54 protein-coding genes, 2 rRNA genes and 2 pseudogenes (1 of these 58 running past the window's edge) are annotated in these 55,962 nt (G+C 70.2%); 28 read left to right on the top strand and 30 right to left on the bottom strand.

What is annotated here, in order from left to right:
- Positions 1–48: 48 nt before the first annotated feature.
- The 4 genes from MUY22_RS24025 to MUY22_RS24010 form a co-directional block, all read right to left on the bottom strand.
- Positions 49–1,206 (bottom strand): glycosyltransferase family 4 protein, encoded by a 1,158-nt coding sequence (locus tag MUY22_RS24025; RefSeq protein WP_247062744.1) that lies wholly within the window; start codon positions 1,204–1,206, stop codon positions 49–51.
- 84 nt (positions 1,207–1,290) lie between these two features.
- Positions 1,291–2,343, bottom strand: coding sequence for a C40 family peptidase (locus MUY22_RS24020; protein ID WP_247062742.1), 1,053 nt, complete (start codon positions 2,341–2,343; stop codon positions 1,291–1,293).
- 419 nt (positions 2,344–2,762) lie between these two features.
- Positions 2,763–3,020, bottom strand: a complete 258-nt coding sequence (locus tag MUY22_RS24015; RefSeq protein WP_247062739.1) for a hypothetical protein — start codon at positions 3,018–3,020, stop codon at positions 2,763–2,765.
- A 245-nt stretch (positions 3,021–3,265) separates the two neighbouring features.
- Complete coding sequence (locus MUY22_RS24010) at positions 3,266–4,654, bottom strand: NYN domain-containing protein (protein ID WP_247062738.1); 1,389 nt, start codon at positions 4,652–4,654, stop codon at positions 3,266–3,268.
- Positions 4,655–4,762: 108 nt separating this feature from the next.
- On the opposite strand from MUY22_RS24010, the gene MUY22_RS24005 reads away from it, so the two are divergent.
- From MUY22_RS24005 to MUY22_RS23995, 3 genes are all read left to right on the top strand, one after another.
- Positions 4,763–6,466, top strand: coding sequence for a DEDD exonuclease domain-containing protein (locus MUY22_RS24005; protein WP_247062731.1), 1,704 nt, complete (start codon positions 4,763–4,765; stop codon positions 6,464–6,466).
- 543 nt (positions 6,467–7,009) lie between these two features.
- Positions 7,010–7,291, top strand: a complete 282-nt coding sequence (locus MUY22_RS24000; protein ID WP_247062729.1) for an Lrp/AsnC family transcriptional regulator — start codon at positions 7,010–7,012, stop codon at positions 7,289–7,291.
- Positions 7,288–7,470, top strand: coding sequence for a YdeI/OmpD-associated family protein (locus tag MUY22_RS23995; protein WP_247062727.1), 183 nt, complete (start codon positions 7,288–7,290; stop codon positions 7,468–7,470). The genes MUY22_RS24000 and MUY22_RS23995 overlap by 4 nt, the downstream gene beginning before the upstream one ends.
- A 45-nt stretch (positions 7,471–7,515) precedes the next feature.
- Here the strand turns inward: MUY22_RS23995 and MUY22_RS23990 are convergent, their stop codons facing one another.
- The 4 genes from MUY22_RS23990 to MUY22_RS23975 all read right to left on the bottom strand — a co-directional run bounded on the left by MUY22_RS23990 (position 7,516) and on the right by MUY22_RS23975 (position 11,875).
- A complete protein-coding gene (locus MUY22_RS23990) occupies positions 7,516–9,219 on the bottom strand; it encodes a ubiquinol-cytochrome c reductase cytochrome b subunit (RefSeq protein ID WP_247062725.1) in 1,704 nt (567 codons plus the stop codon).
- Positions 9,216–10,370, bottom strand: coding sequence for a ubiquinol-cytochrome c reductase iron-sulfur subunit (locus MUY22_RS23985; RefSeq protein ID WP_247062723.1), 1,155 nt, complete (start codon positions 10,368–10,370; stop codon positions 9,216–9,218). The genes MUY22_RS23990 and MUY22_RS23985 overlap by 4 nt, the downstream gene beginning before the upstream one ends.
- Complete coding sequence (locus tag MUY22_RS23980) at positions 10,367–11,185, bottom strand: c-type cytochrome (protein WP_247062721.1); 819 nt, start codon at positions 11,183–11,185, stop codon at positions 10,367–10,369. Before MUY22_RS23980 ends, MUY22_RS23985 begins: the two co-directional genes overlap by 4 nt.
- A 66-nt stretch (positions 11,186–11,251) precedes the next feature.
- Positions 11,252–11,875 carry a heme-copper oxidase subunit III gene (locus MUY22_RS23975; protein ID WP_247062718.1) on the bottom strand — a complete coding sequence of 208 codons (624 nt, stop codon included), beginning with the start codon at positions 11,873–11,875 and terminating at the stop codon, positions 11,252–11,254.
- A 95-nt stretch (positions 11,876–11,970) separates the two neighbouring features.
- Between MUY22_RS23975 and MUY22_RS23970 the strand changes: the two genes are divergently transcribed.
- The 3 genes from MUY22_RS23970 to trpD all read left to right on the top strand — a co-directional run bounded on the left by MUY22_RS23970 (position 11,971) and on the right by trpD (position 13,896).
- Positions 11,971–12,384, top strand: coding sequence for a ribonuclease E inhibitor RraB (locus MUY22_RS23970; protein ID WP_247062716.1), 414 nt, complete (start codon positions 11,971–11,973; stop codon positions 12,382–12,384).
- 61 nt (positions 12,385–12,445) lie between these two features.
- Positions 12,446–12,856: a hypothetical protein gene (locus MUY22_RS23965; protein WP_247062714.1), complete on the top strand. Its 411-nt coding sequence runs from the start codon at positions 12,446–12,448 to the stop codon at positions 12,854–12,856.
- Between the two features lie 5 nt (positions 12,857–12,861).
- Positions 12,862–13,896, top strand: a complete 1,035-nt coding sequence (trpD, locus tag MUY22_RS23960) for an anthranilate phosphoribosyltransferase (protein WP_247062712.1) — start codon at positions 12,862–12,864, stop codon at positions 13,894–13,896.
- 482 nt (positions 13,897–14,378) lie between these two features.
- Here the strand turns inward: trpD and MUY22_RS23955 are convergent, their stop codons facing one another.
- A complete protein-coding gene (locus MUY22_RS23955; RefSeq protein ID WP_247062710.1) occupies positions 14,379–15,332 on the bottom strand; it encodes a GlxA family transcriptional regulator in 954 nt (317 codons plus the stop codon).
- A gap of 82 nt (positions 15,333–15,414) precedes the next feature.
- On the opposite strand from MUY22_RS23955, the gene MUY22_RS23950 reads away from it, so the two are divergent.
- On the top strand, positions 15,415–16,377 hold the full coding sequence (locus MUY22_RS23950) for a DMT family transporter (protein ID WP_247062708.1): 963 nt from the start codon (positions 15,415–15,417) through the stop codon (positions 16,375–16,377).
- On the opposite strand, the gene MUY22_RS23945 is transcribed toward MUY22_RS23950, so the two are convergent.
- Both MUY22_RS23945 and MUY22_RS23940 read right to left on the bottom strand, forming a co-directional pair.
- Positions 16,325–16,744 (bottom strand): cytochrome c oxidase subunit 4, encoded by a 420-nt coding sequence (locus tag MUY22_RS23945; RefSeq protein WP_247062705.1) that lies wholly within the window; start codon positions 16,742–16,744, stop codon positions 16,325–16,327. The two genes, MUY22_RS23950 and MUY22_RS23945, sit on opposite strands and share 53 nt — an antisense overlap.
- Positions 16,745–16,775: 31 nt before the next feature.
- Complete coding sequence (locus MUY22_RS23940; RefSeq protein WP_247062704.1) at positions 16,776–17,720, bottom strand: cytochrome c oxidase subunit II; 945 nt, start codon at positions 17,718–17,720, stop codon at positions 16,776–16,778.
- Between the two features lie 184 nt (positions 17,721–17,904).
- Between MUY22_RS23940 and asnB the strand changes: the two genes are divergently transcribed.
- On the top strand, positions 17,905–19,839 hold the full coding sequence (gene asnB, locus MUY22_RS23935; protein ID WP_247062702.1) for an asparagine synthase (glutamine-hydrolyzing): 1,935 nt from the start codon (positions 17,905–17,907) through the stop codon (positions 19,837–19,839).
- A gap of 84 nt (positions 19,840–19,923) precedes the next feature.
- Here asnB and MUY22_RS23930 read toward each other — a convergent pair whose 3' ends face one another.
- Together MUY22_RS23930 and MUY22_RS23925 are read right to left on the bottom strand one after the other, a co-directional pair.
- Positions 19,924–20,196 carry an RICIN domain-containing protein gene (locus MUY22_RS23930; protein WP_247062701.1) on the bottom strand — a complete coding sequence of 91 codons (273 nt, stop codon included), beginning with the start codon at positions 20,194–20,196 and terminating at the stop codon, positions 19,924–19,926.
- A gap of 273 nt (positions 20,197–20,469) precedes the next feature.
- Positions 20,470–21,459: a carbohydrate kinase family protein gene (locus tag MUY22_RS23925; protein WP_247062700.1), complete on the bottom strand. Its 990-nt coding sequence runs from the start codon at positions 21,457–21,459 to the stop codon at positions 20,470–20,472.
- 147 nt (positions 21,460–21,606) lie between these two features.
- Between MUY22_RS23925 and MUY22_RS23920 the strand changes: the two genes are divergently transcribed.
- Complete coding sequence (locus MUY22_RS23920) at positions 21,607–21,777, top strand: hypothetical protein (protein ID WP_247062699.1); 171 nt, start codon at positions 21,607–21,609, stop codon at positions 21,775–21,777.
- 89 nt (positions 21,778–21,866) lie between these two features.
- Here the strand turns inward: MUY22_RS23920 and MUY22_RS23915 are convergent, their stop codons facing one another.
- Entirely contained in the window at positions 21,867–22,244 is a 378-nt protein-coding gene (locus tag MUY22_RS23915) for an iron-sulfur cluster assembly accessory protein (RefSeq protein WP_247062697.1), read from the bottom strand.
- 146 nt (positions 22,245–22,390) lie between these two features.
- Here MUY22_RS23915 and MUY22_RS23910 point away from each other — a divergent pair, with 146 nt between their 5' ends.
- Positions 22,391–23,044: a DUF3043 domain-containing protein gene (locus tag MUY22_RS23910; RefSeq protein WP_247062695.1), complete on the top strand. Its 654-nt coding sequence runs from the start codon at positions 22,391–22,393 to the stop codon at positions 23,042–23,044.
- Between the two features lie 177 nt (positions 23,045–23,221).
- Positions 23,222–24,213: pseudogene (locus MUY22_RS23905) on the top strand (aldo/keto reductase family protein).
- Between the two features lie 63 nt (positions 24,214–24,276).
- Here MUY22_RS23905 and MUY22_RS23900 read toward each other — a convergent pair.
- From MUY22_RS23900 to MUY22_RS23890, 3 genes are read right to left on the bottom strand one after another with little or no spacing between them, the layout of a single operon-like run.
- On the bottom strand, positions 24,277–24,504 hold the full coding sequence (locus tag MUY22_RS23900) for a hypothetical protein (protein ID WP_247062693.1): 228 nt from the start codon (positions 24,502–24,504) through the stop codon (positions 24,277–24,279).
- Positions 24,497–25,336 (bottom strand): phosphoribosylaminoimidazolesuccinocarboxamide synthase, encoded by an 840-nt coding sequence (locus MUY22_RS23895; protein ID WP_247062691.1) that lies wholly within the window; start codon positions 25,334–25,336, stop codon positions 24,497–24,499. Before MUY22_RS23895 ends, MUY22_RS23900 begins: the two co-directional genes overlap by 8 nt.
- Positions 25,333–26,082 carry a GntR family transcriptional regulator gene (locus tag MUY22_RS23890; protein ID WP_247062689.1) on the bottom strand — a complete coding sequence of 250 codons (750 nt, stop codon included), beginning with the start codon at positions 26,080–26,082 and terminating at the stop codon, positions 25,333–25,335. The genes MUY22_RS23895 and MUY22_RS23890 overlap by 4 nt, the downstream gene beginning before the upstream one ends.
- 136 nt (positions 26,083–26,218) lie before the next feature.
- On the opposite strand from MUY22_RS23890, the gene MUY22_RS23885 reads away from it, so the two are divergent.
- Entirely contained in the window at positions 26,219–26,674 is a 456-nt protein-coding gene (locus tag MUY22_RS23885) for a hypothetical protein (RefSeq protein WP_247062688.1), read from the top strand.
- Here MUY22_RS23885 and MUY22_RS23880 read toward each other — a convergent pair.
- Both MUY22_RS23880 and MUY22_RS23875 read right to left on the bottom strand, forming a co-directional pair.
- Positions 26,671–27,357 carry a 2-C-methyl-D-erythritol 4-phosphate cytidylyltransferase gene (locus MUY22_RS23880; protein WP_247064082.1) on the bottom strand — a complete coding sequence of 229 codons (687 nt, stop codon included), beginning with the start codon at positions 27,355–27,357 and terminating at the stop codon, positions 26,671–26,673. The genes MUY22_RS23885 and MUY22_RS23880 overlap by 4 nt on opposite strands.
- Positions 27,358–27,377: 20 nt before the next feature.
- Positions 27,378–27,926, bottom strand: coding sequence for a dihydrofolate reductase family protein (locus MUY22_RS23875; RefSeq protein WP_247062687.1), 549 nt, complete (start codon positions 27,924–27,926; stop codon positions 27,378–27,380).
- A 156-nt stretch (positions 27,927–28,082) separates the two neighbouring features.
- On the opposite strand from MUY22_RS23875, the gene cobT reads away from it, so the two are divergent.
- The gene (cobT, locus tag MUY22_RS23870) at positions 28,083–29,159 is read left to right on the top strand and encodes a nicotinate-nucleotide--dimethylbenzimidazole phosphoribosyltransferase (RefSeq protein ID WP_247062686.1); all 1,077 of its coding nucleotides are present in this window, start codon (positions 28,083–28,085) and stop codon (positions 29,157–29,159) included.
- A gap of 73 nt (positions 29,160–29,232) precedes the next feature.
- Here the strand turns inward: cobT and MUY22_RS23865 are convergent, their stop codons facing one another.
- The gene (locus MUY22_RS23865) at positions 29,233–30,336 is read right to left on the bottom strand and encodes a branched-chain amino acid aminotransferase (RefSeq protein WP_247062685.1); all 1,104 of its coding nucleotides are present in this window, start codon (positions 30,334–30,336) and stop codon (positions 29,233–29,235) included.
- Positions 30,337–30,454: 118 nt separating this feature from the next.
- Between MUY22_RS23865 and MUY22_RS23860 the strand changes: the two genes are divergently transcribed.
- The gene (locus MUY22_RS23860; protein WP_247062683.1) at positions 30,455–30,760 is read left to right on the top strand and encodes a hypothetical protein; all 306 of its coding nucleotides are present in this window, start codon (positions 30,455–30,457) and stop codon (positions 30,758–30,760) included.
- Here the strand turns inward: MUY22_RS23860 and MUY22_RS23855 are convergent.
- Both MUY22_RS23855 and MUY22_RS23850 read right to left on the bottom strand, forming a co-directional pair.
- Positions 30,717–31,391: a DUF402 domain-containing protein gene (locus MUY22_RS23855; protein WP_247062681.1), complete on the bottom strand. Its 675-nt coding sequence runs from the start codon at positions 31,389–31,391 to the stop codon at positions 30,717–30,719. The two genes, MUY22_RS23860 and MUY22_RS23855, sit on opposite strands and share 44 nt — an antisense overlap.
- The gene (locus MUY22_RS23850) at positions 31,384–32,232 is read right to left on the bottom strand and encodes a hypothetical protein (protein ID WP_247062679.1); all 849 of its coding nucleotides are present in this window, start codon (positions 32,230–32,232) and stop codon (positions 31,384–31,386) included. The genes MUY22_RS23855 and MUY22_RS23850 overlap by 8 nt, the downstream gene beginning before the upstream one ends.
- A 109-nt stretch (positions 32,233–32,341) precedes the next feature.
- Here MUY22_RS23850 and MUY22_RS23845 point away from each other — a divergent pair, with 109 nt between their 5' ends.
- From MUY22_RS23845 to MUY22_RS23835, 3 genes are read left to right on the top strand one after another with little or no spacing between them, the layout of a single operon-like run.
- Positions 32,342–33,841, top strand: coding sequence for a leucyl aminopeptidase (locus tag MUY22_RS23845; protein WP_247062677.1), 1,500 nt, complete (start codon positions 32,342–32,344; stop codon positions 33,839–33,841).
- Positions 33,842–34,807, top strand: coding sequence for an SMI1/KNR4 family protein (locus MUY22_RS23840; protein WP_247062675.1), 966 nt, complete (start codon positions 33,842–33,844; stop codon positions 34,805–34,807). It abuts the gene before it with no gap.
- The gene (locus tag MUY22_RS23835) at positions 34,804–35,256 is read left to right on the top strand and encodes a GNAT family N-acetyltransferase (RefSeq protein WP_247062674.1); all 453 of its coding nucleotides are present in this window, start codon (positions 34,804–34,806) and stop codon (positions 35,254–35,256) included. Before MUY22_RS23840 ends, MUY22_RS23835 begins: the two co-directional genes overlap by 4 nt.
- Before the next feature lie 18 nt (positions 35,257–35,274).
- Here the strand turns inward: MUY22_RS23835 and MUY22_RS23830 are convergent.
- A pseudogene (locus MUY22_RS23830) lies at positions 35,275–35,620 on the bottom strand (oxidoreductase).
- 181 nt (positions 35,621–35,801) lie between these two features.
- On the opposite strand from MUY22_RS23830, the gene lpdA reads away from it, so the two are divergent.
- The 5 genes from lpdA to lipB all read left to right on the top strand — a co-directional run bounded on the left by lpdA (position 35,802) and on the right by lipB (position 41,448).
- Positions 35,802–37,175, top strand: a complete 1,374-nt coding sequence (gene lpdA, locus MUY22_RS23825) for a dihydrolipoyl dehydrogenase (protein WP_247062673.1) — start codon at positions 35,802–35,804, stop codon at positions 37,173–37,175.
- Between the two features lie 56 nt (positions 37,176–37,231).
- On the top strand, positions 37,232–39,001 hold the full coding sequence (gene sucB, locus MUY22_RS23820) for a 2-oxoglutarate dehydrogenase, E2 component, dihydrolipoamide succinyltransferase (RefSeq protein ID WP_247062672.1): 1,770 nt from the start codon (positions 37,232–37,234) through the stop codon (positions 38,999–39,001).
- Positions 39,002–39,212: 211 nt separating this feature from the next.
- The gene (locus MUY22_RS23815) at positions 39,213–40,088 is read left to right on the top strand and encodes a TIGR01777 family oxidoreductase (protein WP_247062671.1); all 876 of its coding nucleotides are present in this window, start codon (positions 39,213–39,215) and stop codon (positions 40,086–40,088) included.
- Positions 40,085–40,708, top strand: coding sequence for a phosphatase PAP2 family protein (locus MUY22_RS23810; RefSeq protein WP_247062670.1), 624 nt, complete (start codon positions 40,085–40,087; stop codon positions 40,706–40,708). Before MUY22_RS23815 ends, MUY22_RS23810 begins: the two co-directional genes overlap by 4 nt.
- Positions 40,705–41,448 (top strand): lipoyl(octanoyl) transferase LipB, encoded by a 744-nt coding sequence (gene lipB / locus MUY22_RS23805; RefSeq protein ID WP_247062669.1) that lies wholly within the window; start codon positions 40,705–40,707, stop codon positions 41,446–41,448. The genes MUY22_RS23810 and lipB overlap by 4 nt, the downstream gene beginning before the upstream one ends.
- 66 nt (positions 41,449–41,514) lie before the next feature.
- Here lipB and MUY22_RS23800 read toward each other — a convergent pair whose 3' ends face one another.
- Together MUY22_RS23800 and MUY22_RS23795 are read right to left on the bottom strand one after the other, a co-directional pair.
- Entirely contained in the window at positions 41,515–42,450 is a 936-nt protein-coding gene (locus MUY22_RS23800) for an LLM class F420-dependent oxidoreductase (RefSeq protein ID WP_247062668.1), read from the bottom strand.
- Between the two features lie 4 nt (positions 42,451–42,454).
- Entirely contained in the window at positions 42,455–43,075 is a 621-nt protein-coding gene (locus tag MUY22_RS23795; protein ID WP_247062666.1) for a TetR/AcrR family transcriptional regulator, read from the bottom strand.
- 131 nt (positions 43,076–43,206) lie between these two features.
- Between MUY22_RS23795 and MUY22_RS23790 the strand changes: the two genes are divergently transcribed.
- From MUY22_RS23790 to MUY22_RS23775, 4 genes are read left to right on the top strand one after another with little or no spacing between them, the layout of a single operon-like run.
- Positions 43,207–43,725 (top strand): hypothetical protein, encoded by a 519-nt coding sequence (locus MUY22_RS23790; RefSeq protein WP_247062664.1) that lies wholly within the window; start codon positions 43,207–43,209, stop codon positions 43,723–43,725.
- An 18-nt stretch (positions 43,726–43,743) separates the two neighbouring features.
- Positions 43,744–44,694, top strand: coding sequence for an oxidoreductase (locus tag MUY22_RS23785; RefSeq protein ID WP_247062662.1), 951 nt, complete (start codon positions 43,744–43,746; stop codon positions 44,692–44,694).
- A 37-nt stretch (positions 44,695–44,731) separates the two neighbouring features.
- Positions 44,732–45,733 carry a lipoyl synthase gene (gene lipA / locus MUY22_RS23780; protein WP_247062660.1) on the top strand — a complete coding sequence of 334 codons (1,002 nt, stop codon included), beginning with the start codon at positions 44,732–44,734 and terminating at the stop codon, positions 45,731–45,733.
- A 45-nt stretch (positions 45,734–45,778) separates the two neighbouring features.
- Entirely contained in the window at positions 45,779–46,426 is a 648-nt protein-coding gene (locus MUY22_RS23775; protein ID WP_247062643.1) for a DedA family protein, read from the top strand.
- A gap of 118 nt (positions 46,427–46,544) precedes the next feature.
- Here MUY22_RS23775 and MUY22_RS23770 read toward each other — a convergent pair whose 3' ends face one another.
- The 3 genes from MUY22_RS23770 to MUY22_RS23760 form a co-directional block, all read right to left on the bottom strand.
- The gene (locus tag MUY22_RS23770; protein ID WP_247062641.1) at positions 46,545–47,315 is read right to left on the bottom strand and encodes a hypothetical protein; all 771 of its coding nucleotides are present in this window, start codon (positions 47,313–47,315) and stop codon (positions 46,545–46,547) included.
- A 1-nt stretch (position 47,316) separates the two neighbouring features.
- Positions 47,317–47,883 (bottom strand): papain-like cysteine protease family protein, encoded by a 567-nt coding sequence (locus MUY22_RS23765; protein ID WP_247062639.1) that lies wholly within the window; start codon positions 47,881–47,883, stop codon positions 47,317–47,319.
- A 99-nt stretch (positions 47,884–47,982) separates the two neighbouring features.
- On the bottom strand, positions 47,983–48,948 hold the full coding sequence (locus tag MUY22_RS23760; protein WP_247062638.1) for a LysR family transcriptional regulator: 966 nt from the start codon (positions 48,946–48,948) through the stop codon (positions 47,983–47,985).
- Positions 48,949–49,018: 70 nt separating this feature from the next.
- Here MUY22_RS23760 and MUY22_RS23755 point away from each other — a divergent pair, with 70 nt between their 5' ends.
- Complete coding sequence (locus MUY22_RS23755) at positions 49,019–49,888, top strand: patatin-like phospholipase family protein (protein ID WP_247062637.1); 870 nt, start codon at positions 49,019–49,021, stop codon at positions 49,886–49,888.
- Between the two features lie 103 nt (positions 49,889–49,991).
- Positions 49,992–51,203, top strand: a complete 1,212-nt coding sequence (locus tag MUY22_RS23750) for an Ig-like domain-containing protein (protein WP_247062634.1) — start codon at positions 49,992–49,994, stop codon at positions 51,201–51,203.
- Between the two features lie 1,442 nt (positions 51,204–52,645).
- On the opposite strand, the gene rrf is transcribed toward MUY22_RS23750, so the two are convergent.
- Together rrf and MUY22_RS23740 are read right to left on the bottom strand one after the other, a co-directional pair.
- A 5S ribosomal RNA gene (rrf, locus tag MUY22_RS23745) occupies positions 52,646–52,762 on the bottom strand.
- Between the two features lie 78 nt (positions 52,763–52,840).
- A 23S ribosomal RNA gene (locus MUY22_RS23740) occupies positions 52,841–55,962 on the bottom strand; it runs 1 nt beyond the window's last position.

The following is a 55,962-nucleotide window of genomic DNA, read 5'->3' as shown; positions in this document are numbered from 1 at the left end:
CCTTCACGGCTCTTATGGCCGGTAAGGAGGCCTTCACGGCTTTCAGCGTCAGCGGACGGCGGCCACCGGGTCGCCGTCCAGCAGGCCCGACAGGCGGTCCGCCATGACGCCCCAGCGCCAGTTCTCGCTCACCCACGCGCGGCCCGCTTCGCCCATCCGGCGGGCCCGCACCGGGTCCGCGAGCAGGCTGGCGACGGTCTCGCCCAGCTGGCCGACGTCCCGGCCGTCGACGACGTGCCCGGTCACCTCGTCCAGGACCGCCTCGGGCGCGCCGCCGGAGTTGCCCGCGACCACCGGCAGCCCGGTCGCCGAGGCCTCCAGGTAGACGATGCCGAGGCCCTCGACGTCGAGGCCCCGGCCGCGGGTGCGGGCCGGCATGGCGAAGACGTCACCGGCGGCGTAGTGCGCGGGCAGCTCGGCCCACGGGACCGACCCGGTGATGACGACGTCGCGCTCGACACCGCACTCGCGGACCAGCTCGGTCAGCCGCTTGCGGTACGGGCCGCCGCCGACGATCAGCAAAGCCGCGCCGGGCACGCGTTCCTTCAGCTTCGGCAGGGCGCGGATCAGCTGGTCCTGGCCCTTGCGCGGGACCAGCCGCGACACGCAGACGACGGTCGGCCGGTCGCCGAGACCGTGCCGGGCGCGGATCTCCGCGCGCCCCGCCGGGTCCGGCCGGTAGATCCCGGTGTCCACACCGGACGGCAGCAGCTCCAGCCCGGCCATCGCGCCGAACGCGGCGGCGAACCGGCCGCGGGTGTAGCGGCTGACGTAGGTGACGACGTCCACGGTGTCCCCGATGCGCCGCAACGCCTGCCGCGAGCCCGGCAGCATGGACCAGCCGACCTCGTGGCCGTGCGTGGACGCCACGACGCGGCGCGCCCCGGCCTGCCGCAGCGAGTGACCCAGCAGCGCCAGCGGCGCGGCGGCGCCGAACCAGACGGCTTCGCAGTCCCGCGCGCGCATGATCTCCTTCGCCCGGCGCAGCACGTCCGGCGTCGGCAGCATCAGCGACGTCGGGTGCCGGACGACCTCGAACGGCGCCGCGGCGTCGAACTCCTCGTGCGACCCCGTGTGCGACTCCCACGACGGCGCGTAGACGACCAGGTCGTCCGCCGGCAACCGGGTGGCGAGGGAGTTCAGGTAGTTCTGGATCCCCCCGGGCCGGGGCGGGAAGTCGTTGGTCACGAGCAGGGTCTTGAGCACGCCCCTGAGGCTAGCGGCCGCCACCTACAGCGAAGGGGCGGCACCGCGTGTGCGGTACCGCCCCTTCACGAGTTGCTCGGAGGGTCACGACGTCGGGCGTCGCGCTCCCGCGTACTGGCTCTGCAGCGGCGAGATCTTCACGACGTCACCGGTGTCGGGCGCGTGCACCATCTTGCCGTTGCCGACGTACATGCCGACGTGCGAAACGGGCGAGTAGTAGAACACGAGGTCGCCCGGCTGGAGCTGGTCCCGCGGCACCGCGGCGCCGAAGGTGGACTGCTCCCGGCTGGACCGGGGCAGGGTGATGCCGGCCTGCTTGTAGGCCCAGAGCATCAGGCCCGAGCAGTCGAACGTGCTCGGCCCGGTGGCACCCCAGACGTAGGCGCTGCCCAGCTTGCTCAGCGCGGCGTCCAGTGCGGCCTGGGCGTCCGCGGTCGGGGCCTTGAGCCCCGGAGGCGCGGAGCCCGTGTCGCGCTGGGCCGCCTTGTCGAGCGAGCTCAGGCTCTTGTTGGCCGCCTTGAGCTGGTCGATCTGGTCGTTCAGCGTCTTCTGCTTGGCCTGGATGTCCGAGGTCAGCTTCGCCGCGGCGTCACGGGCGTCCGTCGCCCGCTTCGCGGCGTCGGTGGCCTTGTTCGTGGCGTCGGTGGCCTGCTGGACGGCGCCGCTGAGGTTGCCCATGGCGGCGTTCTTGTCGGTCGCGATGACCTCGAGGGCCGACGAGCGGTCCAGGAAGTCCTGCGTCGACGTGCCGGCCAGCAGCGCGGACAGCTTGTTCAGCTGGACACCACTGGTGAACGACGCGCCGGCGAACTTGTCGACCTCGGTCTGGTACTTCTTCTCGTTTGCGCTCGCCGCTTCGGCCTGGCCCTTCGCCGCGTTGACGTCGGTGGTGGCCTTGTCGAGCTCACCCTGCTTGGCCTTCAGGTCGTCCTGGGCCTTGAGCAGGTCTTCGTTCAGCTTCTCGGCCTGTGCCGCGAGATCGCGGTACTGGGCGAGCGCGTCCGAACCGGTGGGCGGGGCTTGGAGAACGGGGATGGGGGCGGCGGTGGCCGACGGCTGGGCCATGGTGACGAGGGTGATCACCGAAGCCGCGGCGAGGGCACCTGACACCACGCGCCTGATGGGATGCGACTGCACGGTCGCGCGGGTCTCCTTTGCGTCTCGGCCGCCGAGGGGGACCGGGGCACGAAGAGGTCGGGGGTTCCTCTTCGCCGTTGTCCCGTCCATCGCGCGCGTTTTCCCTCGAGAGGGAGGCCCGCGATGGTGGTTCCGGTTCCCAGCTTCCCGACAAAGCTGCGTCCGGCGGCGATCTCGCGTCGCCGTCTCATCGACGGCCAGGGGCCACGAGATCTCGGACAGGTTACGAAAAGACCGCCACCGCGTCCACCACCCCCTGCGCCAAAACTCTGCGTAGCGCCGTTAAACACCATCGGACCAGCGGGGGAGAAAACATGTGATGGGCGTTACACGCTGGGGTTTCTTTGTCCGCCATTTCGGCTACCTACCGTTCACCTGATCCGATCGACCACTCGGCGCGCCGACACGAAACGGGTCACTCAGGCGGTGCGCAAAGCCGGTCCTTCGACCATGCGCAGCCGGGGCACCATCCCCGCTTCGGCCAGCGCCGCCACCGCGCGGCGCTCGTCGGCGTCCCACCCGACGGCGGGTGGCGCGCCGAGCAAGACGGTCACCACGCAGTCGTGGCAGGAGATGCCGCGCACGACGCAGCGGTCGCAATCCACCACGACGTTCTCGATGTCGGAAACGGAAATGTGCGAGACGTCCACTTCGGACAACTCGGGGGTGCCGGTCATGTGGTCCTCCTCACGTCGGAACTGCTGCCCCGCACGTTAGGTGGCACCACCGACAGTTTCCGGCGCTCAGATCGCCGAGAACGGCTCCGGTTCACCCGATCGGGGTCCAAGGCGAGAAATGCTCAGACCCCGCTCAGACGGCTCACGAGCACCGCGAACGGCCGTCGAGGGGGCGACCGCGCAATCGGGTACCGGCGCGATAGCCGCCTTCGAACGGGTGAACCGCCCGTCCCCCGCGTAAAGGCTCAGACCCGGCTGAGCCGGCTCACCAGCACCGCGGACGGCGTCGGGTGCGCGCCGCCGCCGCGGACCGAGTCGGCGACCGCGCGGTCGGACGTCGCGACCACCATCGGCCGGCCCGCGGGCTCGGCCCGGACGATGTTGCGGATCACGTCGTCGGCCAGCACGCCGCGGTCGGAGAACAGCACCCGGACCCCGCGGGGCACCGAGGCCGGGACCGACAGCACACCGGCGCCGTCGAAGACCACCGTCACCTCGGCGGAGGTCCGCGCGGCCAGCGCGGAGAGCTGGTGGATCAGCCGGTCGCGCTGGTCGGCCAGGGCGAGCTCGGGGTAGCCGGTCTTGGTGACGTTGTAGCCGTCGACGATCAGGTGCACGTTGGGCAGCGCGAGGTAGCGGTCCAAGGTGGACACGTCGGCGATCTTGCCGCCCTGGCCGAGGCCGGAGCTGGCGCCGCGGACCATGTCCGCCGGGCGGGCCCCGCGGGCGCCGAGGGCCAGTTCGCGGCGCAGGCCGTTGGCCGCGCCGTCGATCGTGTCGACGAGCAGCGCCAGCCGCACTTCGTCGGCTTCGCGCGCTTCGCGGGCCGACTGCCGGGCGATGTCGGCGTCGGCGCTGGCGCGTTCGGCCCGGGCGCGTTCGTTGGCGACGCGCTGGCGTTCCCGCGCGAGCTGGGCGGTGAGGGCGGCGACCTGCTCGGCGTGCGCCGAAATGCCGCGTTCGGCGTCCACCGACGCCGATTCCGCCGCGTCCTTGGCCTGCCGGAGCTGCACGCCTTGCTCGCGAAGCCGCTTCAAGAGTTTCTCGACTTCACCTTCGCGCTCGCCGCGGACGCTCTCGGCGGCCAGCCTCGCGTCGGTGAGCTCGGCCCGGACCAGGGCCAGCTCGGCTTCGAGCCGCTGGGCGCGGGCGAGCGCGGCGTCCCGCTCCGCGCGCAGGACGTTCTCCTCGGCGTTCTTCGCGACCAGCCGGACCCGGCCTGCGGCCCCGGACTCCCCGAGCAGGACGGCGGCGGCCGCCCCGGCGACCGAGTCGACGGCGTTGGGGTCGAGGGCGTCGGTCCGGTGTTCGCGCAGCCACTCGATGACGGCGGTGCGGAACTGGGACGACTCGCCCAGCGCGGCCAGCAGGGCGGCGCCGCCGAGCTTCGCGCGCTTGGCCGGCGCGAACTTGGCGACGGGCCGCAGCTGGCGGGGCACGTCGGTGTTCGGCAGCTTGGCGACGGCGGCCGCGGCGAGCTCGGCGATCCGGTCGCGGACCGGCTCCGGCAGGGCGGGCCAGGTGGCGGGTTCGGGCCGCTCCCCCGCGTCGTCGGCCTGCTCGGGGCGCGGCGCGACACCCGCGGGACCGGTGTGGTCCCCGGGCGGCTCCGGCACGAGCGGCTGCGGGTGCATCGCTCCAGGGTAGGCCCCGCCCCCGGATCCCGCGTCGCACGCCATGCGAACCCGCGGTGACCGGCCGGTCGCCGAAAATTGTCGGGGGTGGCCTCTAGGGTCCCCGCCATGCGTCCGGTCCAGGCACAGCTCGCGTTCGACGAGCTCGGAACCCCGTTGCGGGACACCACGTTCGTGGTGTTCGACCTCGAGACGACCGGGGCGGCACCCGGCCCGAACGGGATCACCGAGATCGGCGCGGTGAAGGTGCGCGCGGGTGAGGTGCTGGGCGAGTTCGCCACGCTGGTCAACCCGGGCGTGCCGATCCCGCCGCAGATCGTCTCGCTGACGGGCATCACCCACGCCATGGTCTACGACGCGCCGCCGATCGAGGAGGTGCTGCCGGCGTTCCTGGAGTTCATCGGCGGGTCGGTGCTGGTGGCGCACAACTCGGGGTTCGACACCTCGCACATGCGCGCGGCCTGCGAAGGACACGGTTATGCCTGGCCGAAGGCGACCGTGGTGTGCACCGTCCGGCTGGCACGGCGGGTCGTCCCGCGCGACGAGGTGGGCCGCTACAACCTGACGGCCCTGGCGCTGCTGTTCGGGGCCCGGACCCGGCCGACGCACCGGGCGCTGGACGACGCCCGCGCCACCGTCGACGTGCTGCACGGCCTGCTGGAGCGCGTCGGCAACCTGGGCGTCCACTCGCTCGAAGAGCTGATGGGCTACCTGCCCGAGGTCACGGTGGCCCAGCGCGCGAAGCGGCACCTGGCCGCGGACCTGCCGGCCGCGCCGGGCGTCTACCTGTTCCGGGGGCCGAAGGAGGAGGTCCTGTACGTCGGCACGGCGAAGGACCTGCGGCGGCGCGTGCGGACGTACTTCACCGGCTCGGAGGGGCGCAGCCGGATCCGGGAGATGGTCGCGCTGGCCGAGCGCGTCGACCACGTCGTCTGCGCGCACTCGCTGGAGGCCGAGGTGCGGGAGCTGCGGCTGATCGGCGCGCACCGGCCGGCGTACAACCGGCGGTCGAAGAACCGGCACCAGGGCTGGTGGGTCGGCCTGACGGACGAGGCGTTCCCCCGGCTGTCGGTGGTGCGGCTGCCGCGGCCGGGGGTGCTGGGCCCGTTCCGCAACCAGGCCGACGCCCGCACGACGGCGGACACCCTGGCCGGCGCGTCGGGGCTGCGCACGTGCACCCAGCGGATCTCGCCGAAGGCGCCGAGCGGGACCCCGTGCGTCCTCGCCGAGCTGGGCCGCTGCGGCGCACCGTGCGCCGGCCGGCAGAACGTCGAGGAGTACGGCCCGGCGGTCGAGTCGGTGTCGGGGCTCATCGCGGGCCTCGACGGCGCCCCGCTGCGCGCCGCGGCGGCCCAGCTGGAGCGACTGGCGGAGGCGCAGCACTACGAGCAGGCGGCCCGCCACCGCGACGAGCTGGCCGGCCTGATCCGCGTCCTGGGCCGAGCCCACCGCCAGGCGGCGCTGGCCTCGATCGGCGAGCTGATAGCGGCGAACCCGGACGGCGCGGGCGGCTGGGAACTGTCGGTGATCCGCTACGGCCGGCTGGCCTCGGCGGGCGTCGCCCGCCGAGGAGTGCCGCCGATGCCGGTGGTGGAGGCGCTGGTGGCCTCGGCGGAGACGGTGCTGCCGGACCCCGGGCCCCTGCACGGCGCGCCCCCGGAGGAGGTGGGGGTGCTGCTGCGGTGGCTGGCCCGCCCGGGCGTCCGCCTGGTCCGCACGACCCGCCCCTGGGCCGAACCGGCGACGGTCGCGGGGTGGCGGGGATGGCTGGACCTGGTGACGGAGGCCCATTCGCTGGAACACGTCGGCTGAGGCCGGGTCCGGTGGGTCGCGAGCGCGCCCAACATCACCGGCGAGTGGCCGCGGAGGACCTCGATCCCGCGCCTCGCTCGGGCACCGGCCGGTGGCCGCGCCGTGGCTCAGGCAGGCAGCGACTCCGCGTTCACGGCCGCGCCAGGCACGGCTCCGGCCGAGCGCATCGCGCTCAGCAGCGACCCAGCCCTCGCCGACAGGTGCACCCGGCGACTGTGTTCACGGCCGCGCTGAGCACAGCTCCGGCCGAGTGCACCGCGTTCAGCCGCGAACCGACCCTCGCCACCGCCGACCTGCGCACTCGGCGACCGTGTTCATGGCCGCCGGGCACGGCAACGGCTGAGCGCGTCGCGCTCAGCCGCGACCCAGCCCTCCCCACCGCCGACCTGCGCACCCGGCGACGGCCGGAGCAGCACCCCGCAGGCCCCGAGCAGCCGCATCGAGCCCCACCAGGCCCGCCCGGCGACGAGTCAGACCGGCCATGCCGGGCCGGGCTCACTAGGATCGCGGGCGATACCCGCAGACGAGTCTTGGAGGACCCAGGTGATCACCGCGATCGTGTTGATCCAGGTAGAGGCGGACGCGATCCCGGACGCCGCGCAGGCGATCGCCGACCTCGACGGGGTCGGCGAGGTGTACTCGTGCGCCGGGGACGTCGACCTCATCGCCACCGTGCAGGTTTCCGCGCACGAGGACCTGGCCGAGCTGATCCCCGGGCGGATCGGGAAGGTGGCGGGCGTGCTGAACACCGTCACGCACATCGCGTTCCGCTCGTACTCCCGCGCCGACACCGAGTCGGCCTTCTCGATCGGCGCCGAAGAGTGACCGAGGTCCCGCGGGAGCTGGCCGACGCGCTCGCGGCGGCCCCGGACGCGGCGGCGCTCTTCGCGGCGCTGCCGCCGTCCCACCAGCGGGAATACACGAAGTGGGTCGCCGAGGCCAAGAAGCCCGAGACCCGCGTCGCCCGGGCCGGGAAGACCGTCACGAGACTGCGAACGCACTGAAGGCCACCTTTCGATCCGGAAGGTGGCCTTCAGCGTCAGTACCGCCTAGTGCTCGGAGCGCTCCGACGCCGTCTCGGCGCTCTCGATCTCCGCGCGGGTGTGGCCATTGCCGTTCGCGTGGCCATTGCCGTTGCCGTTGGAGTGCCCGTTCGAGTGACCGTTGCCGTGAGCCCGCTGCAGCGCGGTGGTCTCCTCGGCCGGGTCGGGCGACCAGAACGTGCCCGGCACGGCGTGCCCCGCCGAACCCAGCTTGTTCATCTTCTTCGGCACGGACGCGCCCTGGTACTCGAGCGGCACCGCGTGGCCGTGGCTGTCCACGCCGCCGAGCGGCTGGTGGATCTCGATGAACTCACCGTGCGGCAGCCGCTTGATGATGCCCGTCTCGACGCCGTGCTCCAGCACCTCACGGTCGGCCCGCTGCAGGCCCAGGCAGAGCCGGTAGGTCAGGTAGTAGGCGACCGGCGGCACGAGCAGGACGCCGATGCGGCCGGCCCACGTCGTCGCGTTCAGGGAGATGTCGAACTGGTCGGCGATGATGTCGTTGAAGCCCGACAGCTCGATCACCATGAAGAAGCCCAGCGCCATCGCGCCCAGCGCCGTGCGGACCGGGACGTCCCGGGGCCGCTGGAGCAGGTTGTGGTACGCGGTGTCCTTGGACAGCTTCCGCTCGATGAACGGGTAGCTGATGAACAGCCCGATCAGGATCGGCATGCCGACCGCGCCGGGGAAGAACACCGCCGGGATCGTGTAGTTCCCGAGGTAGACCTCCCACGCGGGCCAGATCCGGAGCATGCCGTCGGCCCAGGCCATGTACCAGTCGGGCTGGGACCCCGCCGAAACCTGCGCCGGGTTGTACGGGCCGAAGTTCCACACCGGGTTGATCTGGAACAGGCCCGACATGAGCGCCAGCACACCGATGACCAGCGTGAAGAACGCGCCGCCCTTGAGGGCGAAGTACGGCATGATCCGCACCCCGACGACGTTGGTCTCCTTGCGGCGCACCCCCGGGAACTGGGTGTGCTTCTGGTACCAGACCAGCGCCAGGTGCGCCCCGACCAGCGCCAGCATGATGCCCGGCAGCAGCAGGATGTGCAGCGTGTACAGGCGCGGGATGATCTGGTCGCCGGGGAACTCCCCACCGAACAACGCCCAGTGGATCCAGGTCCCGATCACCGGCACCGACAACACGATCCCCGACAACGTCGCCCGGATACCGGTACCGGAGAGCAAGTCGTCCGGCAGCGAATACCCGAAGAAACCTTCGAAGCAGCCCAGGACCAGCAGCAGACCACCGATCACCCAGTTGGCCTCACGCGGCTTGCGGAACGCACCGGTGAAGAACACCCGCAGCATGTGCACCGCCATCGACGCCACGAAGATCAACGCCGCCCAGTGGTGCAGCTGCCGCATGAACAGCCCACCGCGGACGTCGAACGAGAGGTCCAGCGTCGTGCGGAACGCCTGCGACATCTCCAGGCCCTGCATGTTCGTGAAACTGCCGTGGTAGACGACCTCCTGCATCGAGGGGTCGAAGAACAACGTCAGGTACACACCCGTGAGCAGCAGGATGATGAAACTGTAGAGCGCGATCTCGCCCAGCAGGAACGACCAGTGGGTCGGGAACACCTTGTTCATCTGGTGCCGCAGGCCCTTGGCCAGGCGGTAACGCTGATCGGCGTCGTTCGCGGCGTCGCCTGCCGCCTTCTCGATCGCGCTCGACCCCTTGGTCGGCGTGGTGAGTGAACTCATGACTTACGCTCCCAAAAGGCCGGACCGATGGCCTCGATGAAGTCGCCTCGCGCGATCAAGTATCCCTCTTCGTCCACCGTGATCGGTAGCTGGGCCAGCGGACGGGTCGCCGGGCCGAAAATCGGCTTGGCGTAGTGGAGGGCGTCGAACTGCGACTGGTGGCACGGGCACAGGATGCGGTTGGTCCGCTGCTCGTACAGGGAGGTCGGGCAGCCGACGTGGCTGCAGATCTTCGTGTACGCGTAGAGGTCGCCGAAGTTGAAGTCCTCCTGGCCGGACCGCTTGACCACCTTGGCGGCGTCGGTCGGGCGCAGGCGGATCAGCATGACCGGGTTGTCGACCCGGGTCAGCGCGGCGGCCAGCAGCTCCGGCTTGTCCTTCTCGGAGTCGCGGTACGGGAACACCGTCTCCATCGCGCCGGCGTCGAGGTCCTCGGCCTTGACGAGGCTGGCTTCCTGGCCCTCTTCCAGCGGCTTGCCGGTGTTGCGGCGCAGGTAGACCTTCTCGCCGGGGAAGTTCGGCTGCCAGCCGGTGTGCCAGAGGGAGTCGCGGCCCTCGGTGTCCTTCCACGGGTTCTTGATGAAGGACGCGAGCGGCAGCGCGGCGGCCGCGAGGCCCAGCGTGCCGGCCCCGGCGATCGCCGAGCGCTTGATCAGCGACCGGCGGGCGATGGTGCTGCGGCTCCCGGCGTCGGCCAGGTGCGCGAGGATCGTGGCGCGGTCGACCTCGGTCGAGCCCTTGCCGTCACCGTCGTGGCGCTCCTGCACCGAGACCTCGGCGGGCACGAACTTCTTCGTGTAGAGGATCACGCCGATGCCCAGGCCGAGGATGGCCAGGCCGAGCGTGAGCCCCAGCATCGGGGTGTAGAGGCTGTACCAGAAGTGGCCGCTCTCGTTGTCCGGCGCCTCGTACTGCCACGGCCACCAGATCAGGGAGACGACGAACCCCAGCCCGGCCACGGCGGACAGCGCGAACCAGAACGCCACCAGGCGCTCGGCGCGCTTCTCCGCGCGGGTGCCCTCCACGGGCCACGGGGTCGGGTACTCGGCGATCTCGACGCCGTCGAGCTGACCGCCCAGCTTCAGCAGCTGGTCGCGGTCCATCTCAGCCAGCTCCGCCTCCGTCGGCGGCTTAGGCCCCTCGGCACTCATGCCTTCGATCCAATCCACAACGTCACGCCGATCAGCGCGGCGATCCCGACGATGAAGGCGATGACGCCCTCGGAAGCGGGGCCGACCCCGCCGAGGCCGTTACCGCCCGGGTCATTGTTGCCGTCGGACACCGACTTCACGTAGGCGACGATGTCCTTCTTCTCCTCGGGCGAAAGCTGCCGGTCGGAGAACTTCGGCATGTTCTGGGGGCCGGTGAGCATGGCGGTGTAGATCTGCTCTTCGCTCGCCGGGTCCAGGTTCGGCGCGTACTTGCCCGCCGACAGCGCGCCGCCGCGGCCGGTGAAGTTGTGGCACGAGGCGCAGTTGAGGCGGAACAGCTCGCCACCGCGGGCCGGGTCGCTGCCGCGCAGGGCCTCGCCCTTCTCGGCCGGGCGCTGGGCGCCGCCGCCGTGCGCTTGGATGAAGGCGCCGACCGCGTCGATCTCGGCCTCGCTCAGCTTCGGCGGCTTGCGCTCGACCTGCGCCTCCTGGCGCGCGGCGGGCATGCGGCCCGAAGAGGTCTGGAAGTACACGGCGGCGTCACCGATGCCGATGAGGCTCGGGCCGCGGTCCTGCACGCCTTCGAGGTTCGCGCCGTGGCACGCGATGCAGGTGTTGTTGTAGACCTGCTCGCCGAGGCGCAGCTGCGCCGGCGTGCCCTGGGCCTGCGCGGTCTGCGGCTCGGGGGCGAACACGGCGTACAGGGCGCCGGCGCTCACCAGCGCGATACCGAGCGCGAGCAGGCCGGCGAACCGCCTCCGCAGCTTCGACCGCGCGCGGTAGCCGCGCTCCGAGGACTTGGTGCTGGTGGTCATCTTGCGGCAACCCTTGCTGTCAGTTCAGGCCGATGGAGAAGGTGGTGGTGGCTGGCGGTGCGGGCCTCACGGCAGGAGGTAGATCACACCGAACAGGCCGACCCACACGATGTCGACGAAGTGCCAGTAGTAGGACACGACGATCGCCGACGTGGCCTGGGCGGGCGTGAACTTGCTCAGCTTCGTGCGGATGAGCAGGTACACGAAGGCGATCAGCCCGCCGATGACGTGCAGGCCGTGGAACCCGGTGGCGAGGTAGAAGACCGTGCCGAACGGGCCGGACGGGATCGTCATCCCCTCTTCGACCAGGTTGTGGTACTCGTTGGCCTGGCCGCCGACGAAGATCGCGCCCATGATCAACGTGATGATGTACCAGCGGCGCAGCCCGTAGACGTCACCGCGCTCGGCGGCGAACACACCGAACTGGCAGGTCAGCGAGGACAGCACGAGGATCACCGTGAACGGGATCGCGTACGTCACGTTGAGGTGGAACTCCTCGCCGTGCAGCGGTGGTGGCCACGCGCCGGTGGAGTTCTGCGCCTTGACGGTGAAGAACATCGCGAAGAGCCCGGCGAAGAACATCAGTTCGCTGGACAACCACACGATGGTGCCGACACTGACCATGTTCGGCCGGTTCAGCGAGTGAACCCGCTGACTGATGGTGGGAGCTGCCGTTGTCACGGATCGCATTATGTCCTCCCGCACCGCCGTCCCGCCGGGTGGGTCCACGGCAAGTCGCGTGCGGAGCCGATCACACCTCTGCCGCGGAAAGGTGAGAGCTACTCATGGGTTTACTCGACCGGCTGCGTGACCTGGTCAAGAAGGACGAAACCGCCGGTCTGACGCCTGATACGCCCGGGTTGAAGATCGTCGCCGAGGCCTTCGACCCGGCCGTCGCGGACTCCGCCGTGCTCGCCGGTTCACCCGCCTGGGTCAGCACGGCACCCGCCGTTCTGCGGCACCACCTGCTGCTTCCGCCCGCTCGCCTCGGCGAAGCGGCGTCGATCCTCGCCCAGGACGGCTACGACCTGCGAGAAGAGTCACCCGATGGTGGCCTGACGCGGGTGCACGCGGTCCGCGTCCAGGTGCTCGACGCGCTCCACTGCGCCCAGGAACGGTCCCGGATGGCGGGCCTCGCACAACGGCTGGGCGGCGACGCGCTGGGCTGGGACGCGCTCCAGCCGGAGGCGCCCGCGTGATGTCGGTCTCGGCCGATACGATCGGTGCGAGTGGAGCTTTGACAAAGACGGAGGCAGCTCAATGGCCGAGCGGGCGATGCGGGTCCTGGTGTTCAGCCACAAGGCGGAGGTGCGCGAGGCGATCGTGAACGCGGTCGGCCGGCGGCCCGCCGCCGACGTGGGCCGCGTGGAGTACGTCGAAGCGGCCGGCATCGCCGACGTGCTGTCCGAGGTGGACGCCGGGAACGTCGACCTGGCGATCCTCGACGGCGAGGCGCAGCCGACCGGCGGCATCGGGCTGTGCCGCCAGCTGAAGGCGGAGATCACCGACTGCCCGCCGATCGTGGTGTCGGTGCGGCGGCGGGACGACCGGTGGCTGGCCACCTGGTCGCAGGCGGACGCCGTGCTGGTGCACCCGCTGGACCCGCTGACCGCCGCGGAGACCGTCGCCGACGTGCTGCGCGCGCGACGGGTCCCCGTCGTGAACGGCTGAGCCCGGTGACCACCCCGGTCCCCCGCACCTGGCCACCCCTGCTCAAGCAGCTCATCGCGCGGGTCGACCTGTCCGAGGACGACACGGCGTGGGCGATGGACCAGATCATGAGCGGCGCGGCGAGCCCGGCCCGGATCGCCGGGTTCGCGGTGGCGCTGCGCGCCAAGGGCGAGACGCCCGCGGAGATCGCCGGCATGGCCGCGACGATGCTGGCGCACGCGCGCCGGGTCGAGCTGGACCGCCCGGCCGTCGACATCGTCGGCACCGGCGGTGACGGCTCGAACTCCGTGAACATCTCGACGATGGCGACGATCGTCACGGCGGCGGCGGGCGCGCCGGTGGCCAAGCACGGCAACCGCAGCGCGTCGTCGAAGTCCGGGGCGGCCGACGTGCTGGAGACCCTGGGCGTGCGGATCAGCCTGCCGCCGGAGGAGGTGCAGCGCAGCCTCACCGAGGTCGGCGTCGGGTTCTTCCTGGCGTCGGCGTTCCACCCCGCGCTGCGCCACGCCGGCCCGGTCCGGTCCGAACTGGGCGTGCCGACGACGTTCAACCTGCTGGGCCCGCTGACCAACCCGGCCCAGCCGGGCAGCGCGCTGATCGGCTGCGCGTACGCGGACAAGACCCGGGTGCTGGCCGAGGTGTTCGCCCGGCGCGGCACGCGGGCGCTGGTGGTCCGCGGCGACGACGGCCTCGACGAGATCACCACCACGACGACGTCGACGCTCTGGGTGGTGGCGGACGGCGAGGTCACCGAGCGCGGCCTCGACCCGCTGGAGCTGGGGATCCCGCGCGCGACGGCGGAGGACCTGCGCGGCGGCGACGCGGCGGCGAACGCGGAGGTCGTCCGCGAGCTGGTGGGCGGCAAGCCGGGCCCGGTCCGCGACGCCGTCCTGATCAACGCGGCGGCGGCCCTGGCGGCGTTCACGGGCTTCTCGTCGTCCCTGGAGGACGACCTGCGCGCCGGCTTGGCACGAGCGGCCGAGGCGATCGACTCCGGCGCGGCAGCGGCCCTGCTGGACCGCTGGATCGCGTTCCAGTAGCCGGGCGGACACTCGCCGGGCGCGCCCCCACCCTCCTCAGGGGGGCGTGCCCTTGTCCAGTCTATCGGTGGCAGGCGCCCAAACCCGCCGGTCGCAGAATCTGTGGACAACCAGGTCCGATGTGGACAACTCGGCCGGTCCGGCGGCCGCGGGCTTGACAGCCGCGGCCAATCGATCCTGCGTCCGCCGACACCCGTTCCGGACGCGGCCTCCCGTGTCCGGCTTATCGATGGAGGATTCGGGACGCTCGACGGCCAGAATCCTCCATCGACAAGCCAGCCGGAGAGCCGGAACGGCGGCGACCGGAAGCCGCGGTGAGGCGTCAGCCGGAAGGCCGTAACTCGCGTGACCAAGGCCGTAACTCGCGTGACCAGGACCGTAACTCGCGTGATCAGGGCCGTAACTCGCGAGATCCGGCTCCAGTCACGCGAAATCCGGGTTCAATCACGCGAGTTACGGCTCTGCTCACAGTCGGATGCGCGTCAGCCGCGGAAGGCCGTGCGGTACGACGTCGGGCTCGTCCCCCGCAACCGGGTGAACTGGTGGCGCAACGCCGCCGCCGAGGCGTAGCCGCACGCCACCGCGATGTCCTCCACCGACAGGCGGCCCTCCTCCAGCAGGGCCTGGGCGCGGTCGAGCCGGCGTTCCGTCAGCCAGCGGTGCGGCGTCGTGCCCGTCGCCGCCGAGAAGCGGCGCAGGAACGTCCGCTCCCCCAGGCCGCTGCGGCGGGCCAGCTCCGCCACCGTGAACGGCTGGTCCAGCCGCCGTTCCACCCATTCCAGTGCTTCGGCCACCACCGAGTCGTCCGGCAGGGACGGGACCGGGGCCTGGACGAACTGGGCCTGGCCGCCCGCGCGGAAGGGCGCCGCCACCATTCGGCGGGCCAGGGTCGTCGCCGCCGTCACGCCGCGCAGGCGGCGGACCAGGTGCAGGCACAGGTCGACCGCCGCGACCGTGCCCGCGCTGGTCAGGACACCCTCGTCGTCGGCGTACAGCGCCTGGGGATCCACGAGCGCCGTCGGGAACCGCTGCCGGAACTCCGCCTCGTACACCCAGTGGACCGTGCAGCGGCGGCCGTCGAGCAGGCCCGCGTACCCCAGCGTGAACACGCCCGCGCAGAACCCCGCCACCCACGCGCCGCGCGCGGCCGCGTCGCGCAGGACGTCCAGCACCGGCGACGGCGGCGGTGCCGTCCGCGGCGCGCACGTCGGCACGACCAGCAGGTCCGCCGACGCCGCGAAGTCCAGGTCCGCCAGCCCGGACAGCCCGAAGCCCGACCAGCTGGCGATCGGCGCGCCGCCCGGGGAGCAGACGGCGAAGTCCCAGCCCTCGATGCCGTCGGCGCTGCGGTCGGTGCCGAACACCTCGCACGCGACGCCCAGCTCGAACGGCGAAACGTGGTCGGCGAGCACCACCGCGACCCGGTTGACGTCCATCGGCCGAGTGTGTCACAAGTTTTGCGGTCGTTGTCATCTCTGACACTGGTCGGCCGGCGCGCGCGGGACGAACCTGGTCCGCATGATGAATTCGGAAAGCCGCCCGCTGCTCCAGTGGACCGCGGCGATGGCGATGTCCGGGACGATCGGCGCGGTCGTCCTGGAAAGCGGTGCCGCGGCCCCGGCCGTCGCGTTCGCCCGCTGCTTCGTCGGCGGGACGCTGCTCGTGCTCTGGTGCCTCGCGCGCGGCTGGCTGCAGGCCTGGCGACCGTCGCGCCGCGACCTCGGGCTGGCCGTGCTGGGCGGGCTGTTCCTGGTCGGGAACTGGGTGCTGCTGTTCGCCTCGTACGCGCTGTCGTCGATCTCGGTCAGCACGGTCGTCTACCACACCCAGCCGCTGATCCTGGTCGGCCTGGCGGCGGCGTTCCTGGGCGAGAAGTTCGCGAAGAGTCACCTGATCCGGGCCGGGATCGCGTTCGGCGGCGTGGCGCTCATCTCACTGTCGGCCCACGGCGAGGACGGCAAGCCGGTGCAGCTGGCGGGAATCGCCCTCGCCCTCGGCGCGGCCGTGCTCTACGCCGGCGCGTCCTTCGTCGCGAAGCAGCTGAAGCACGTCCGCCCGCACCTGCTCGCGGCCGTGCAGACCACGGTCGGCGCGCTGCTGCTGGCGCCCGTGCTGCTGATCACGCCGTTGCCGTCGACGACGTCGGGGTTGCTCTGGCTGGTGCTGCTCGGGACGGTGCACACGGCCCTGATGTACGTGCTGATCTACGCCAGCATCGGCAAGCTGCCCACGACGACGGTGGCGCTGCTGTCCTACGTCTACCCGGTGGTCGCCGTGCTGGTCGACGTCGCCTTCTACGGCCACCGCCCGACCTGGCCCGAGGCCGTCGGCATGCTCGCGGTGCTGGCCGCCGCGCTGGCCCCGCAACGCACGAAAACCGGCCGCCACACTGTCGAGCAGCGTGACGGCCGGTCAGCGGAGCTTGAGGTCAGTCGTGCGACGGACCCGTGTGGTACTCGAACACCAGGCCGCCGATCGTGATCAGCAGCGCGACCAGCGCGATCACCAGGAGCCAAATGTGGAAGAACGCCAGGGCGAGGGCGGCCAGGGCGGCGGTGGCCGCCATGCTGACCGGCCAGTAGCTGCCCGGGCTGAAGAAGCCCAGCTCGCCGGCGCCGTCGCTGATCTCGGCGTCTTCGCGGTCTTCGGGGCGCGGTTCGATGCGGCGGGCGACGAACTGCATGTAGCTGCCCGCGAGGAACGCGAGGCCACCGGTGAGGAACAGCGAAACGATGCCCACCGGCTCGGGTCCGTGGGTGGCGGCCAGCGCGGTCCACACCCAGTACACGACGGCCATGAACACAGCGAAGCTCGCCACGATGAAGAAGATTCGCGCTTCGACCTTCATGGGTCTGTCCTACTCCTGTTGTCGCTCAGAGTCAGTTCGACGCGGTCCGCGCCGTGCGGTCGGTGTTGAACGGCTGGGTGGTGACCGCGTGCGGGGTGCACAGCTCGCCGCAGTTCATCTTCGTCAGCGCCTCGGACGCGGTGAACGTCTGGTTCGTGGCCGGGTTCACCTGCTTGCGCAACGCGATGTACTGGTCGTACTTGTCCGCCGACAGCGCCCGGACCTCGAAGTTCATCACCGAGTGGTACGTGCCGCACAGCTCCGCGCACCGGCCGACGAAGGAACCCTCGCGGTCGATCTTGTTCTGGAAGGAGCTGTCCTGGTTGTTCTTGTCCGGGTTCGGCATGACGTCCCGCTTGAAGTGGAACTCAGGCACCCAGAAGGAGTGGATGACGTCGGTCGAGATCAGGTCGTACTGGATCGTCTTGCCGACCGGCAGCACCAGCAGCGGGATCTCGCCGGACGAGCCGACCGTGCTGACCTGGCCGCTGCCGTCGGGCTTCGCGGCGCTGGGGTCCTCGTACTTGAACTCCCAGTTCCACTGGAACGCCACGACCTGGACCTTGACGTCCGGATTCGGGATCTTGTCCAGGACCTTCGACTCCGTCGTCGCGGTGAAGAAGAACAGGACGCAGACCATGATCGTCGGGACGACGACCGTGAACAGCTCGAGCGGGATGTTGTACTGGAACTGCCGGGGCAGCTCCTCCGGCTCGCCGTCGACCGTCTTCTTCTTGCGGTGGAACGTCGCGGTCCAGAAGATCAGGGCCCAGACGATGACGCCGACGACGAGCGCCGCGATCACGGTCCAGGTCCAGAGGTTCCGCATCTCGTTCGCCTGCTCGGTGACACCCACCGGCCAGCCGAACCGCAGGATCTCGTCGCCGGAGCAGCCCGTCGCGGTCAACGCGACCAGCACGGCCAGCGCGGCGACGCGCGCGGTCCGCTTACCCAGGGTGCGCTCGGGTTTTCCCACTGCGCCTCGCCCTTTCACCCAGAGCCTCCTACGACCGATCTTTGTGACAGGGCGGAGCCTAGCCGAGTTGGCGCAGTCCGCTGACCAAGGGGCCTCCCTCGACGCGCGTGGTACTCGCCACGGCGCGCCCGGCATACTGGGCGCTCCCCAGCCCCACGAAGACCCTGAAGGTGTGTGAGTACCCGTGTGCGGCCTGCTTGGACTGATCTGCGCGACCGAAACCGGCGCTGCGAACGCGCGTGACGCCGTCGGCGCGGCCATGCGCTGCCAGCGCCACCGCGGGCCCGACGAGCAGGACACCTGGGCCGACGCCGAGGTCGTCTACGGCTTCAACCGGCTGGCGTTCATCGACGTCGAGCACGCGCACCAGCCCCTCGTCTGGGGGCCGCCGGAGGCGCCGGGCCGGTACACGATGAACTTCAACGGCGAGATCTACAACTACCTGGAGCTGCGGGCCGAGCTGGCCGGCGAGCACGGGGCGAAGTTCGAGACCGAGGGCGACGGCGAGGCGATCGTCGCCGGCTACCACTACCTGGGCGCCGCGTGGGTCGGGAAGCTGCGCGGGATGTTCGCCTTCATGATCTGGGATTCGCAGGAGAAGCGGGTCTTCGGCGCGCGCGACCCGTTCGGGATCAAGCCGCTGTTCTACTCGGCCGGCCCCGGCGGCGTGGCGTTCTCCAGCGAGAAGAAGAGCCTGCTGGAGCTGTCGGACACCCTCGGCGTCGCGCAGGAGCTGGACCGCAAGGCGCTGCAGCACTACCTGGTCCTGCAGTACGTGCCCGAGCCCGAGTCGCTGCACCAGGGCATCCGCCGCGTCGAGTCCGGGACGTCGTTCGAGGTGGTCCCCGGCGGTGAGGTGCAGTTCACTCGCTACTTCCACCCGAAGTTCGCGGCGAAGCCGGTCAACGGGCCGGCCGAGGCCGAGGCGCTGTACGAGCGCATCGCCGATGTGATGCGCGACTCGGTCGGCAAGCACATGATCTCCGACCCGGACGTCACCGTCGGCGCGTTCCTCTCCGGCGGCATCGACTCCACGGCCACCGCCACGCTGGCCAAGGAGCACAACCCGAACCTGATCGCGTTCACCACCGGGTTCGAGCGCGAGGGCTACTCCGAGGTCGACGTCGCCGCCGAGTCGGCCGCCGCGATCGGCGTGAAGCACGTCGTCCGCACGGTCACCGCGGACGAGATGATGGAGGTGCTGCCGCTCATCGTCTGGTACCTCGACGACCCGGTGGCCGACCCGGCGCTGGTGCCGCTGTGGTTCATCGCGCGCGAGGCCCGCAAGCACGTCAAGGCGGTGCTGTCCGGCGAGGGCGCGGACGAGCTGTTCGGCGGCTACACGATCTACAACGAGCCGATCTCGCTGGCGCCGTTCGAGAAGATGCCGGGCGGCATGCGGAAGCTGATCGGCAAGGTCTCCACGAAGATCCCCGAGGGCACCCGCGGCAAGGACCTGCTGCGCCGCGGCGCGCTGCCGCTGGAGGACCGCTACTACGGCAACGCCCGCAACTTCCGCGACGACCAGCTGCGCCACGTGCTGAAGACCTACCAGGAAGGCGTGGGCTTCAAGGACGTCACGGCGCCCTGGTACGACGTCTCGCGCGGCTGGGACCCGGTGGCCCGGATGCAGCACGTCGACCTCTACACCTGGCTGCGCGGCGACATCCTGGTCAAGGCGGACAAGGTGACCATGGCGAACTCGCTGGAGCTGCGGGTGCCGTTCCTGGACGCCGAGGTGTTCAAGGTCGCCGCGTTGATCCCGCTGGACCAGAAGCTGGCGCACAACACCACGAAGTACGCGCTGCGCCAGGCATTGGCGAAGATCATCCCGGCGCACGTGCTGAACCGCCGCAAGCTCGGCTTCCCGGTGCCGATCCGGCTGTGGCTGCGCAACGAGATGTACGACTGGGCCAAGGGCATCATCAACGATTCGCGGACCGAAGAGCTGCTGGACAAGAAGGCCATCCTGGCCCTGCTGGAGGAGCACAAGGCGGGCCAGCTGGACCGCAGCCGCCAGCTGTGGGCGCTGATCGTGTTCATGTTGTGGCACGGCATCTTCGTGGAGCACCGCATCAAGCCGGAGATCCCGGAGCCGGTGTACCCGGTCAAGCTCTGACCGTCCATTGTAGACAGTGACTGTCCCGCGCGCGGGACAGCGAAAGGGCCTCCTCGCCGCGGCGGGGAGGCCCTTTTCGGTGCGTCAGTGCCACCACTGGTTGGTGGCGCCGGCCACGAAGTCCCACAGCTGCGCCTTCGTGCCGTTGACGCCCCCGCCCGGAGCGGTCTTCGAAGCCTCCAGGTAGCGGCCGGAGTACGCGTTCTGGAACCGGTAGAAGCCTTCCGGGTTCTTCGTGATGGAGAACGCTTCGAGCGCGATGCCACCGCAGTCCCACAGCTGCGCCTTGTCGCCGTCGGTGAAGAGCCCGTTCTGGTCCGGTTCGAGGCAGCGGTCGTTCCACCCGCTCCGCAGCACGTAGGCGGGGTGGTCCGGGTCGGCCGCCGGGCCGCTGTAGAGCTGCAGCTCGATGCCCGGATCGGCGACGCGGAGGACCGGCAGCGGCCCGCGGGCCGCTGCCGGGGTTCCCCCTGGTGGAGCCGCCCGATCCCCTCTCGGCCGCCTCGTCCGCCATTCTCCGTACCGGACGGGACGTCGTCGAGAGACTCAAGCCCAGCCGAAAACCCCCAGGTCAAGCCCACGAAAAGGCCCCCTCGCCGACCGGCGAGGGGGCCTTCGCACAACAGTGCGTCAGACGGGCAGGACCACCGAGATCTCCTCGGCCGCGTCCGGGCCGAAGGCCTCGCCGATGCGGGCGAGCGCGTCGGCGCGGTCGAACGTCCACTCCTGGGTGCCCACCGTCTCGAGCACCAGCACCGCGATGAGCGAGCCGAGCTGCGCGGACCGCTCCACGTTCAGGCCGCCGTCGAGGCCCGCCAGGAAGCCCGCGCGGAAGCCGTCGCCGACGCCGGTCGGGTCGGCCTTGGCGCGCTCGGGCACCGCGCCGATCTGCAGCGCGACGCCGCCCTTGCCGACGATCTCGACGCCCTTCTCACCCAGCGTCGTGATGCGCACGCCGACCTGGTCGAGGACGTCGGCCTCGGTCCAGCCGGTCTTCTGGAGCAGCAGCTCCCACTCGTAGTCGTTGCTGAACAGGTACTTCGCGCCCGCGACGAACGCCCGCGCCTGCTCCCCGGACATCCGGGCCAGCTGCTGGGACGGGTCGACGGCGAAGGTGTACCCGCGCTGGCGGCACTCCTCGGCGTGGCGGACCATGCCCTCCGGGTCGTCCGGGCTGATCAGCACCAGGCTCAGCGGGCCGGCGCGGTCGGCGATCGGCGCGAGCTCGATGTTGCGGGACTCCGCCATCGCGCCCGCGTAGAACGTCGCGATCTGGCAGAGGTCCTCGTCCGTCGTGCAGACGAACCGCGCGGTGTGCGCGGTCTCCGACACGTGCACACCCGAGGTGTCGACGCCGTGGCGCTCCAGCCACGAGCGGTAGTCGGCGAAGTCGGCGCCGACCGCGCCCACCAGCACCGGCTTGACGCCCAGCACGCCGAGACCGAACGCGATGTTCGCGCCGATCCCGCCGCGCCGGACCACGAGGTCGTCGGCGAGGAAGCTCAGCGAAACCCGGTGCAGCTGCTCGGCCACCAGCTGTTCGGCGAACCTTCCGGGGAAGTGCATGAGGTGGTCGGTTGCGATACTGCCGGACACTGCGATCCTGGCCCTGTCTGCCACCGGCTGCTCCTTTGTGGTCGACCTCACGGCAAACGGCGCGAACTTACCCCCGGGTCGTGCCCCATCCGGGTTGTTCGCGCGCACCACCCGAGACTACCGGCTGGTACTCCTTCTCCAGTCGAGTCGCGATCAATAGCGTTACGAATCGTGAAAGCCGTCACCGAACCCGAGACCCTGTCCGAGCTGATCGCCGACTGCGCCCACATCCCCACGACGCTGCGTGCGGGCGACGTCCCGCTGCCGCGCGTCCAGGCGCCGCCGTGGCAGGTCGACGAGGCGTGTCACGCCCAGGTCGCGGAGCTCGACGCCTACGTCTGAGCCCGCAACCCCGCAGCAACGAAGAAGGCCCCGTCCTCCGTTCGGAGGCGGGGCCTTCTCGCGTGTTGCTCAGAACCGGCGCGCGACGCTCAGTGGAACGAGTCGCCGCAGGCGCAGGAGCCGGTCGCGTTCGGGTTGTCGATCGTGAAGCCCTGCTTCTCGATCGTGTCCACGAAGTCGATGACGGCTTCCGAGACGTACGGGGCGCTCATCCGGTCCACGGCGACCTTGAGGCCGTCGAAGTCGCGGAACAGGTCACCGTCGAGCGTGCGCTCGTCGAAGAACAGCTGGTAGCGCAGACCCGCACAGCCACCGGGCTGGACGGCGATGCGCAGGTGCATGTCATCGCGGCCCTCCTGGTCGAGCAGGGCCTTCGCCTTGGCAGCCGCGGTGTCGGTCAGCGTGACGCCGTGGGTCTCCTCGGCGGTCTCGGCCTGCGTCGCGCCGGCGTGCTCAGCGGTCGTCATGGCACTCCTCATAGGTTCGAACTCACTGCGGATACTCCTGGTGCCCTACGTCCAACACCCGGTGCGTCCGATCTGTTCCCCCGCCATGGTCGCACATCGATCGACCTGGTGAAACGGCGGCGTGACGCCTGCAATACCCTGGTGACGTGAGGTTCCTGCGCCGAAGCACCACAGACACCGCCGCCGACGAGCCGGCCGCGGCCGCGACCGAGGCCGTCGACGTCGGCGGCAAGTCGTTCACGCCCGGTAAGGGCAAGGCCACGCCCAAGCGGCGGGAGGCGGAGGCGAAGCGCCGGGGTCCGGTCGCACCCCCGCCGACCACCATGCGGGAGGCGATGAAGCGCAACAAGGAGCTTCGCAAGGCGAACCCGCAGAGCAAGGAAGACCGCCGTTCCGAGGCGAAGGTCCGCCGCGAGCGGATGATGTCGGGCGACGACAAGTACCTGCTGCCGCGCGACCGCGGGCCGGTCAAGGCGTACGTCCGCGACCTGGTCGACAGCCGGCGCAACCTGCTCGGCCTGTTCATGCCGCTGGCGATCCTGGTGTTCCTCGCGCTGCTGGTGCCGTTGCCCCAGGTCCAGTCGTACATCACCCTGCTGTGCACGGCGCTGCTGCTGGTGATGGCCATCGAGGGCTTCGTCAACGGCCGCAAGATCGGCAAGCTGGTGCGCGAGAAGTTCCCCAAGGAGACGGTGAACGGCCGGTCCGTCGGCTGGTACGCGTTCGTCCGGGCCTCCCAGATCCGGCGCCTGCGGGTCCCGAAGCCTCGGCTGAAGCCGGGCGACCCGATCCCCAACTGAGCTTTCCGGAAGAGCCGGGTGAGACACGTCTCACCCGGCTTTTCGCTGTCCGGAACCGCCGACGCGCCAACCGGAGTGGCGCGCTTGGCGGGTGACTTGATCGGGCACGTCGGTCGCCGGGGCTGGAGTTGCTCCAGGTCGTTAGCAAAGCAAACGATTACCGCCTAGGCTGCGGGTATGGAGTTTCGTCGTCTCGGCCGCAGCGGCCTCAACGTCAGTGAGATCTCGTACGGGAACTGGCTCACCCACGGTTCCCAGGTCGAGGAGGACCAGGCTCACGCCTGCATCAAAGCCGCGCTCGACGCCGGCATCACCACCTTCGACACCGCCGACGTCTACGCGAACACCGCCGCGGAGTCGGTGCTCGGGCGCGGCCTGAAGGGGCAGCGGCGGGAGAGCCTGGAGATCTTCACCAAGGTCTTCTGGCCGACCGGTCCCAAGGGGCCCAACGACAAGGGCCTGTCCCGCAAGCACATCCTCGAGTCGGCGAACGCCTCGCTCGAGAGGCTCGGCACCGACTACCTCGACCTCTACCAGGCGCACCGGTTCGACCGGAGCGTGCCGCTCGAAGAGACCATGCTCGCCTTCGCCGATCTCGTCCGCCAGGGCAAGGTGCTCTACGTCGGCGTCTCGGAGTGGACCGGCGAGCAGATCAGCCGGGGTGCGGCGCTGGCCCGCGAGCTGAAGATCCCGTTCGTGTCGAACCAGCCGCAGTACAACATGCTCTGGCGCGTCATCGAGGACCAGGTCATCCCCGCCTCCGAGCGCGAGGGGCTCAGCCAGATCGTCTGGTCGCCGATCGCGCAGGGCGTGCTGACCGGCAAGTACAAGCCGGGCGCGGCGTTCCCCGAGGGCTCGTTGGCGCCACCGACGAGAAGGGCGGCGCCAACATGGTCCGCCGCTTCCTCGACGACGAGGTCCTCAAGCGCGTCGCCGAGCTCGAGCCCCTCGCCAAGCAGGCGGGCCTGTCGATGGCGCAGCTGGCCGTCGCGTGGGTGCTGCAGAACCCGAACGTCGCGTCGGCGATCATCGGCGCCTCGCGGCCGGAGCAGGTCGTGGACAACGTCCAGGCCGCGGGCAAGAAGCTCGACGCCGACCTGCTCACCGCGATCGACGACGTCCTCGGCGACGTCGTGGAGCGCGACGCGAGCCTCACCAAGAGCCCCTGACGTCGAAAGCCGTGAAGGCCTCCTTACCGGCCGTAAGAGCCGGTAAGGAGGCCTTCACGGCTTTCAGTCCTGGTTGATCCGCGCCTGGTAGGGCACGTGGCCATCCAAGTCGAGGCCGTCCTCCGGGGAGACGCGGGGTTCGACGCCGAACCCGCGCAGCAGGCGGCTCGCCCCGGCCAGCCGGTCACCGCCGCGGCCCGGGAGCCGCTCCGGTGTGAAGCCGCGCTCGGCCAGCAGGCTCTCGACGTCGTCCATCAGCCGGTACGGGTCGTAGCCCCGCGGCTCAACCACGGGGCCAGGTCTTCCCGGTGATCCGCTCGTAGACCTCGGTGTAGCGCTGCCGCGTCTGCTCGACGATGTCCGCCGGGATCTCCGGCCCGGGCGGGGTCTGGTCCCAGCCGGTACCGCGCGACCAGTCACGCACGAACTGCTTGTCGAACGCGTGCTGCGGCCGGCCCGGCTCCCACTCGTCGGCGGGCCAGAAGCGCGACGAGTCCGACGTCAGGACCTCGTCGCCCAGGGTCAGCGTGCCCTCGGCGTCGAACCCGAACTCCAGCTTGGTGTCGGCGATGATGACGCCCTGCGCGGCGGCGTGTTCGGCGCCCTTCGCGTAGATCTCCAGCGTCAGCTCGCGAAGCCGCTTCGCGGTGTCTTCGCCGATCTCGTTCAGCACCTCGTCGAAGGTCATGAACTCGTCGTGCCCGGTGTCGGAGATCTTCGTCGTCGGCGTGAAGATCGGCTCCGGCAGCTTGTCGCCCTCGACCAGGCCCGGCGGCAGCGAGACGCCGGAGATCTTGCCGTCGCGCTGGTACTCCCGCAGGCCGAGGCCGGCGAGGTAACCACGGGCGATGCACTCGACCTGGACCATCTTCAGCGGCTTGCAGCGCATCGCGCGGCCGGCGAACTCGTCCGGGACGTCGGTCGCGGAGACGACGTGGTTCGGCACGACGTCGGACATCCGGTCGAACCACCACGCGGACAGCTGGTTGAGCAGCTTGCCCTTGTCGGGGATCGACGTCGGGAGCGAGACGTCGTAGACCGAGACGCGGTCGGTGGCGACCAGCAGGAGGTCGCCGTCGAGCTCGTAGAGGTCACGGACCTTGCCCGCGTGGATGTGCTTCATTCGCCGTCCTCAGTCGTGTACTCGTGGAAAACCCAGTGTTCGGGCAGCGCGGCGGACTCACCGTATTCCACGACCGTGCCGTCGGCCGCGAGGAAGGTGCTCCGGCCGAGCAGCACCGGCGACCCGGCCGGCACCGCCAGCTCGGCCGCCTCGTTCTCGTCCGCCCGGCCCGCCGCGTGCCGTTCCTGCGTGACGGTGATCTTCGTGCCGAGCCGCGCGGCCGCGTGGGCCGACGTGCCCTCGACGATCCGCTCCGGCACCAGCAGCGCCGGCGCCCTGGCCGAGAGCGCGCCGTCGAACCACGAGGTCGACGTCGAGAGCGGGCGCGAGTCCGGCCCGTAGGTGGTGCGCCGCCGCCGGATGGCCGGGGCGCCCGCTTCCAGGCCGAGAGCGGCCGCGGCCCGCTCGATCGCCGGTTCGAGCCCGGCCGACCGGATCACGGCGTAGTGGCCCGGCGGGTAGATCTTGCCGGTGCGCGCCGAGGCGACACTGCGGTCGAGTGCGCTGCGGTGCAGGCCGCCGCGGTCGACGACCGTGCCGACGCCGCGCACCGGGCGCACGAGGCCCTGCGAGCGGAGCGTGGCCAGGACCTTGGTGGCCGTCGCCATCGCGACGGCCCACGTGCGCGCGATCTCGCGGGCGGACGGCACCGCGTCGCCCTCCTGCAACCGGCCGGACAGGATGTCGTCACGGATCCGGCCCGCGATCTGCAGGTACGGCGGCTCAGGACGGTCGAGGGTGGGCAAGGCGGCTCCTCACGAGGACTACGCACAAGTGTTCTAGCACGCCAGGGGGTCTCCCTCAAAGCCCTGCTCAGAACCACCCAGGTGTACTAGTACACGCGCTGGACTGCGCTCTAGTACGCAAGTTACCCTCGAAAGTGTGTCCCCGCCCACATCCCACACCGGATCAGGCGGCCCGGATCTCGAGGAACTGCTCGAGGAACTCCGGCGCCGCAAATGGGTGCTGCACCTGTTCGGCGGCCGCGAGGCGCCGGAGATCTACGCGGCGGTCTTCCAGTGGCAGACCTGCGCGGACGTGGTCGTACTCCGGGACGAGCACCGGGCGAGCGCCTACCGGGTGCCGACGTTCCCGGGCACCGACGTGTTCAGCCCGCGGGTGGTCACGTGGCAATACCACGCCACCCCGGTCTGGACGCTGCGGGCGGCGCTGACCTTGGCGGAGCCGGGCACCCCCGGCGCCCCACTGCAAGCGCTGCGCCCGCAGCCGGGCTGTCACATCCCGATGGAGCTCCGCGCGGACGTGACGATCCGCCCGACCTGGACCGGCTTCGAGGAGGAGAAGGGGGACGACGGCGGACCACCCGCCTGCGCTTAGCGGGCGAGCAGCCGCTCCGCGACCACCAGGTCGTGGGGGTAGGTGATCTTCAGGTTCTCGGGCGCCCCGGGGACCCACCGGATCGGCAGGGAGGAGTACCGCTCCATGCAGGACGAAGTGTCCGTTCCCGAGAAGCCCTCACGCTCCGCCTGTTCGTAGGCCTCGAGCAGCGGTCCGGCCCGGAAGCCCTGAGGCGTCTGGACGCGGATCGCGCCGGGCACCTGGGCGACCAGGTGCCCGGCATCCACTTCGACGACGTCGTCCGCGGCCAGGCCCGGCACAGCCCCCCCGTCCTCGCGTGTCCGGGCCAGCACCGCGCCGACCAGGTCGGAGTGGACCAGCGGCCGGGCCGCGTCGTGCAGCAGCACGGCGTCGACCCGGCCGCCTGTTATGCGCGGGGCGAGGTGGCGCAGCGCGTTCAGCTCGGACGCCTGCCGCGTGGGCCCGCCGTGCACGACCTCGACGTCGCCGTCGAAGCCGGCGAGCACCTCGTTCGCGAGCTCCGCGTCCTGCGGCCGGATCACCAGCACCAGCACGCCGACGCCGGGCACCCCGGCGAAGGCGTCGAGGGACCAGGCGACCACCCGCCGCCCGGCCAGCGGCAGGTAGACCTTGTTCAGCCGCGCGCCGACGCGGGTGCCCGCGCCGCTGGCCAGCACCACCGCGGCCGCCGTCTTCTCCACCGTTTCCACGAGCGGCGAGACTACTGGGCGGGCGTGTAGCTCAGGATGATCATGCCGGTGTCGTGCACCTCGGTGCCGTTCAGCGTGAACGCCTTCTGGCCGGTCTCGCGGTAGAGCAGCTGGTCCGGGGTGGCGTTGCCGGAGAGCACCGGGTGCAGCCAGACGCGCAGCTCGTCGAGCAGGCCGTTGTCGAGCAGCAGCCGGGTGACGTCGCCGAAGCCGTACTGCAGGATGTCGCCCGCGGTGCGCTCCTTGAGGGCCCGGATCTCGTCGACGACGTTCTCCGAGAGCACCTTCGAGCCGGTCCACTCCGGGTCCTTCAGCGTGGTGGACACGACGTACTTGTCGATGCTGTTCATCCGGTCGGAGACCTCGTCCTTGGGCAGCTGCGGCCACGCCTGCGAGAAGCCGTCGTACGTCTTGCGCCCCATGATCAGCGCGTCGCTGGCGGCCAGCTGCGCCTTCACGGCCGCGTGGGCCTGCTCGCCGAGGTAGGTGAAGTGCCAGTTCTGCATGTTCGTGATGTCGCCGTCGAGGGTCATGTACGTGGCGTTGACGATCCGGCCCATGGTGGTGTCTCCCTGTGTTCGTGGTCCCGCTTACGACCACGCGTCGAACGGGGCAGGCCCGGATCGACACGTCTCACGAACTATTTTCGCGGGCCCGGTAGGTTGGGCCGCGGCGGTGCCGGAAAAGACTGCCGCCACAAGAGGAAAGGGCCTGGTGTGGAGCCGGAAGACATCGAGTTCCCCGAGATCACCCCGCCCGACGAGCACGCCCGGTCCGCGGCGATCGCCCTGCACGACAAGCTGGTCAAGCCCGCCGGGTCGCTCGGCAGGCTCGAGGAGCTGGGCGTCTGGATCGCGGCCTGCCAGGGCCAGTCGCCGCCGCGGCCGTTCACCCGGCCCCGGGTCGTCGTCTTCGCCGGGGACCACGGGATCGCCGCCAAGGGCGTCTCGGCCTATCCCGCCGAGGTCACCTCGCAGCTGCTGGGCACGATGCTGACCGGCGGCGCCGTGATCAACGTGCTGGCCGCCGCCGCGGGCGCGAGCGTCCGCGTGGTCGACATGGCCGTGGACGCCGAGGCCCCCGCGACCCGCTCGATCGGCGAGTTCAAGGTCCGCCGCGGCTCCGGCTCGATCGACGTCGAGGACGCGCTGAGCGCCGCCGAGGTCAAGGCCGCGGTGCGCGCCGGGATCACGATCGCCGACGCCGAGGTCGACGGCGGCGCGGACCTGCTCATCCCCGGCGACCTCGGGATCGGCAACAGCACGCCGGCGTCCGTGCTCGTCGCGGCGCTGACCGGCACCGAGCCGGTGGCCGTGGTCGGGCGCGGCTCCGGCATCGACGACGACGCCTGGATGCGCAAGGCCACCGCGGTGCGCGACGCGCTGCGCCGGGCCCGCGTCGTGCTGGCCGACCCGATCGCCCTGCTGCGCACCACCGCGGGCGCCGACATCGCCGCGATGGCCGGGTTCCTGGCCCAGGCCGCCGTCCGGCGGACGCCGGTGGTGCTCGACGGTCTCGTCGCCTGCGCCGCGGCGCTGGTCGCCGAGGACCTCGCCCCGGGCGCCCGCCGCTGGTGGGTCGCCGGGCAGCGGACGGCCGAGCCGGCGCACGGCCTCGCGCTGGAGCACCTGGACCTGGGCCCGCTGCTGGAGCTGGACGTCCGGCTCGGCGAAGGCACCGGCGCGGTGACGGCGTTGCCGCTGCTGTCGATGGCCGCGCGCGTCCTGGCCGAGACGGCCACGCACGAGCAGGCCGGCGTCTCCGGCCCGCTCATCCCCGCCGTCGCCACCTGACCCCGAAAGCCGTGAAGGCCTCCTTACCGGCGCTTATGGCCGGTAAGGAGGCCTTCACGGCACTTGGCGGAACTCAGCCGAGGTCGATCATCCAGTTGTCCGGGTCCGGGCGGGTGCCCTCCTGGATGCCGGTCAGCTCTTCGCGCAGCTTCATCGTCAGCGTGCCCGGCCGGCCGTCGCCGATCGTGAACTCGCCGTTCGCGTGCTTGACGTGCCCGACCGGGGTGATCACCGCCGCCGTGCCGCAGGCGAACGTCTCCGTCAGCTCCCCCGAGGCCGCCGCCTTCTCCCACTCGTCGGTGGAGATCCGGCGCTCCTCGACCTTGTGGCCGAGCCGCTCCGCGAGCTGCAGCAGCGACTTGCGGGTGACGCCGGGCAGCAGCGAGCCGGTCAGCTCGGGGGTGACGAGCCGGGCGTTCTCGCCGGAGCCGAAGACGAAGAACAGGTTCATCCCGCCCATCTCCTCGACCCAGCGCCGCTCCACCGCGTCGAGCCAGACGACCTGGTCACAGCCCTTTTCGACGGCCTGCGCCTGCGCCACGAACGACGCCGCGTAGTTGCCGGCGCACTTGGCCGCGCCGGTGCCGCCGGGCGCCGCGCGCACGTACTCGGTCGACAGCCAGACGCTCACCGGCTTGATGCCGCCGGAGAAGTACGACCCGGCCGGCGACGCGATGACGGTGTAGACGTAGTCGGCGGCCGGGCTGTTGACGCCGAGGCCGGTGGACGTCGAGATCATGAACGGCCGCAGGTAGAGCGCGTCACCCTGACGGGTGGGAACCCAGCGGTTGTCGACGGCGATCAGCTCGCGCAGCGACTCGAGGAACAGCTCCTCGGGCAGCTGCGGCATGGCGAGCCGCTCGGCCGACTGCCGGAAGCGCGCGGCGTTGGCGTCCGGGCGGAACGACGCGATCGCGCCGCTCGGCTGGCGGTAGGCCTTGAGACCCTCGAAGATGGCCTGGCCGTAGTGCAGCACCGACGTTGCCGGGTCGAGGGTGAACGGGGCGTACGGGCCGACCCGGGCGTCGTGCCAGCCTTCGCTCTTGGACCACTTGACCGTCACCATGTGATCGGTGAAGTAGAGCCCGAAACCGGGGGCGGTGAGTACCTCCGCGACGCGTTCCTGGCTCGCAGGGCTCGAGTGCGGGACAGAGGTGAACTGCGTCGTGATGGTCATGGCCAGAGAATACCTGTTGGTCGGAAGCGCGTTAGTCGGATGTCCACGTGTTTTCCGACGGCGTTCCCGACCGGCCGCGCGTCCCGCGTCCGCGCCGCGACCACACTAGGATGACGCCGTGACCTTTCACTCCACTGAGCCGGTCCCCCGGTCCGCCCCGGGCACCGGCGCCGGCGTCAAGACGTTCGTCACCGCGGTGCTGCTGACCTTCGGCGTCGGCCTGCTCGGCATGGTCGGCTGGGCCGTGCTCAGCAGCGGCTTCGGCGGCTTCCTCGGACTGGTCGCCGGGGTCTTCGGCGTCGTCTGGTGGCGCAGCATCCACGACAAGACGGTGTTCCCGAAGATGATCCCGACGAAGTCCGTCGTGATCCTCGCGGTGGTCAACGCCGTGCTGGCGCTGGTCCTGATCCTGACGGCGGGCTGAGCTCCGCCAGCAGCCCCGCGGGCAGCTCCGGCGCCGGCCAGTCCGGCTCCGGGCGGAAGTCGGCGCCCGTCCCGTCGAACGGGTAGGCGCCGCGCTCGGCCAGCGCGCCGATCCGCTCGCCTTCGGCACGCAGCCGGTCGAGCTGCTCCGGGGTCAGCCGGCCGGCGTCGATCGCCACCTCGGCCTCGTCCTCGTCGTCCCAGCGCCAGGTGCCGTCCCGGTCGACGACGACGTCGAGCACGCCGTCGACCCGGTCCACCGCGCCCGGGCCGCGGCCGAGCGGCACCTCGAGGTTGACGTACCAGTTCGTGAACCGGCCCGCGGCGTCGAAGAACCACCACACCGACGACCATTCGTCGTCGGCGATCCGGCGCAGCGTGGACGTGCGGTGCCAGAAGTCCGGGACGGCGACGCGCGGGATGCGGAACCGCTGCTCCAGGGGCGCGTCCGCCATGTGCCGGCCGTCGACGAGCCGGCTGCCGACGATCGGCGTGCCCGCCGGGATCCAGCCGAGCAGGACGCGGCCGTCGTCTTCGAGGACGCGCAGCGGGTGGACCTGGCCGATCGAGCCGTCCGGCCGGTGGAACCGTTCGAGCACGGTCTGCCCGGGCCGCCAGCGTCGATCACTCACGCGACCCACTGTACCGGCGGGCGCGCACGCCGAGTAGCAGTGCGATCACGGTCGCCAGCCCGGCGGCGACGAGCACCGGGAGCACGGGCAGGAAGTACGCGGCCACCGCGGCGACGGCCAGGCCCGCGAGGCCGGGCACGCCGGCCCGGGTCCGGACCTCCGCGCCCGCGGCGAGCGCCGGCACCACGGTCGCGACCACGGCGAACGCGGTGAGCAGCGGCTGCAGCGAGTCCGCGTCGGCGGCGGACAGCAGATCGCGCAACGACGTCAGCGACAGCCCGAGCCGGACGGCGCCGAGCTGGTAGAGCGCGGCGAAGGCGGCCAGCACCGCGACCGCGCCGAGCAGCAGGACGCGGAGCCCGGCGTTGTCCCGGCCCGCCGGCCGCAGGAACGGCAGCGTGAGCACGGCCGCGACGAGCACCCCGGCGAAGTCCGGCGGCTGCAAGCCGCCGCCGACGGTCGACACCGGCGGCACGGCCACGCAGAGCGCCACCAGGACCAGGCCGGCCACCAGGAGCACCCCGCCCGCGGCCCGTGCGACGAACGTAGGGATCTCGATCCCGGCGAACCCGGCCCCGGCGACCACCACGACGAACACCGCCGCGGCGAGTTCCCGGTGCGCGGGGAAGACGTACGCGCCGAACGCGATCGCGTAGACCGCGGTCTCGGCCAGGCGCGCGACGGCCACGACGACCCGGTCCACCAGGGCATCACCCGGTTCCGGCACCCGCGCCGTCCCGGCCGCGGCCACCGCCGCGAGCACCAGCCCGGCCAGCAGCCACCAGCCCGCGCCCGCCGCCCCGGCCGCCAGCGCGACCAGCAGCCCACCGCCCAGCCGCACGCCGCCCTCCCTCTCCCTCTGTTCACCCGTGCACCGCTTGTCATTAGCATGGCTCACGATCCCGACCGGGCCGGTGCCCGGTGCCACGTGAACGCGCGAGGAGCCAGAAGTGACCGTGCCCAAGCTCGCCCTGTCCGACAACACCGGGGAGGCACTGGCCAAGACGCGCGCCGACGTGGTCGTCATCGGCACCGTGGCCGGCGAGGACGGGCCCGTGCTCGCCGCGGGCGCTGAGGCCGTGGACGCCGCCTTCGACGGCCGGCTCGCCGGCCTGCTCGCCACGCTCGGCGCGAGCGGCAAGGCCGAAGAGGTCGTCAAGGTGCCGACGCTGGGCAAGCTGTCCGCCGGTGTCGTCCTGGCCGTCGGCCTCGGCAAGGCGAGCGCCGGCGTCACCCCCGAGCAGGTCCGCCGCGCCGCCGGTGCCGCCGGCCGCGCGCTGGCCGGCACCGACCGCGCGTTCGTCACGCTGTCGGCGCTCGACCTGCAGGCCGCCGTCGAGGGCACGATCCTCGGCTCGTACGTCTTCACCGCCTACCGCTCCGAGAAGGGCGACGCGCCGGTCGCGAAGCTCGACTTCGCGAGCCCCGCGGAGGGGACGGCCCGCGACCACAAGGCGACGCTGAAGGCGTCCGCCAGTATCGCCGAAGCCGTGCTGACCGCCCGCGACCTGATCAACACCCCGCCGAACGACCTGTACCCGGCGTCCTTCGCCGAGCGCGCGAAGAAGCTCGCCGAGGACAACGGCCTCGAGTTCGAGGTGCTCGACGAGAAGGCCCTCAAGCGCAAGGGCTTCGGCGGCATCCTCGGCGTCGGCGGCGGCTCCGCGCGCCAGCCGCGGCTCGTCCGCATCGCCTACAAGCCGGCCAAGGCCGTCAAGAAGGTCGCACTGGTCGGCAAGGGCATCACGTTCGACTCGGGCGGCATCTCGCTCAAGCCCGCCGCCAACATGGACCACATGACCTCGGACATGTCCGGCGCCGCCGGCGTGCTCGCGTCGGTCGTCCTGGCCGCGAAGCTCAAGTACCCGCTCGAGGTCGTGGCGCACATCCCGCTGGCGGAGAACCTGCCGTCCGGGACGTCGTACCGCCCGGGTGACGTCCTCACCATGTACGGCGGCAAGACCGTCGAGGTGCTCAACACCGACGCCGAGGGCCGGCTCGTGCTGGTCGACGCCATGGTGCGCGCCGCCGAGGAGAACCCGGACTACCTGATCGAGACCTCGACGCTGACCGGCGCCCAGGTCGTCGCGCTCGGCAACCGCACCGCCGGCGTGATGGGCTCGGAGGACTTCCGCGACCGCGTCGCCGCGATCATGCAGGCCACCGGCGAGAACGGCTGGGCGATGCCGCTGCCCGAGGAGCTGCGCGCCGACCTCGACTCGCGGCTGGCCGACCTGGCCAACGTCACCGGGCACCGCTGGGGCGGCATGCTCGCGGCCGGCATCTTCCTGCGCGAGTTCGTCGCCGACGGCCTCGACTGGGTGCACATCGACATCGCCGGCCCGTCGTTCAACACCGCCGGCCCGTGGGGCTACACCGGCAAGGGCGGCACCGGGGTGCCGGTCCGCTCGATCGCCGCGGTGCTGGCGGACATCGCCGCCAACGGCTGAGTGGATCCGGGCGAGTACCTCGAAGCGGCGGTCAGGGACGTCCTGACCGCCGCCTCGTCCACTGTGGACAACCAGGTCGGCTACGCCGCGCTGCTGCTGGCCACCGCCGGCGCCCTCGGCGAGGCCGACCGGCTGGTCACCCAGTGGCAGGCCAGCACGGAACGGCCGGTGAGCGCGCTCGCGAGCGACCCGATCCGGGCCCGCGCGTGGGAAATGCTCTTCGAGGCCCGGGGCGGTCGTCCGTCGTGGGCCGAAGGCCTGCCGCCACTCGATCCCGACGCCGAAGAGCGCGCGCACACGGCCACCCTGCGCCGCCCGGTCTCCGATCTCGACGGCGTCCTCCCGCCCGGGGCGATCGCCGAAGTGATCAAGCACGTCGCGCCGTCCCGGCCGGACAAAGCCCGGACCGCGCTCGCCGACGGCGACCTCGCCCGCTGGGCCGAGCTGACCGGGCCGCGTCCCGACGTCGCGACGCTGGCCGCGACGCGCGCGCTGGCCCCGGCCCTGGTGGCCGGCGCGGACCCGCTCGGCCTGGGCGACTGGGCCGAGGCGTGCGCGGGCGCGCTGGTCGCGGCGCTGAACGAGCGGTACCCGCCCGACCTCGGCACCTGGCCGGAGCTGATCGCGGCGATCCTGCGCCTGCGCGGCGGGGGCACCACGCCACCACCGGCGTCGGCCGCGGCGATCCGCTCGGCGGAACAGCGCCTCGGCGTGGAACTGCCCGAAGACCACCGCGCGTTCCTGCGCACCTGCGACGGGCTGCCCGCCGACGTCGTCTTCCCGCGCCTGCTCGGCACGGCGGACCTGCGCGCCGAGAACGGCGTGGTGCTGCTGGCCGACCCGGCCGTCCTGCTGCTGTCGGCGTCGCACGTGGTGGAGGTCGACCCGGTACTCGGGACGACCGTGCACCCGTCGTTCCGCTCGGTGCTCGAACGGCATGCCACCCTGTTAGCGTCGGCGCGGTGAACACCCTCACCGTGGAGAAGATCACTCCCGACAACGTCGCGGCCACGTGCCAGCTAGCGGTCGAAGAGCACCAGAAGGACTTCGTCGCGCCGGTCGCCGTCTCGCTGGCCGAGGCCTACACCCGGCCGGAGGTCGCCTGGCCGCGGCTGATCCGCGCCGACGGCGAGCCGGCCGCCTTCGTGATGGGCGCGTTCGACCCGGACGCGGAGCTGGACTTCTTCCGCTGCGGCATCTGGCGGCTCAACGTCGGGGCCGGGGTGCAGGGGCGCGGCTACGGCCGGTTCGCCGTCGAAGCCGTCCTCGACGAAGCCCGCCGGCGCGGCGAGAAGGCCGCGACGGTGCTGTGGCTCCCGGCCGAAGGCGGCCCGGAGGACTTCTACCTGCGGCTGGGCTTCCGCCGCACCGGCCAGACCTTCAACGGCGAGGTCGTCGGCCGCATCGAGCTGTAGGTCTACCGCGGCTCGTCACTAGACCTGACCGCGCTTCTTGCGTTCGGTGTACTCGCGCATCCGCTTCGGGTAGCCGATCCGCGCGACCTCGTAGACCGGGATCGAGCGGCGCTGGCCGAAGTTCTGCGCGGCGTCGAGGCTGCTGATCCGGCGCCGGGTCCACTCGCCGTCGTGAGCGACCAACACCACTGTGGTCTCGGTGACGTTCGTCTTCGGCTCGACGAACGCCTCCACCCCGCGCCGCGAGGCCGCCCACTCTTCGAGGTGCCGGGTGTCCTCGGTGTTGGGCTTTCCGCAGCGTGCCGGCCTTCTGGCCACCCTTGCCGCGCCTGCGCAGCGAGTCGAAGAGCCCCACCGCGACCACCTCTCCTCCGGGTACTTTGCCTGTTCATTATCCCGGACCGCGCGTGTGGTCGGCGTCGCACACCCGGCTAGGTCGCAGCCCCGTCCGGCGTAGTGACAAGATGGAGGTGTCGCGCGCGCGGTTATACCGGGCAGGGGCGACAACAGAGCACCACCCCACTGCTTGCCGAGGAGCTATTGAAGTGACCGACACCTCCGCCGACCTCGTGATCCTGGGAGGCGGATCGGGCGGCTACGCCGCGGCGTTCCGCGCGGCCGAGCTGGGCCTTTCCGTCACGTTGATCGAGAAGGACAAGCTCGGCGGGACCTGCCTCCACCGGGGCTGCATCCCGACCAAGGCACTGCTGCACGCCGCCGAGGTCGCCGACGAAACCCGCGAAGCCGGGTCCGTCGGTGTCAAGGCCGTCTTCGAGGGCATCGACATCGCCGGGGTCAACAAGTACAAGGACGGGATCGTCTCCCGCCTGTACAAGGGCCTGCAGGGCCTGGCCAAGGCGCACAAGGTGAACCTCGTCGAGGGCAGCGGCACGTTCGTCGGCGGCACGACCGTCGAGGTGGACGGCACCCGCTACACCGGCAAGAACGTCATCCTCGCCACCGGTTCGTACTCGCGCACGCTGCCCGGGCTCGAGCTCGGCGGCCGCGTCATCGCCAGCGAGCAGGCCCTCGCCCTGGACTACGTCCCCAAGAAGGTCGTCGTCCTGGGCGGCGGCGTGATCGGTGTCGAGTTCGCCAGCGTCTGGGCCTCCTTCGGCGTGGACGTCACCATCGTCGAGGCGCTGCCCCGGCTGGTCCCGAACGAGGACGAGTTCGCCTCCAAGCAGCTCGAGCGGGCCTTCCGCCGCCGCAAGATCGCCTTCAAGACCGGCGTGCGGTTCACCGGCGCGAAGCAGGACGACAACGGCGTGAGCGTCTCGCTGGAGTCCGGCGAGACCCTCGAAGCCGACCTGCTCCTGGTCGCCGTCGGCCGCGGCCCGAACTCGGCCGGCCACGGTTACGAGGAGGCCGGCGTCAAGATCGAGCGCGGCTTCGTCCTCACCGACGACCGGCTGCGCACCAACCTGCCGAACGTCTACGCCGTCGGCGACATCGTCCCGGGCCTGCAGCTCGCGCACCGCGGCTTCCAGCAGGGCATCTTCGTCGCCGAGGAGATCGCCGGGCTCGCCCCGCGCGAGATCGACGAGAGCGGCATCCCGCGGGTCACCTACTCGCACCCGGAGGTCGCTTCGGTCGGGCTGACCGAGTCGCAGGCCAAGGAGAAGTACGGTTCGGACGTCACCACGTTCACCTACGACCTCGGCGGCAACGGCAAGAGCCAGATCCTCAAGACCTCCGGCGGGGTCAAGCTGGTCAAGGCGCCGGACGGCCCGGTCGTGGGTGTACACATGGTGGGTGACCGCGTCGGCGAGCTCATCGGCGAAGCGCAGCTGATCTACAGCTGGGAGGCTTTCCCCGAGGACGTCGCCCCGCTCATCCACGCCCACCCCACCCAGACCGAGGCCCTCGGTGAAGCGTTCCTTGCCTTGGCCGGCAAGCCGCTGCACGTGCACAGCTGACGTCTCACCAGCAGAATCCAGACCACGCAGAATCTTGAAAGAGGAGTCAGCGAACGATGGCCTACTCCGTCACATTGCCGGAGCTCGGGGAGAGCGTCACCGAAGGCACCGTCACCCGGTGGCTCAAGCAGGAAGGTGACACCGTCGAGGTCGACGAGCCGTTGCTCGAGATCTCGACCGACAAGGTCGACACCGAGGTGCCCTCCCCGGTGGCGGGCACGGTCGTGAAGATCAGTGCCGCCGAAGACGAGACCGTCGAGGTCGGCGCCGAGCTCGCCGTCATCGACGACGGTTCCGGCGGCGCGCCCGAGTCTTCCGCCCCCGCGCAGGAAGAGCAGAAGTCCGAGCCGGAACCCGAGCCCGAGCCCGAGTCCGCCCCTGAGCCGCAGGCCCAGGAAAGCGCACCGGACAGCGCCCCGAGCAAGCCGGACACCGCGCCGGCCGCCGACGGCGAAGGCACCGAGGTGAAGCTGCCCGAGCTGGGCGAGAGCGTCACCGAGGGCACCGTCACGCGCTGGCTGAAGCAGGTCGGCGACTCGGTCGAGGTCGACGAGCCGCTGCTCGAGATCTCCACCGACAAGGTGGACACCGAGGTGCCGTCGCCGGTCGCCGGCACGGTGCTGGAGATCCGTGCGGGCGAGGACGAGACCGTCGAGGTCGCCGGCGTCCTGGCCGTGATCGGTGCCGCGGGTGCCGCGCCGAAGGCGGAGTCGAAGCCGGAGCCGGTCCAGGAGTCCAAGCCCGAACCGAAGCCGGAGCCCAAGCCCGAGCCGAAGCCGGAGCCCGTTCAGGAGTCCAAGCCGGAACCGAAGCCCGAGCCCGCTCCCGCCGCGGCGAAGGAAAGCTCGGCGGACGGCCCGTACGTCACGCCGCTGGTGCGCAAGCTGGCGTCGGAGCACGGCATCGACCTGTCGAGCCTGACCGGCAGCGGTGTCGGTGGCCGGATCCGCAAGCAGGACGTCCTGGCCGCGGCCGAGGAGAAGCAGAAGGCCGCGGCCGCTCCGGCCCCGGCCGCCGCCGCTCCGGCTGCGCAGGCTCCCGCGGCGTCCGCTCCGGCGGCCCCGCGTGCGACGTCCACCGCGGTCTCCCCGGAGGTCCAGGCGCTGCGCGGCACCGTGCAGAAGGCCAGCCGGATCCGGCAGATCACGGCCACCAAGACCCGCGAGTCGCTGCAGATCGCCGCGCAGCTCACGCAGGTCCAGGAAGTGGACGTGACCAAGATCGCCAAGCTGCGTCAGCGGGCGAAGGGTGCCTTCAAGGAGCGCGAGGGCGTCAACCTGACGTTCCTGCCGTTCTTCGCGAAGGCGACCGTCGAGGCGCTGAAGCAGCACGCGAACGTCAACGCGTCCTACAACGAGGACACGAAGGAGATCACCTACCACGGCGCCGTGCACCTGGGCATCGCGGTGGACACCGAGCGCGGCCTGCTCTCGGTCGTGATCCACGACGCCGGTGAGCTGAGCCTGGCCGGTATCGCGCACCGCATCGCCGACCTGGCGGGCCGGGCGCGGGCCAACCAGATCAAGCCCGACGAGCTGTCCGGTGGCACGTTCTCCATCACCAACATCGGCAGCGTCGGCGCCCTGTTCGACACGCCGATCATCGTGCAGCCGCAGTCGGGCATCCTCGGCACCGGCGCGGTCGTCAAGCGCCCGATCGTCGCCACGGACGCCGACGGCAACGACACGATCGCCATCCGCTCGATGGCGTACCTCCCGCTGACCTACGACCACCGCCTGGTGGACGGGGCCGACGCGGGCCGCTTCCTGATGACGATCAAGCAGCGTCTGGAAGAGGGCAACTTCGAGGACGAGCTCGGTCTCTGACTCACGCTCTGACTCACGCCGACGAAGGCCGCCACGGAACTCCCGTGGCGGCCTTCGTCGTTTCCGGCCGCGAGCTTCGAGCGGCGCCGTTGTCCGTGAAGGACTCCTTCCCGGCCATAAGAGCCGGGAAGGAGTCCTTCACGGCTTTCCGGGCCTGGTGCGGCGCGGGACCCGGAGTGCGGGGCGGAGCGAGATGGGCCACGATCGACCCATGCGAGTACTCATCGCCGGAGCGAGCGGCTTGATCGGGTCGGCGCTGGGCGACCGCCTGCGACGCGACGGCCACGACGTCCGCACGCTGGTGCGGCGCGAAACCCGGGCGGCGGGCGAACACCGCTGGGATCCGCCCGCCGGCACCATCACCGACGGTGCCTTCGAGGGTGTCGACGCCGTCGTGAACCTGGGTGGCAAGCCGCTGTTTCCCGGCCGCTGGAGCGCGATGCGCAAGCAGCAGCTGACCGACAGCCGCGTCGAGCCGACCGAGGTGCTCGCCGAAGCCGTCGCCGAACACGGCGTCGGCGTCCTGGTCAACGCGTCCGCCGTGGGGTACTACGGCAACCCCGGACCGTCCACTGTGGACGAGAACTCCCCGCGGGGACAAGGGTTCCTGGCCGAGCTGTGCGCGGAGTGGGAAGCCGCGACGGCGGCGGCGCGCGACGCGCGGGTCGTCCACATCCGGACCGGGCTGGTGCTGTCGGCGAAGGGCGGGCTCTACGGCACGCTGCGGCCGCTCTTCCGGTTCTGCCTGGGCGCGCGTCTCGGCGACGGCCGCCAGTACATGCCGTGGATCGCCCTCGAGGACGAGGTCGGCGCGATCGTCCACGCCCTCACGCACGACGCGCTGTCCGGGCCGGTGAACCTGACCGGGCCCGCGCCGGTGACCAACGCCGAGTTCACCCGCGCGGTCGGCCGCGCGCTGCACCGGCCCGCGCCGTGGTTCGTGCCCGGGTTCGCGCTCAAGGCCGTGCTCGGCCAGGCCGGCGAGGAAATGGCGCTGTTCGGGCAACGCGCGCTCCCGGCCGCGTTGGAGCGCTCCGGTTACGCGTTCCGGCACTCGACGCTGGACAGCGCGCTCGCCGCCGCATGACCGTTCAGATCCGGCGCTGGCTCGTCGTCGGCGTGGCGCTGTCGGCCGCGTTCGTCCTGCTCGGGCTGAGCGTCGCGCGGCAGCCGCTCGCCCTCGACGTCGCCGTGGCCGACGCCCTCCACGACGTCTACGCCCAGCCGCTCGGCCGGGTCGCCCAGGCCGGCAGCGACGTCCTCGGCCCGGTGCTCCCGTTCGTCCTCGGCACGGCCCTGGTGGCGCTGGCGCTGCGGCGGCGCGAACACGTCGGCCTGTGCGTCCGGCTGGCGGTCGTGCTGGTGCTCTGCCGGCTCACCAGCCTCGTGTTCAAGCCGATCTTCCTGCGCGAACGCCCCCGCGACTACCCGGACCTGAGCTACCCGAGCGGGCACGTGACGTCGGTGGCGAGCACCGGGTTCGTCCTGCTCCTGCTGTGCGCGTGGCTGTGGCCGCGGCTGGTGAAGCGGGTCGCGGTGGCCGTCGTCGTGGCCACCGTGCTGATCGCCGCCTGCCGGGTCGTGCTGGGTGTGCACTGGGTCACCGACACGATCGGCGCGGTGCTCGCCGTGACCGGTGTCGGGCTGCTCTCAGCGTGCGCCTTGCGCCTGCTTCCGCCGGGTGACGGGCGTAGCCTCGACGGGTGAGTTCTTCCCGGATTTCCTGCCGCGCCAGCACCGAACCCGTCGACGTCCGCGAGCTCGGCACGATCGACTACGCCGAGGCCTGGGAGCTCCAGCGGAGCGCGCTCACCGCGCGGGCCGACGGCACCGCCGGCGACACGATGCTCCTGCTGCAGCACCCGTCGGTGTACACTGCCGGGAAGCGCACCGAGCCCGCCGACCGGCCCACGGACGGCACCCCGGTGATCGACGTCGACCGCGGCGGCAAGATCACCTGGCACGGCCCCGGCCAGCTGGTCGGCTACCCGATCGTGAAGCTCGCCGACCCGATCGACGTCGTGCACTACGTGCGGCGGCTCGAGGAGGCGCTGATCCACGTGTGCGATCAGCTGGGCGTGCACACCGGCCGCGTCGAAGGCCGCAGCGGCGTCTGGATCCCGGCCGACGAGCGCGGCATCGAGCGCAAGATCGCCGCGATCGGCATCCGCGTCCAGCGCGGCGTGACGATGCACGGCTTCGAGCTGAACTGCGACGCCGACCTGGCCGCGTTCGACACCATCGTGCCGTGCGGCATCCGCGACGCGGGCGTGACGTCGCTGTCCTACGAACTGCAGAAGGACGTCAGCGTGGCCGCGGTCCTGCCGCTGGCGCGCGACGCCGTCCTCGCGGCCCTCGAAGGCGAGCTGCCGGTGAGCGACGACCGCTGGCTCCCCCGCCCCGAGGCCCCGCAGGCCGCGGGCGTCACCTTCGCCCTGCAGAACTGACAAAAGCCGTGAAGGCCTCCTTCCCGGCCATAAGAGCCGGTAAGGAGGCCTTCACGGCTTTGCGGCTCAGTCCAGCTGCGGGGCGACCTCGGCGGCGATGAGGTCGATCTGGTCCAGGTCGGACAGGTCCAGCAGCTGCAGGTAGACGCGGGTGATCCCGGTCTTCTCGCGCCACTGCCCGATCCGGTCGACGACCTCGGCGGGCGAGCCGGCCAGGCCGCTCTCCCGCAGCCCGGCGACGTCGCGCCCGATGGCCGACGCCCGGCGCTCGACTTCGGCGTCGTCGCGGCCGACGCCGATGACCAGCGCCACCGAGCGCAGGATCTCCTTCGGGTCGCGGCCGATCTCCTGCGCCGCCGCCTCGACGTGGGCGAACTGCGCGGCCGCGGACTCCTGGTCGGCGAACGGCAGGTTGAACTCGTCGGCGAACCGCGCGGCCAGCGCCGGGGTGCGCTTCTTGCCCGAGCCGCCGATGATCACCGGCGGCGCCGGTGACTGGGCCGGCTTCGGCAGCGCCGGCGAGTCGGTCAGCGTGTAGTGGCCGCCCGTGAAGGAGTACGTCTTCCCCGCCGGCGTCTTCCACAGCCCGGTGATGATCTCGAGCTGCTCGGCGTAGCGGTCGAAGCGCTCCTTCAGCGGCGGCAGCGTGAGGCCGTACGCCTCGTGCTCGGCGTCGTACCAGCCGGCACCGAAGCCGAACTCCACCCGCCCGCCGGACATCTGGTCGACCTGCGCCACCGAGATGGCCAGCGGCCCGGGGTGGCGGAAGGTCGCCGCGGTGACGAGCGTGCCGAGCCGGATCCGGCTGGTCTCCCGGGCCAGGCCGGCGAGCGTGATCCACGCGTCGGTCGGGCCGGGCAGGCCGTCGGCGTCCCCCATCCTCAGGTAGTGGTCGCTGCGGAAGAAAGCGTCGTAGCCGGCGGCTTCGGTCGCCTTGGCGACGCGCAGCAGGTCGTCGTAGCTGGCCCCTTGCTGGGGCTCGGTGAAGATCCTCAAGTCCACCGCGTCAGCCTATCGACGGAGTGGCCTCTTCGCCGTCGGTGCGCCGCAGCCGGACCAGCATGCGGACGATCACGTCCTCGATCTCGGCGCCGACCTTCTTCGGGTCCGGAGAGCTGGCGATCTCGGTGGCCGCACTCGACAGCGCGCCGAACAGCAGCCGCGCGGTGACCTCGACGGGCACCGGCTCGACCTCGCCCGCGTCGATCAGCGACTGCAGGCCCGTCCGCACCAGCCCGAAGCTGCACCGTTCTTCGGCCTCGCGCCAGCGCTCCCAGCCCATCACGACCGGTGCCTCGTGGATGGCGATCCGCTGGTAGGCGGGGTCGAGGCAGGCGCGGATGAACGCGTTGAGGCCGCCGAGGGCCCGCTCCCAGGGGGTGCCCTCGCCGTTCATGATCTTGTCCAGGCGGTCGTAGACGAGGCTTTCGACCGAGTCGAACGCGGCTTCGAAGAGGGCCTGTTTGCCGCTGAAGTGGTGGTAGAGCGCGCCCTTCGTCACCCGGGCGCGCTTGGCGATCTCGTCGAGCGAGGTCCCCGCGTACCCGCGCTTGGTGATCAGTTCCACCGCGCTGTCGACCAGCGCCGACCGCGTCGACTCGGAGTAGTCGAGTCGCCTGGACCTCATTGTCGCCACCTTCACAACTTTACGCCCGGAGGACCTCTCCATACCCATGGTATGTTCACCGGGTCAGGTCCGTACCGGGAGTATGCCGCAGACCCGCGGTATGACCCCCGCCACGGAAGGGGAGCCACACCATGAGCTGGACCGACTTCTACCGACGTCAGGAAATCCTCGAAGCCACCGTCCGCCAAGCGGGCCGGAACCCGGGCGCGCCGCTACCGCTCGACGAGGTCCCCGGCGCCGAAGACCACTTCGGCTGCGAAGAGAACCTCCTCGCCGCCCTGCAGTACAAGTGGACGCAGGTGCTGGCCGGCCGGCTGCGCACCGAGGTCACCGACCCGGACGACGCCGACGGCTTCGGCGACCACGTCGACGCCGTCACCCGTGCGTGGCGCGCCACCGTCGACGAGCACGAGACGCTGCGCGCGGTGCTCGACGGCGGGCTCGAGCGCCACGCGTCGCTGCGCCGCATGCACGACGGCGAGCTGCGGATGCTCGCCGTCACCTCGGGGCTGGCCGACCCGCGTGAGCCGGCCGACGAGATCGTCCAAGTGGGCCGCACTCTCGAGGCGCTGCTGCGCACGAGCCGCGAGGAACCTGCCCGCCGTCCGATGATGGGACACCTGCGGCGCCTGCTCGCGCCGAGCGCGTAACCACGGTTAAGTAAGCGCATGACTGAGCGCTGGGCCGAAGCCGACATCGCCGACCAGACCGGCCGCACCGCGGTGGTCACCGGCGCGAACTCCGGCCTCGGCCTCCGCACGGCCGAGGTGCTCGCGGGCAAGGGGGCCCGCGTGCTCCTCGCGTGCCGCTCCGCCGAACGCGGCGCGAAGGCCCTGGAGCAGGTGCGCGCGGCCGCCTCGGGCGCCGCACCCGAACTCGTCAAGCTGGACCTGGCCGACCTCGCTTCGGTGCGCGAAGCCGCCGCGTCGGTGCGGGAACGCACCGGCGACCGGCTGGACCTGCTGATCAACAACGCCGGGCTGATGATGACACCGCGCGGCAAGACCGCCGACGGCTTCGAGACCCAGTTCGGCACCAACCACCTCGGGCACGCGGCGCTGACCTGGCTGCTGCTGCCCGCGTTGCGCGGCGGCAGCGGCGCCCGCGTCGTCACGCTTTCGAGTGTCGCCGCGACCGGCGCGCGCATCGACGTCGCCGACCCGAACTTCGAGCACCGCCGCTACAACCCGGGCGCCGCCTACGGCCAGTCGAAACTGGCCAACCAGATCTTCGCGCTCGACCTGAACCGCCGGCTGCGCGCCGCCGGCGACGACGTCCTCAGCGTCGCCGCCCACCCCGGCTACACGTGGACCGGCCTCGGCCAGGGCATGGCCCGCTCCTACCGCAACCCGGTGCTGCGCGCCGTGATCGGCGGCGGCAACCGGCTCGGCGAGATCCTGCTGGCCCAGGGCCCCCGGATGGGCGCGCTCCCGCAGCTGTACGCGGCCACCGCGGACGGCATCGAAGGCGGCGAATACATCGGCCCGCGCGGCGTCGGCGGCCTGCGGGGTCACCCCGTGAAGGTGAACCCGCTGACGCCCGCGCGCAGCGAGGCGCTGGGGGCAGCGTTGTGGGACCTCACCGCGAAGTTGACCGGCGTCACGCCCGACCCCGCGTAGGCGGAACGGCCCACGCGGCGGGCGTACGCTTGATCCCGTGAGTGCTGCGCCTGAAGGCCGGAAGCTGCTGCGTCTCGAAGTCCGCAACAGCGAGACGCCGATCGAGAAGAAGCCGCCGTGGATCAAGACGCGGGTGCGGATGGGGCCGGAGTTCACCGAGCTGAAGGGCTTGGTGCGCCGCGAAGGTCTGCACACCGTGTGTGAAGAAGCGGGCTGTCCCAACATCTACGAGTGCTGGGAAGACCGGGAGGCGACGTTCCTCATCGGCGGAGACCAGTGCACGCGCCGGTGCGATTTCTGTCAGATCGACACGGGTAAGCCCGCCGAGCTGGACCGGACGGAGCCGCGGAAGGTCGCGGAGTCCGTCCAGGCCATGGGCCTGCGCTACTCGACGATCACCGGCGTGGCTCGTGACGACCTGGCCGATGGTGGGGCCTGGCTGTACGCCGAAACAGTGCGTCAGATCCACTCGATGAACCCCGGTACCGGTGTCGAGCTGCTGATCCCGGACTTCAACGCGGACCCGGAGCAGCTGGCCGAGGTCTTCGGGTCGCGTCCGGAGGTGCTGGCGCACAACGTCGAGACGGTGCCGCGGATCTTCAAGCGCATCCGTCCTGGCTTCCGCTACGCGCGTTCCCTGGACGTCATCACGGCCGCGCGCGAAGCGGGTCTGGTGACGAAGTCGAACCTGATCCTCGGCATGGGCGAGACGCCCGACGAGGTCGCTCCGGCGATGCAGGACCTGGTCGACGCCGGGTGCGAGATCCTGACGATCACGCAGTACCTGCGCCCCTCCCCGCGCCACCACCCGGTCGACCGGTGGGTCAAGCCGGAGGAGTTCGTCGAGCACTCGAACGCCGCCGAAGCGATGGGCTTCGCCGGTGTCATGGCCGGTCCGCTCGTGCGCTCGTCGTACCGCGCGGGACGTCTTTACGCCCAGACGAAGGCCCACCGCGGCGAGGTCCTGCCGGATAACCTGCAGCACCTCGCGGTCGAAGGCCCCGCCGCCCAGGAAGCCGCGTCGCTGCTGGCGCGGTGACCGACGCCACACCACCGACCTTAAAGGATCGGTAAAGTGGCGCGCATGGCCCTGGTTTCGGATCTCCTCAGCTGGTTGCAAGGACTCCCGGAACCGGGGCTCGTCGCGGCGACCGGCGGGCTGGTGTTCGCCGAGTGCACGATCGGCCTGGGTTTCCTGGCCCCGGGCGAATCCGGCCTGCTCATCGCCGCGACGACGGCGAACACGGTCGCCCGCTTCCTGGCACTGTGGACGGTCGTCACGCTGTGCGCGACGGCGGGCGACGCCCTCGGCTACGTCATCGGCCGCCGCTTCGGACCCCGGCTGCGCGAGACCAAGCTGATCCGCAAGTACGGCCTCGAAGCCTGGGACAAGGCGACGTCGGTCCTGGAACGCCGGGGCGCGTGGGCGGTGTTCTTCGCGAGGTTCCTGCCGGTGATCCGCACGCTGACGCCGGCCGCGGCGGGGACGTCGGGCCTGCCGTTCCGCCGGTTCCTGCCCGCGGCCGCGGCGGGCGCGTTCTGCTGGTCGCTGGTCCACATCAGCATCGGCGCCGCCCTGGGCGAAGCGGCGAAGCGCATCGAAGGCGCGTTGAACACGGGCGGCTTGATCGTGATCGGCGTGCTGGCGGCGGTCGCGGTGTTCTTCTTGCTGCGCTTGAAGAAGCGCAAAACGCTCGCGGCCGCCGAACCGGAGTCCGAGCGCGTTCCCTGACGCGGAAAGCCCTGAAGGTGCCCCTCACGGCCTTTAACGCCCTGAAGGTGCCCCTCACGGCGCGAGAGCCGGGTCCACGAGGGTGCGGCCGGAGACGCCAGGCCGCACCCTCCCGGCGTCAGCGACGGGCGCGCGTCGCCTTGCCGGTGGCCCAGCCGATCAAGCCGAGCGCCAACAGCGCCCCACCGGCGACGAACGGCCAGGAACCGGTGCCCGGCACGGACGGCGCCGGAACGGGGGTGGCGGCGAGGTCGTAGCCGCCGAGCTTGCCCTGCGCCCGGTACGCCGAACCGGGCAGCTTGTCGCCGTACAACCGGTGCACCAGCTGCTGGTACGCCGGCACCGCGACGCCGTCGCCGACCCGTGAGCGGGCCGGGTCGTTGAGCGGCAGCACGCGGCCGTCGCGGATCCGGTACCAGGCGTTGACCTGCGGCTCGGTGAACACGACGTCCGCGCCCGCCTGCGCCGGGTAGGTCACCTCCTCGGTGCCGGTGGTGAAGTTGGTCGCCGCCCAGCCCGAAGCCTCGGGGGTGAGCCAGACCGTCGCCTGCCGGCCCGTCGACGCCTGCGTCCGCACGGCGAAGTACGCGAACGCCGCCGGCCGCGCGTCCGGCGTCCCGGCGACGAACGCGGGGTCGAGCGAGTAGACGCGCAACGGCTCACCGGTGACGCGCGGCGCCTGCTCCGCGTCGGCCCGCGCGACGCCGGAACGCTGGTCGAGCTGGCCGAAGAACGACGACAGCTTCGCCGTCGTGTCCGCCGAAGCGAGCACCTGCTTGGCCGCCGTGACGTCGGTGCCGGACGGTTCCGAAGCCGAAGCCGTGCCGCCGAAGCCGAGCACCAGGGCGGAGCCGGCGAGGAGGGTGACGAGTCCGCGGTAGAGGTTCATGTCACGCCCCGATCCGGTAGAGGGACTGGGCCCACTGGAACTGCCCGTTGCGGACGTAGCTCGAGTGCGCCATCGCGCTGTAGCGCTGGCTGCTCGGCCACGGGTCGCCGTAGTAGACGAGCCCGCTCGCGTCGTAGCCGTAGATCACCTGGGCGTGGCCGCCGCCGGCCGTCCAGTAGATGCCCGTCTCGACCGGGCGCCGCGCGGTGATCTCGCTCTGCACGGACGCGAAGCTCAGCGCGCTGGTCACGGTGCCGGGCCGCAGCCCGAGCGCCTGGTAGCCGCGCTGCACGTACGTCAGCTCGCCGGCCTGGTTGGGGCACTGCGAACCGGCCGGGTAGCCGCGGGAGTAGTCGCAGAACGTGTTCTGGCTGACGCTCGAGCCGTAGCCCAGGAACCGCGCGATGGTCAGGCCGCTCGCGGCCCAGCACCACTGGTTCTGTTCCTGGACGAGCTGGCTGATGGCCAGGGTGGTGGCGGCCCGCGGGGCGGCCGTCGCGGGCGGGGAGAACAAGCCGGCCAGCGCGACGCACAGCACGCCGATCGCCAGTGATCGTCTGAGGTGCATTCGTTGCTCCTTGTCGGCAACAGGTGGGGACTTCGTGAGCGTCTCCCGTTGCCGCGCCGGGCAGTAATCCCAGCGGGGATAACACCGGCGTTATGCCGCCTATCGGGCGGAGACCAACCGTTCGCCCGGTTCCTCCGGATGCTGGCGGCACCACCGCGCGAAGTGCGGGTTCCGCTGCCGCGACGCCACGTACGCGACCTCGGCGCAGCGGAACACCTCGTCGGTCGCCGGCGTGCGGGCGTCGTCCTCCCGGGTCGCGAACAGCAGCGTGGTCCACAGCGGGTCCCCCGCGAGCGGCAGCGCGAGCAGCCCGGGCGGCGGAGCGGACGCGGCCTGCGCGAGGCACACCGCCCCCTGCGCGATCAGCGTCCCCGCGGTGCCCGCCTCGGACGTGAAGTGCCGCACCCGCGGCGTGAACCCGGCGGCCGCGCAGGCCTGCAGGAACCGCACGCGCACGCAGTTCTCGTGCGGTGGCGGCAGGATCCAGTCGACGCCGGCCAGATCGGCGAGGTCGACGACGCCGCCGCGGATGGCCGGGTGGCCCTGCGCGATCCCGACGAAGATCGGCTCGGTGGCCAGCGTCCGCACGGTCAGCCCGGCGTAGTGGTGCGGCTCGGTGCCGTCGAACCGTTCGAGCAGCGCGACGTCCACCCGGCCGGTCGAGAGCAGCTTCAGCAGGGTCAGCGACGCCGGTTCGGCGTACGTCTGAACGTCGAGCGTCTTCCCCAGCTCTTCGATGAACCGGCCGATGATGAGCAGCGGCACGTACCCGACCTTCAGCGTCTCCGCGACGCCTTCGCCGTGGCTCCGCGCGGTCGCGACGAGGGCCTGCATGTCGGACAGCAGGGCGTCGGCGCGGGCGAGCACGAACCGGCCGAGCTCGGTCGGGCGCACGCCGCTGGGCTCGCGGACGAACAGGTCGCCGCCGAGGATGCGTTCGATGCGCTTGAGCTGGGCGGTGAGGGCAGGCTGGCTGACGCCCAGCACGGTGGCCGCGCGGCTCACACTGCCGCCGTCGGCGACGGCGCGGACGGCCCGGAGATGGCGCAGTTCCAGCTCGGCCACGTCCAGCAGGTTAACGCCGGCTTCACGGCCGGCACGACCTGCGAAAGTCGGGCTTACTACATTCGGCGGTATGAGTTTCGCGGATCTTCCCCGGCCGATCGGCTTCGTCCTCGGTGGTGGCGGCAGTCTCGGCGCGATGCAGGTCGGCATGCTGCGCGCGGTCGCCGAGGCCGGGATCACCCCGGACCTGGCGGTCGGCACGTCGGTCGGCTCGCTCAACGCGGCCGTACTGGCCCTGACCCGCGACGACCCGATCGAGCGGCTGCGCGGCATCTGGGCGCACATGACGCGGGACGAGGCGTTCCCCGGCGGCGTGTTCAGCCGCGTCCGGACGCTGACGCAGAGCAAGACGCACCTGTTCACCAACCGCGGCCTGACGAAGATCATCGACGAGCATGTCGGCGCCGGCCGCCGGTTCGAGGACCTGGCGCTGCCGCTCGGCGTCGTCACCACGCAGGTCGACACGGCCGAGCCGCTGCTGATCCGGTCCGGCCCCCTGCTGACGCCGCTGCTGGCTAGCTGCGCGATCCCGGGGATCTTCCCGCCGGTGTCCTTCGAAGGCCGGTTGCTCTACGACGGCGGGCTCGTCGCGAACGTCCCGATGCGGCAGGCGCTGGCGATGGGCGCGCAGTCGCTGGTGGTGTTCGACTGCGCGTTCCCCGGGAAGCTGCCGAGCGCGCCGCGGACGTTCGCCGAGGTGATGATGTTCACCGCGATGATCAGCATGCGGAACCAGGCCGTGCTGGAGGCGCCGCTCGCGGCGTCCCGGGTACCGGTGGTGTACCTCCCCGGGCCGGCACCCGCACGGGTGAACCCGCTGGACTTCGGTCACACGGACGCGCTGGCCACCGAGGCGTACGACGCGGCGCGGGAGTTCCTCGACGGGATTTCGGTGTCCGGTGCGGGGCTTTACGGCGCCCCTGGTCTGGTCGTCACGTGATCCACGTCACGACGATGCACCGATCCGGTCGGAAGGACGTCATCGCTATCGCGTAGTTTTGATGGTAATGCCCGCCGATCCCAATTTCCCAAAAAGAGACAATATGCTCCCCAAGAAGACTTTACTTTCGGTGGCCGGGATTCTCGCCGGAGCACTGCTGCTTTCCGCTTGCTCGTCCGGTGACGACGGTGGTTCGCCCACCGGCGGGGCGCCGACGTCCGGATCCGAGGCGCCATCCGCGACCCCGGTGGCGGTGACGTTCGAGCCGGCGGGCGGCGCCAACGTGAACCCGTCGACCCCCGTCGTCGTCAAGGCGGCCAACGGGAAGCTCATCGACGTCACGGTGACCAACACGGCGAAGGGGAAGCCGGTGGCCGGCAAGCTGGCGACGGACTCCCTCAGCTGGACGTCCAGCGAACCGCTCGGCTACGGCGCGACGTACAAGATCGTCGCGCACGCCCAGGGCACCGACGGGAAGCCGATCGAGCAGGACAACCAGATCAGCACGATCGCCCCGAAGAAGCAGGCCAACGCCAACCTGATCCCGGCACCGTCCGCGGTGGCGAGCACGGGTGTCGGTGTGGGGCAGCCGATCGTCTTCAGCTTCGGCAAGATCGCCGTCAAGAACAAGGCGGACGTCGAGAAGGCCCTCACGGTGGAGTCGACGCCGAAGCAGGAGGGCAGCTGGTACTGGATCGACGATTCGAACGTCCACTACCGGCCGAAGGAGTACTGGAAGGCCGGCACCACACTGAAGGTCACGGCGAAGATCTACGGCGTCGATTTCGGAAACGGCGTCTTCGGTGCCGAGGATCGTACGGAGACGTACAAGGTGCACGATTCCTGGATCGCGAAGGCGGACGGGAACACCGAGCAGATGCAGATCTTCCACAACGGCGCCATGGTGAAGGCCATGCCCATCTCGATGGGCAAGGACGCGACGCCGACGCATTTGGGCGCGCACATCATTTCGGACAAGCAGGCCAACTACACGATGGACTCGTGCACGTACGGCGTCTGCCCGCCCGACCCGAAGGCGTACCGCTCCAACGAGAAGTTCTCACAGCGCATTTCGAACGACGGCGAGTTCGTCCACGAGAACCCGAACAGCGTGGGCCAGCAGGGAAGCTCGAACGTCTCCCACGGCTGCATCAACCTGAACGCGGCGAACGCCCAGTGGTTCTTCCAGAACCTGGGCCTGGGCGACGTAGTAGAGGTAACCAACTCGGGCGGCCCCCAGCTCCCAGTCTGGGACCTGTACGGCGACTGGTCCAAGTCCTGGGCCGACTGGCAAGCCGGCTCAGCGGTGAAGTAACTGCGGTTGTCTGGTCAGGGGCCGGGAGCTTTCGCTCCCGGCCCCTTTCTTTGTGCCCAGTTCGCAAGTCATGCCCCAAGAGCTACGGCGCTGATCACGCAGGGTCCCACTCAGTCCCCATCCGGCCCAAGTCCGGTAACCCAGGCCGCTGCGGCCTCCACCCGCGACAAGTCTTGTGAGCCAGCAGTCGTAGCCCCCATCCGCGACGAGTCCGTAAGCCAGCAGCCGTAGCCCGAGCCAGGCTCTATCGTCGGCCAGCCCGATGAGCCAGCTGCTGCAACCCGAGTCAGGTCCTGTCCTCGGCCAGCCCGGTGAGCCAGCTGCCGCACTCAGGTCAGGCACAATGCCGCGGCGAGTCCAGGGAGCCAGCCGCTGTAGCCCGAGTTGGGCCCTATTCACGGCCAGTCCAGGTGAGCCAGTCGCTACAGCCGAGCAGCAGCCAGGGATCCCACCGCCGGCGCAAGACCCTATCGGCCGGCCACTCGGCGATCCGCCACCGCAGCGGGACTCAGTCGCCCAATCACCCGTCGATCCGTCGTCAGCGCGGAACCCAGCCAGCCAGCCAGCCGGACGATGCTCCCGGCCGCCACGTACCCAGGGATGGCAGCCGTTGTAGCCGTCTCGACACCTACACAGGCCGCAAGCGTAGCCGATAGGGCATCGACAGCGTGCGGGGAGACTTCAGCCGTGACTGGCGGGGTATCTCACGTGATCCGCGGGGCATCTCTCGTGACTGGGTGGGCATCACCGGTGATCCGGCGGGCATCACTCGATCGTGAGGGCGTGAGACCGGGCGCCGGGCGCCGGGGTGATCGGAGCCGCAGCTCGCGTGATCCCGCACGGATCTCGCGTGACTGTGGCCGGATCTCGCGTGATCCCGGGCGGACTCACGTGAGCCGGCCGGGATCCACGTGACTCCGGACGGATCTCGCGTGATTGAGGCCGGAACTCGCGCACCGCGCGAGGGCAGCTCGCGCGCCCGAAGAGCCGGCTCACGTACCCGAACAGTCAGCTCACGTACCCAGCCGGTCGGTTCGCGTACTCGGACAGTCGGCTCACGTCCCGAACGGTCGGCTCGCGTACTTCGACGGTCGGCTTGCGTACCTAGACAGTCGGTTCGCGTACCCGGACGGTCTGCTCGCGTGATTGAGGCGCCGGCACCCGTGATCAGAAGGTCGACACCAGTGATTCACGGGTCACCACGCGAGCAGAGCGCCGGCCCGCGTGATTGAAGGGTCAACTCGCGTGACTGGAAAGCCGACTCCCGTGATCAGACAACCAACACGTGCTTCAGAAGCCGGCACGTGTGACGGGGAGGGTCGACACGGTTGGAGGTCGACCGGGTCCCGCGGTGCCGGCAGCGCTGGTTTTGGGCATAAAAAGAGGGCCTGGCCCGGGAGAACCGTGGTTCTCGACCGGGCCAGGCCCCTCTTCAACGAAATGTTCGGCGGTGTCCTACTCTCCCACAACCCTTCGGTTGCAGTACCATCGGCGCTGTCAAGCTTAGCTTCCGGGTTCGGAATGGGACCGGGCGTTTCCCTGACGCTAAAACCACCGAAACACTATCAAACACCCACACCCCCAAAAAGAGGGTCGTGTGGTGTTTCAGAACCGTAGAGTGGATGCGTAACACCTTCGTAGACAAGTCCTCGGCCTATTAGTACCAGTCAACTCGACAACACATTACTGTGCTTCCATATCTGGCCTATCAACCCAATGGTCTATTGGGGGCCTTAACCCACAAAGGGTGGGATACCTCATCTTGGAACAGGCTTCCCGCTTAGATGCCTTCAGCGGTTATCCCTTCCGAACGTGGCCAACCAGCCATGCCCCTGGCGGGACAACTGGCACACCAGAGGTTCGTCCGTCCCGGTCCTCTCGTACTAGGGACAGCCTTCCTCAAGTATCCTACGCGCGCGGCGGATAGGGACCGAACTGTCTCACGACGTTCTAAACCCAGCTCGCGTGCCGCTTTAATGGGCGAACAGCCCAACCCTTGGGACCTACTCCGGCCCCAGGATGCGACGAGCCGACATCGAGGTGCCAAACCATGCCGTCGATATGGACTCTTGGGCAAGATCAGCCTGTTATCCCCGGGGTACCTTTTATCCGTTGAGCGACACCCCTTCCACCAGGTGGTGCCGGATCACTAGTCCCGACTTTCGTCCCTGCTCGACATGTCTGTCTCACAGTCAAGCTCCCTTGTGCACTTGCACTCAACACCTGATTGCCAACCAGGCTGAGGGAACCTTTGGGCGCCTCCGTTACTCTTTAGGAGGCAACCGCCCCAGTTAAACTACCCATCAGGCACTGTCCCTGAACCAGATCATGGCCCGAGGTTCAGATTCCCAATTCGACCAGAGTGGTATTTCAACAATGACTCCACAGTAACTAGCGTCACCGCTTCACAGTCTCCCACCTATCCTACACAAGCCGAACCGAAAACCAATACCAAACTATAGTAAAGGTCCCGGGGTCTTTCCGTCCTGCCGCGCGTAACGAGCATCTTTACTCGTAGTGCAATTTCGCCGGGCCTGTGGTTGAGACAGCCGGAAAGTCGTTACGCCATTCGTGCAGGTCGGAACTTACCCGACAAGGAATTTCGCTACCTTAGGATGGTTATAGTTACCACCGCCGTTTACTGGCGCTTAAATTCTCAGCTTCACCCCCGAAGGGATTAACCGGTCCTCTTAACGTTCCAGCACCGGGCAGGCGTCAGTCCATATACATCGTCTTGCGACTTCGCATGGACCTGTGTTTTTAGTAAACAGTCGCTTTCCGCTGGTCTCTGCGGCCACCCACCCCTAGCTCGCGAAGAGCTTCAGGATGTTTGGCCCCCCTTCTCCCGAAGTTACGGGGGCATTTTGCCGAGTTCCTTAACCACAGTTCACCCGATCGCCTTAGTATTCTCTACCTGACCACCTGTGTTGGTTTGGGGTACGGGCCGTGCATGCACTCACTAGAGGCTTTTCTCGGCAGCATAGGATCACTCTACTTCGCCTCAAACGGCTACGCATCACGTCTCAGAGTATATAAAGCACGGATTTGCCTATGCTTTCTCCTACACGCTTACACCAGGACAACCATCGCCTGGCGGAGCTACCTTCCTGCGTCACCCCATCGCTTGACTACTACGAAATCAGGTCCCACGCTCCACACACACCCCTCCATCCGAAGACTTCAGGATATGGCTTTGGGTGGTTAGTATCAAACGCCTCGTCATGGGCGCACATGCTCGGGTACGGGAATATCAACCCGTTGTCCATCGACTACGCCTGTCGGCCTCGCCTTAGGTCCCGACTTACCCTGGGCGGATTAGCCTGGCCCAGGAACCCTTGGTCATCCGGCGGCAGAGTTTCTCACTCTGCATTCGCTACTCATGCCTGCATTCTCACTCCCACACCCTCCACCGCTAGCTTCCGCCACGGCTTCCCTGGGTGCAGGACGCTCCCCTACCCATCAACACGACTACACACAAACCTCAAGGGCTCGCATGGATCTATTGTGTCAATGACACAGCTTCGGCGGTGTGCTTAAGCCCCGCTACATTGTCGGCGCAGGACCACTTGACCAGTGAGCTATTACGCACTCTTTCAAGGGTGGCTGCTTCTAAGCCAACCTCCTGGTTGTCTGGGCAATCCCACATCCTTTCCCACTGAGCACACACTTAGGGGCCTTAGCTGGTGTTCTGGGCTGTTTCCCTCTCGACGACGAAGCTTATCCCCCGCCGTCTCACTGCCGCACTCTCACACCACGGTATTCGGAGTTTGGTTGATTTCGGTAACCCGGTAAGGCCCCTAGACCATCCAGTAGCTCTACCCCCGTGGTGAAACATACGACGCTGCACCTAAATGCATTTCGGGGAGAACCAGCTATCACGGAGTTTGATTGGCCTTTCACCCCTACCCACAGCTCATCCCCTCAGTTTTCAACCTAAGTGGGTTCGGGCCTCCACGACGTCTTACCGTCGCTTCACCCTGGCCATGGGTAGATCACTCCGCTTCGGGTCTAGACCACGCGACTATATTCGCCCTATTCAGACTCGCTTTCGCTACGGCTACCCCACACGGGTTAACCTCGCCACGCAGCACTAACTCGCAGGCTCATTCTTCAAAAGGCACGCCATCACCATTACAGCTCTGACGGCTTGTAGGCACACGGTTTCAGGTACTCTTTCACTCCCCTCCCGGGGTACTTTTCATCTTTCCCTCACGGTACTAGTCCGCTATCGGTCTTCAGGAAGTATTTAGGCTTACCGGGTGGTCCCGGCAGATTCACAGCAAATTCCACGAGCTCGCTGCTACTCGGGAACACCACCAAGAACAACAACACAAGTTTTCGCGTACGGGGCTCTCACCCACTCCGGCCGCCCATCCCAAGGCGTTCCACTAACCCATGCGTCAATTCCGAAGAAATGTCAGTTCCTTCAAGGCGGGTCCCACAACACCGACTACACAACCCCTGACAGGTATCACATGCAATCGGTTTAGCCTCTTCCGCTTTCGCTCGCCACTACTCACGGAATCACGGTTGTTTTCTCTTCCTACGGGTACTGAGATGTTTCACTTCCCCGCGTTCCCTCCACACACCCTATATATTCAGGTGCGGGTAACACCACATCACTGGTGCTGGGTTTCCCCATTCGGAAATCCTCGGATCACAGCTCGGTTGACAGCTCCCCGAGGCTTATCGCAGCCTCCTACGTCCTTCATCGGCTCCTGAAGCCAAGACATCCACCATGTGCCCTTAACAACTTGAC

The sequence above is a fragment of the Amycolatopsis sp. WQ 127309 genome (assembly GCF_023023025.1).
Taxonomy (GTDB): Bacteria; Actinomycetota; Actinomycetes; order Mycobacteriales; family Pseudonocardiaceae; genus Amycolatopsis.
Note: the sequence above shows the minus strand (reverse complement) of the source record. Positions and strands in the feature narration are given on the sequence as shown.

Bases quoted from the DNA above. Each gene is read 5' to 3' on its own strand.
- MUY22_RS24015 (WP_247062739.1), bottom strand. From the start codon at position 3,020: ATGACCGGCACCCCCGAGTTGTCCGAAGTGGACGTCTCGCACATTTCC.
- MUY22_RS24010 (WP_247062738.1), bottom strand. From the start codon at position 4,654: ATGCACCCGCAGCCGCTCGTGCCGGAGCCGCCCGGGGACCACACCGGT.
- MUY22_RS24005 (WP_247062731.1), top strand. From the start codon at position 4,763: ATGCGTCCGGTCCAGGCACAGCTCGCGTTCGACGAGCTCGGAACCCCG.
- MUY22_RS23990 (WP_247062725.1), bottom strand. From the start codon at position 9,219: ATGAGTTCACTCACCACGCCGACCAAGGGGTCGAGCGCGATCGAGAAG.
- MUY22_RS23985 (WP_247062723.1), bottom strand. From the start codon at position 10,370: ATGAGTGCCGAGGGGCCTAAGCCGCCGACGGAGGCGGAGCTGGCTGAG.
- MUY22_RS23980 (WP_247062721.1), bottom strand. From the start codon at position 11,185: ATGACCACCAGCACCAAGTCCTCGGAGCGCGGCTACCGCGCGCGGTCG.
- MUY22_RS23975 (WP_247062718.1), bottom strand. From the start codon at position 11,875: ATGCGATCCGTGACAACGGCAGCTCCCACCATCAGTCAGCGGGTTCAC.
- MUY22_RS23970 (WP_247062716.1), top strand. From the start codon at position 11,971: ATGGGTTTACTCGACCGGCTGCGTGACCTGGTCAAGAAGGACGAAACC.
- MUY22_RS23965 (WP_247062714.1), top strand. From the start codon at position 12,446: ATGGCCGAGCGGGCGATGCGGGTCCTGGTGTTCAGCCACAAGGCGGAG.
- MUY22_RS23955 (WP_247062710.1), bottom strand. From the start codon at position 15,332: ATGGACGTCAACCGGGTCGCGGTGGTGCTCGCCGACCACGTTTCGCCG.
- MUY22_RS23950 (WP_247062708.1), top strand. From the start codon at position 15,415: ATGATGAATTCGGAAAGCCGCCCGCTGCTCCAGTGGACCGCGGCGATG.
- MUY22_RS23945 (WP_247062705.1), bottom strand. From the start codon at position 16,744: ATGAAGGTCGAAGCGCGAATCTTCTTCATCGTGGCGAGCTTCGCTGTG.
- MUY22_RS23915 (WP_247062697.1), bottom strand. From the start codon at position 22,244: ATGACGACCGCTGAGCACGCCGGCGCGACGCAGGCCGAGACCGCCGAG.
- MUY22_RS23895 (WP_247062691.1), bottom strand. From the start codon at position 25,336: ATGAAGCACATCCACGCGGGCAAGGTCCGTGACCTCTACGAGCTCGAC.
- MUY22_RS23875 (WP_247062687.1), bottom strand. From the start codon at position 27,926: ATGGGCCGGATCGTCAACGCCACGTACATGACCCTCGACGGCGACATC.
- MUY22_RS23865 (WP_247062685.1), bottom strand. From the start codon at position 30,336: ATGACCATCACGACGCAGTTCACCTCTGTCCCGCACTCGAGCCCTGCG.
- sucB (WP_247062672.1), top strand. From the start codon at position 37,232: ATGGCCTACTCCGTCACATTGCCGGAGCTCGGGGAGAGCGTCACCGAA.
- MUY22_RS23815 (WP_247062671.1), top strand. From the start codon at position 39,213: ATGCGAGTACTCATCGCCGGAGCGAGCGGCTTGATCGGGTCGGCGCTG.
- MUY22_RS23810 (WP_247062670.1), top strand. From the start codon at position 40,085: ATGACCGTTCAGATCCGGCGCTGGCTCGTCGTCGGCGTGGCGCTGTCG.
- MUY22_RS23795 (WP_247062666.1), bottom strand. From the start codon at position 43,075: ATGAGGTCCAGGCGACTCGACTACTCCGAGTCGACGCGGTCGGCGCTG.
- MUY22_RS23790 (WP_247062664.1), top strand. From the start codon at position 43,207: ATGAGCTGGACCGACTTCTACCGACGTCAGGAAATCCTCGAAGCCACC.
- MUY22_RS23785 (WP_247062662.1), top strand. From the start codon at position 43,744: ATGACTGAGCGCTGGGCCGAAGCCGACATCGCCGACCAGACCGGCCGC.
- MUY22_RS23775 (WP_247062643.1), top strand. From the start codon at position 45,779: ATGGCCCTGGTTTCGGATCTCCTCAGCTGGTTGCAAGGACTCCCGGAA.
- MUY22_RS23770 (WP_247062641.1), bottom strand. From the start codon at position 47,315: ATGAACCTCTACCGCGGACTCGTCACCCTCCTCGCCGGCTCCGCCCTG.
- MUY22_RS23765 (WP_247062639.1), bottom strand. From the start codon at position 47,883: ATGCACCTCAGACGATCACTGGCGATCGGCGTGCTGTGCGTCGCGCTG.
- MUY22_RS23755 (WP_247062637.1), top strand. From the start codon at position 49,019: ATGAGTTTCGCGGATCTTCCCCGGCCGATCGGCTTCGTCCTCGGTGGT.
- MUY22_RS23750 (WP_247062634.1), top strand. From the start codon at position 49,992: ATGCTCCCCAAGAAGACTTTACTTTCGGTGGCCGGGATTCTCGCCGGA.